At 66.8% G+C, this 52,229-nt stretch carries 55 protein-coding genes and 2 pseudogenes; 35 read left to right on the top strand and 22 right to left on the bottom strand.

Going from position 1 to position 52,229, the window contains the following annotated elements:
• On the bottom strand, positions 1–232 hold a 232-nt coding region (locus tag A5706_RS08175; protein WP_369831827.1), incomplete at its 3' end, for an AMP-binding protein.
• Between the two features lie 21 nt (positions 233–253).
• On the opposite strand from A5706_RS08175, the pseudogene A5706_RS08170 reads away from it, so the two are divergent.
• The 4 genes and pseudogenes from A5706_RS08170 to A5706_RS08155 all read left to right on the top strand — a co-directional run.
• Positions 254–793, top strand: a pseudogene (locus tag A5706_RS08170) (class I adenylate-forming enzyme family protein); the annotation flags it as partial.
• On the top strand, positions 771–1,676 hold the full coding sequence (locus tag A5706_RS08165; RefSeq protein WP_068128942.1) for an acyl-CoA dehydrogenase family protein: 906 nt from the start codon (positions 771–773) through the stop codon (positions 1,674–1,676). The pseudogene A5706_RS08170 and the gene A5706_RS08165, both read left to right, overlap by 23 nt.
• Positions 1,663–2,760 (top strand): acyl-CoA dehydrogenase family protein, encoded by a 1,098-nt coding sequence (locus tag A5706_RS08160; RefSeq protein ID WP_068128941.1) that lies wholly within the window; start codon positions 1,663–1,665, stop codon positions 2,758–2,760. The genes A5706_RS08165 and A5706_RS08160 overlap by 14 nt, the downstream gene beginning before the upstream one ends.
• Entirely contained in the window at positions 2,761–3,528 is a 768-nt protein-coding gene (locus A5706_RS08155) for an enoyl-CoA hydratase/isomerase family protein (protein WP_068128939.1), read from the top strand. It begins immediately after the preceding gene.
• Positions 3,529–3,531: 3 nt separating this feature from the next.
• On the opposite strand, the gene A5706_RS08150 is transcribed toward A5706_RS08155, so the two are convergent.
• Together A5706_RS08150 and A5706_RS08145 are read right to left on the bottom strand one after the other, a co-directional pair.
• A complete protein-coding gene (locus A5706_RS08150) occupies positions 3,532–4,413 on the bottom strand; it encodes a proline iminopeptidase-family hydrolase (RefSeq protein ID WP_068128937.1) in 882 nt (293 codons plus the stop codon).
• Positions 4,414–4,498: 85 nt separating this feature from the next.
• Positions 4,499–4,732, bottom strand: a complete 234-nt coding sequence (locus tag A5706_RS08145) for a hypothetical protein (RefSeq protein ID WP_068128935.1) — start codon at positions 4,730–4,732, stop codon at positions 4,499–4,501.
• Between the two features lie 129 nt (positions 4,733–4,861).
• On the opposite strand from A5706_RS08145, the gene A5706_RS08140 reads away from it, so the two are divergent.
• The 4 genes and pseudogenes from A5706_RS08140 (at position 4,862) to A5706_RS08125 (ending at position 7,940) form a co-directional block, all read left to right on the top strand.
• Positions 4,862–5,380, top strand: a complete 519-nt coding sequence (locus A5706_RS08140) for a phenolic acid decarboxylase (RefSeq protein WP_068128933.1) — start codon at positions 4,862–4,864, stop codon at positions 5,378–5,380.
• Between the two features lie 104 nt (positions 5,381–5,484).
• Complete coding sequence (locus A5706_RS08135; protein ID WP_068128931.1) at positions 5,485–6,624, top strand: thiolase family protein; 1,140 nt, start codon at positions 5,485–5,487, stop codon at positions 6,622–6,624.
• Between the two features lie 7 nt (positions 6,625–6,631).
• Positions 6,632–7,519 (top strand): methylmalonyl Co-A mutase-associated GTPase MeaB, encoded by an 888-nt coding sequence (meaB, locus tag A5706_RS08130; RefSeq protein WP_068128929.1) that lies wholly within the window; start codon positions 6,632–6,634, stop codon positions 7,517–7,519.
• Positions 7,520–7,566: 47 nt separating this feature from the next.
• A pseudogene (locus A5706_RS08125) lies at positions 7,567–7,940 on the top strand (limonene-1,2-epoxide hydrolase family protein).
• 8 nt (positions 7,941–7,948) lie between these two features.
• On the opposite strand, the gene A5706_RS08120 reads toward A5706_RS08125, so the two are convergent.
• Both A5706_RS08120 and A5706_RS08115 read right to left on the bottom strand, forming a co-directional pair.
• On the bottom strand, positions 7,949–9,580 hold the full coding sequence (locus A5706_RS08120) for an FAD-dependent oxidoreductase (protein WP_068128928.1): 1,632 nt from the start codon (positions 9,578–9,580) through the stop codon (positions 7,949–7,951).
• A 26-nt stretch (positions 9,581–9,606) separates the two neighbouring features.
• Entirely contained in the window at positions 9,607–10,272 is a 666-nt protein-coding gene (locus A5706_RS08115) for an IclR family transcriptional regulator (RefSeq protein WP_068128926.1), read from the bottom strand.
• A gap of 128 nt (positions 10,273–10,400) precedes the next feature.
• Between A5706_RS08115 and A5706_RS08110 the strand changes: the two genes are divergently transcribed.
• From A5706_RS08110 to A5706_RS08075, 8 genes are read left to right on the top strand one after another with little or no spacing between them, the layout of a single operon-like run.
• Positions 10,401–11,264: an alpha/beta fold hydrolase gene (locus A5706_RS08110; RefSeq protein WP_068128923.1), complete on the top strand. Its 864-nt coding sequence runs from the start codon at positions 10,401–10,403 to the stop codon at positions 11,262–11,264.
• Complete coding sequence (locus A5706_RS08105) at positions 11,264–12,967, top strand: bifunctional 3-(3-hydroxy-phenyl)propionate/3-hydroxycinnamic acid hydroxylase (protein ID WP_068128921.1); 1,704 nt, start codon at positions 11,264–11,266, stop codon at positions 12,965–12,967. The genes A5706_RS08110 and A5706_RS08105 overlap by 1 nt, the downstream gene beginning before the upstream one ends.
• Positions 12,915–13,832 (top strand): 3-carboxyethylcatechol 2,3-dioxygenase, encoded by a 918-nt coding sequence (locus tag A5706_RS08100; protein ID WP_068128919.1) that lies wholly within the window; start codon positions 12,915–12,917, stop codon positions 13,830–13,832. Before A5706_RS08105 ends, A5706_RS08100 begins: the two co-directional genes overlap by 53 nt.
• The gene (locus A5706_RS08095) at positions 13,829–15,565 is read left to right on the top strand and encodes an FAD-binding protein (RefSeq protein WP_068128917.1); all 1,737 of its coding nucleotides are present in this window, start codon (positions 13,829–13,831) and stop codon (positions 15,563–15,565) included. The genes A5706_RS08100 and A5706_RS08095 overlap by 4 nt, the downstream gene beginning before the upstream one ends.
• 19 nt (positions 15,566–15,584) lie before the next feature.
• A complete protein-coding gene (locus A5706_RS08090) occupies positions 15,585–16,889 on the top strand; it encodes an LLM class flavin-dependent oxidoreductase (protein WP_068128915.1) in 1,305 nt (434 codons plus the stop codon).
• A 20-nt stretch (positions 16,890–16,909) separates the two neighbouring features.
• Entirely contained in the window at positions 16,910–17,737 is an 828-nt protein-coding gene (locus tag A5706_RS08085; RefSeq protein ID WP_068128912.1) for a coniferyl-alcohol dehydrogenase, read from the top strand.
• Positions 17,725–18,717 (top strand): cyclase family protein, encoded by a 993-nt coding sequence (locus A5706_RS08080; protein ID WP_068128911.1) that lies wholly within the window; start codon positions 17,725–17,727, stop codon positions 18,715–18,717. The genes A5706_RS08085 and A5706_RS08080 overlap by 13 nt, the downstream gene beginning before the upstream one ends.
• 13 nt (positions 18,718–18,730) lie before the next feature.
• Entirely contained in the window at positions 18,731–19,552 is an 822-nt protein-coding gene (locus A5706_RS08075) for an alpha/beta fold hydrolase (protein WP_068128909.1), read from the top strand.
• A 3-nt stretch (positions 19,553–19,555) separates the two neighbouring features.
• Here the strand turns inward: A5706_RS08075 and A5706_RS08070 are convergent, their stop codons facing one another.
• Entirely contained in the window at positions 19,556–21,115 is a 1,560-nt protein-coding gene (locus tag A5706_RS08070) for a multicopper oxidase family protein (protein ID WP_068128908.1), read from the bottom strand.
• A gap of 133 nt (positions 21,116–21,248) precedes the next feature.
• Positions 21,249–22,016, bottom strand: a complete 768-nt coding sequence (locus tag A5706_RS08065; RefSeq protein WP_068128906.1) for an SDR family oxidoreductase — start codon at positions 22,014–22,016, stop codon at positions 21,249–21,251.
• A 137-nt stretch (positions 22,017–22,153) separates the two neighbouring features.
• Between A5706_RS08065 and A5706_RS08060 the strand changes: the two genes are divergently transcribed.
• From A5706_RS08060 to A5706_RS08020, 9 genes are all read left to right on the top strand, one after another.
• Entirely contained in the window at positions 22,154–22,963 is an 810-nt protein-coding gene (locus A5706_RS08060) for an SDR family NAD(P)-dependent oxidoreductase (protein ID WP_068128904.1), read from the top strand.
• Positions 22,964–23,031: 68 nt separating this feature from the next.
• The gene (locus tag A5706_RS08055; RefSeq protein WP_068128902.1) at positions 23,032–23,709 is read left to right on the top strand and encodes a TetR family transcriptional regulator; all 678 of its coding nucleotides are present in this window, start codon (positions 23,032–23,034) and stop codon (positions 23,707–23,709) included.
• Positions 23,710–23,719: 10 nt separating this feature from the next.
• Positions 23,720–23,914 (top strand): ferredoxin, encoded by a 195-nt coding sequence (locus A5706_RS08050; RefSeq protein ID WP_068128900.1) that lies wholly within the window; start codon positions 23,720–23,722, stop codon positions 23,912–23,914.
• A 1-nt stretch (position 23,915) separates the two neighbouring features.
• A complete protein-coding gene (locus tag A5706_RS08045) occupies positions 23,916–25,160 on the top strand; it encodes a cytochrome P450 (RefSeq protein WP_068128898.1) in 1,245 nt (414 codons plus the stop codon).
• A 160-nt stretch (positions 25,161–25,320) separates the two neighbouring features.
• The gene (locus A5706_RS08040; protein ID WP_197517783.1) at positions 25,321–26,382 is read left to right on the top strand and encodes an amidohydrolase family protein; all 1,062 of its coding nucleotides are present in this window, start codon (positions 25,321–25,323) and stop codon (positions 26,380–26,382) included.
• Between the two features lie 10 nt (positions 26,383–26,392).
• Positions 26,393–27,625: a Xaa-Pro peptidase family protein gene (locus tag A5706_RS08035; RefSeq protein ID WP_068128895.1), complete on the top strand. Its 1,233-nt coding sequence runs from the start codon at positions 26,393–26,395 to the stop codon at positions 27,623–27,625.
• The gene (locus tag A5706_RS08030) at positions 27,615–28,733 is read left to right on the top strand and encodes a Xaa-Pro peptidase family protein (protein ID WP_068128893.1); all 1,119 of its coding nucleotides are present in this window, start codon (positions 27,615–27,617) and stop codon (positions 28,731–28,733) included. Before A5706_RS08035 ends, A5706_RS08030 begins: the two co-directional genes overlap by 11 nt.
• Positions 28,730–31,159 carry a CaiB/BaiF CoA-transferase family protein gene (locus A5706_RS08025; RefSeq protein ID WP_068128956.1) on the top strand — a complete coding sequence of 810 codons (2,430 nt, stop codon included), beginning with the start codon at positions 28,730–28,732 and terminating at the stop codon, positions 31,157–31,159. The genes A5706_RS08030 and A5706_RS08025 overlap by 4 nt, the downstream gene beginning before the upstream one ends.
• 62 nt (positions 31,160–31,221) lie before the next feature.
• Positions 31,222–31,692 carry a hypothetical protein gene (locus A5706_RS08020; protein ID WP_068128890.1) on the top strand — a complete coding sequence of 157 codons (471 nt, stop codon included), beginning with the start codon at positions 31,222–31,224 and terminating at the stop codon, positions 31,690–31,692.
• Here the strand turns inward: A5706_RS08020 and A5706_RS08015 are convergent.
• The 3 genes from A5706_RS08015 to A5706_RS08005 form a co-directional block, all read right to left on the bottom strand.
• A complete protein-coding gene (locus A5706_RS08015) occupies positions 31,625–32,461 on the bottom strand; it encodes an SDR family NAD(P)-dependent oxidoreductase (RefSeq protein WP_068128888.1) in 837 nt (278 codons plus the stop codon). The two genes, A5706_RS08020 and A5706_RS08015, sit on opposite strands and share 68 nt — an antisense overlap.
• Before the next feature lie 8 nt (positions 32,462–32,469).
• Entirely contained in the window at positions 32,470–33,321 is an 852-nt protein-coding gene (locus A5706_RS08010; RefSeq protein ID WP_068128887.1) for a mycofactocin-coupled SDR family oxidoreductase, read from the bottom strand.
• 170 nt (positions 33,322–33,491) lie between these two features.
• The gene (locus A5706_RS08005) at positions 33,492–34,142 is read right to left on the bottom strand and encodes a TetR/AcrR family transcriptional regulator (RefSeq protein ID WP_068128884.1); all 651 of its coding nucleotides are present in this window, start codon (positions 34,140–34,142) and stop codon (positions 33,492–33,494) included.
• Positions 34,143–34,361: 219 nt separating this feature from the next.
• Here A5706_RS08005 and A5706_RS08000 point away from each other — a divergent pair, with 219 nt between their 5' ends.
• Positions 34,362–35,537, top strand: coding sequence for an acyl-CoA dehydrogenase family protein (locus tag A5706_RS08000; protein WP_068128882.1), 1,176 nt, complete (start codon positions 34,362–34,364; stop codon positions 35,535–35,537).
• On the opposite strand, the gene A5706_RS07995 is transcribed toward A5706_RS08000, so the two are convergent.
• The 8 genes from A5706_RS07995 to A5706_RS07960 are packed head-to-tail and all read right to left on the bottom strand — an operon-like array spanning position 35,534 to position 41,504.
• Positions 35,534–35,797 (bottom strand): DUF4190 domain-containing protein, encoded by a 264-nt coding sequence (locus A5706_RS07995; RefSeq protein ID WP_068128880.1) that lies wholly within the window; start codon positions 35,795–35,797, stop codon positions 35,534–35,536. The two genes, A5706_RS08000 and A5706_RS07995, sit on opposite strands and share 4 nt — an antisense overlap.
• Before the next feature lie 54 nt (positions 35,798–35,851).
• Positions 35,852–36,598, bottom strand: coding sequence for an acyl-CoA dehydrogenase family protein (locus A5706_RS07990; protein WP_068128953.1), 747 nt, complete (start codon positions 36,596–36,598; stop codon positions 35,852–35,854).
• Between the two features lie 51 nt (positions 36,599–36,649).
• Positions 36,650–37,747 carry an acyl-CoA dehydrogenase family protein gene (locus tag A5706_RS07985; protein ID WP_068128878.1) on the bottom strand — a complete coding sequence of 366 codons (1,098 nt, stop codon included), beginning with the start codon at positions 37,745–37,747 and terminating at the stop codon, positions 36,650–36,652.
• Positions 37,748–37,757: 10 nt separating this feature from the next.
• On the bottom strand, positions 37,758–38,180 hold the full coding sequence (locus A5706_RS07980; protein WP_068128876.1) for a nuclear transport factor 2 family protein: 423 nt from the start codon (positions 38,178–38,180) through the stop codon (positions 37,758–37,760).
• Complete coding sequence (locus A5706_RS07975; protein ID WP_068128874.1) at positions 38,164–39,378, bottom strand: amidohydrolase family protein; 1,215 nt, start codon at positions 39,376–39,378, stop codon at positions 38,164–38,166. Before A5706_RS07975 ends, A5706_RS07980 begins: the two co-directional genes overlap by 17 nt.
• A gap of 3 nt (positions 39,379–39,381) precedes the next feature.
• Positions 39,382–39,705, bottom strand: coding sequence for a hypothetical protein (locus A5706_RS07970; RefSeq protein ID WP_068128873.1), 324 nt, complete (start codon positions 39,703–39,705; stop codon positions 39,382–39,384).
• On the bottom strand, positions 39,689–40,966 hold the full coding sequence (locus tag A5706_RS07965; RefSeq protein WP_068128871.1) for an aromatic ring-hydroxylating dioxygenase subunit alpha: 1,278 nt from the start codon (positions 40,964–40,966) through the stop codon (positions 39,689–39,691). The genes A5706_RS07970 and A5706_RS07965 overlap by 17 nt, the downstream gene beginning before the upstream one ends.
• A 4-nt stretch (positions 40,967–40,970) precedes the next feature.
• Entirely contained in the window at positions 40,971–41,504 is a 534-nt protein-coding gene (locus tag A5706_RS07960; RefSeq protein WP_068128869.1) for a carboxymuconolactone decarboxylase family protein, read from the bottom strand.
• A gap of 282 nt (positions 41,505–41,786) precedes the next feature.
• On the opposite strand from A5706_RS07960, the gene A5706_RS07955 reads away from it, so the two are divergent.
• The 9 genes from A5706_RS07955 to A5706_RS07915 all read left to right on the top strand — a co-directional run bounded on the left by A5706_RS07955 (position 41,787) and on the right by A5706_RS07915 (position 49,427).
• Positions 41,787–43,085 (top strand): amidohydrolase family protein, encoded by a 1,299-nt coding sequence (locus A5706_RS07955; protein ID WP_068128951.1) that lies wholly within the window; start codon positions 41,787–41,789, stop codon positions 43,083–43,085.
• A gap of 106 nt (positions 43,086–43,191) precedes the next feature.
• The gene (locus tag A5706_RS07950) at positions 43,192–44,358 is read left to right on the top strand and encodes an acyl-CoA dehydrogenase family protein (protein WP_068128867.1); all 1,167 of its coding nucleotides are present in this window, start codon (positions 43,192–43,194) and stop codon (positions 44,356–44,358) included.
• A complete protein-coding gene (locus tag A5706_RS07945; protein WP_068128865.1) occupies positions 44,355–45,170 on the top strand; it encodes an enoyl-CoA hydratase/isomerase family protein in 816 nt (271 codons plus the stop codon). The genes A5706_RS07950 and A5706_RS07945 overlap by 4 nt, the downstream gene beginning before the upstream one ends.
• Positions 45,163–46,308 (top strand): thiolase family protein, encoded by a 1,146-nt coding sequence (locus tag A5706_RS07940; protein ID WP_068128949.1) that lies wholly within the window; start codon positions 45,163–45,165, stop codon positions 46,306–46,308. Before A5706_RS07945 ends, A5706_RS07940 begins: the two co-directional genes overlap by 8 nt.
• A 103-nt stretch (positions 46,309–46,411) precedes the next feature.
• Positions 46,412–47,026, top strand: coding sequence for a TetR/AcrR family transcriptional regulator (locus A5706_RS07935; protein ID WP_068128863.1), 615 nt, complete (start codon positions 46,412–46,414; stop codon positions 47,024–47,026).
• Positions 47,023–47,550 (top strand): hypothetical protein, encoded by a 528-nt coding sequence (locus A5706_RS07930; RefSeq protein WP_068128861.1) that lies wholly within the window; start codon positions 47,023–47,025, stop codon positions 47,548–47,550. Before A5706_RS07935 ends, A5706_RS07930 begins: the two co-directional genes overlap by 4 nt.
• A gap of 132 nt (positions 47,551–47,682) precedes the next feature.
• On the top strand, positions 47,683–48,945 hold the full coding sequence (locus A5706_RS07925) for a cytochrome P450 (protein ID WP_068128946.1): 1,263 nt from the start codon (positions 47,683–47,685) through the stop codon (positions 48,943–48,945).
• Positions 48,942–49,139: a ferredoxin gene (locus tag A5706_RS07920; protein WP_068128859.1), complete on the top strand. Its 198-nt coding sequence runs from the start codon at positions 48,942–48,944 to the stop codon at positions 49,137–49,139. Before A5706_RS07925 ends, A5706_RS07920 begins: the two co-directional genes overlap by 4 nt.
• Positions 49,140–49,427 carry a DUF1330 domain-containing protein gene (locus A5706_RS07915; protein ID WP_068128857.1) on the top strand — a complete coding sequence of 96 codons (288 nt, stop codon included), beginning with the start codon at positions 49,140–49,142 and terminating at the stop codon, positions 49,425–49,427.
• Here A5706_RS07915 and A5706_RS07910 read toward each other — a convergent pair.
• The 4 genes from A5706_RS07910 to A5706_RS07895 all read right to left on the bottom strand — a co-directional run.
• The gene (locus A5706_RS07910) at positions 49,424–49,624 is read right to left on the bottom strand and encodes a ferredoxin (RefSeq protein ID WP_067153045.1); all 201 of its coding nucleotides are present in this window, start codon (positions 49,622–49,624) and stop codon (positions 49,424–49,426) included. The genes A5706_RS07915 and A5706_RS07910 overlap by 4 nt on opposite strands.
• A gap of 11 nt (positions 49,625–49,635) precedes the next feature.
• Entirely contained in the window at positions 49,636–50,841 is a 1,206-nt protein-coding gene (locus A5706_RS07905; protein ID WP_068128855.1) for a cytochrome P450, read from the bottom strand.
• Between the two features lie 105 nt (positions 50,842–50,946).
• Positions 50,947–51,747: an NAD(P)-dependent oxidoreductase gene (locus A5706_RS07900; protein ID WP_082964247.1), complete on the bottom strand. Its 801-nt coding sequence runs from the start codon at positions 51,745–51,747 to the stop codon at positions 50,947–50,949.
• Positions 51,744–52,229 (bottom strand): NAD-binding protein (locus A5706_RS07895; RefSeq protein WP_156767012.1); only part of this gene is annotated, 486 nt, incomplete at its 5' end. The genes A5706_RS07900 and A5706_RS07895, both read right to left, overlap by 4 nt.

Genomic DNA, 52,229 nt, shown 5'->3' with positions numbered 1-52,229 from the left:
CCTGGATCTCGCCGACCTCTCCCGGGCCGACGGGCTGGCCCGTCTCCAACGAGACCACGCGCACGTCCACCCCCGGCACCGGACGGCCGACCGAGTCGAGTCTCGCCCCCTGCAGCGGATTACACGCGATGACGGGCAATTCCGTGGTGCCGTAGGCGGGCACCCAACCGATGCCGGTCCGCCGGGTCACCGTCTCGGCGACGCTGGGGCTGACCGGCGTTGCCCCCCACATGATGAAGCGAAGTGAGGACAGGTCGTACGTCTCGAGCCGGGGGTGGACGTGCGCGTGGTCTCGTTGGAGACGGGCCAGCCCGTCGGCCCGGGAGAGGTCGGCGAGATCCAGGCGCGATCGATGTCGTTGATGGCCGGCTATCTGCCCGCCGAGGCGACCGCCGAGGCGATCCGCGACGGCTGGTATCGCACGGGGGACGTCGGCTGGCTCGACGGCGCCGGTTGGCTGCGGATCACCGACCGCCTTAAAGAGATGATCAAAGTTCGGGGTTTTCAGGTCGCGCCCGCCGAGATCGAGACGGTGCTGCACGGCCACCCGGCCGTCAAGGACTGCGCCGTGTTCGGCGTTCCCGACGGCATCAACGGTGAGGCGATCGTCGCCGCCGTCGCGCCGTGCGCGCCCGTCGACCCATCCGACCTCACCGCCCGCGTGGACGAGAAGCTAGCGTCCTACAAACACCTGAGCCGCATCGTGTTCGTGGACGACATTCCGCGGCTGCCCTCGGGCAAGGTGCTGCGCCGAGTGCTGAAGGAGTCCTATGGATGTACGTCTGACGGCTGAACAGCAGCAGCTGCGCGACGCCGCCGCCAAGCTGGCCGACGATCTCGGACCCGGGGCCGTGCAGGATCTCGACGACTCGAACCGAATCGCGCGGCTGGACAAGCAGATTGAAATGACCGGGTGGCGGTCGCTGCGCTCCGACGGCGCCACAGGCGTCGAAGTGGCCGTCGTCGCCGAGGAATTCGGCCGCCGACTGGTCGATGCACCGTTCCTGGGGCCGGTACTGGCCGACGATCTGGCGCGCCACGTCGGTGCCGAAAGTGGGGATTCGACCATCGCGGTGGACGGCCGGGTGATCGACGCCCGCGGCGCGCGGCGGGCTCTGTCGCTGTCCGGCACCTCGGTCCTGGCCACCGACGTGGCCGCCGGTCGCGCCGGCGCCGACCTGACCCGCGCCGAGGCCGACGCGGTGGGGTCGCCGACGACTCTGGGCGAGGTGTCGTCCGACGTGGCCGGGCGGTGGCGGGCGCTGGCGCTGGTCACCACGACCGCGGACCTGGTCGGCATCGCGCGCGGCGCGCACGCGGTCGCCTGCGACTACGCGAAAATCCGTGAGCAGTACGGCAAAACGATTGGCTCCTATCAGGCGATCGCACACCTGTTGGCCGAAAGCCTGGCGCTGATCGAAGGTTCGGTGAGCGTGCTGCGCCACGCCGCATGGGCGGTGGACGAGCTCGCGCCGCCCGAGGCGATCAGGGCCGCCCAGATCGCCAAGGTCTACTGCGCGCGTGCGACGCGCACCGTCTGCGAGACGGCGGTTCAGGTGCACGGTGGCATCGGCAACACCTGGGAATGCATCGCCCACGTCTACCTGCGTCGCGCGCTGACATCGACCGAACTGTGGCCCGTCACGTATAAGGAGATCGACTTTGGACTTTCGTGATTCGCCCGACGAGGCCGCCTTCCGGGAGCGCCTGCGGTCGTGGCTTGCGTTGCACGCCAAGGAGTATTCCGGCTCCGGGGACGAGTACTGGGAACGCATGGCCGACTGGCACCGGGCCCTCTATGACAACGGCTTTTTCGGGCTGTCCTGGCCCCGTGACTACGGTGGCCAGGATTTGGCACCCGTGTACGACGTCATCGTCGACGAGGAGCTGGTGCGCGCCGGCGCTCCGCCCCGTCCCAGCGTGGGCTATCTGGTTTTCGGCATCGGGCGGCACGGCAGTGACGAGCTTCGGAAGCGCTTCCTGCCCGGCATCATCAACGGCACCGAGCGGTGGTGCCAGGGCTTCAGCGAGCCCGGCGCCGGCTCGGATCTGGCATCGTTGACCACCACCGCCACCCGCGAGGGCGACACCTATGTGGTGCACGGGCACAAGATTTGGACCAGCTACTCCGATGTCGCGGACTGGTGTCTGCTGTTGGCCCGCACGGATCCCGATGCTAAACGCCACCGCGGCCTGTCGGCGTTCGTGCTCGATATGAAACAGCCCGGCGTGCAACAGCGCCCGTTGCGGATGATGAACGGCGTCACCAACGAATTCGGCCAGGTGTTCTTCGACGGCGCCACGGTGCCCGCGGACCGGATGGTCGGCGCCCCCGGGGAGGGCTGGGCCGTAGCCATGACCGTCGTCGGGCACGAGCGTGAGCCCTCCACGCTCGGCTACGCGGCCCGATACGGCAAGCTGGTCCGAAACCTGTTCGCGCGCAACTCGAACGATGGGGCACCGGTTCCCGAAGAGCTCGCGTGGGCGGCGGTCGAGTCGGAAATGCTGACCCATCATGTTCGGCGGCGCCTGTCCGAGCAGCTGGACGGCGTCTCACACGGCCCGGAGGGATCGCTCGATAAGCTGCTGATGACCTGGGTCGAGCAATCGGTCGGGCACGCCGCGCTGGCGGTCACCGGGACCCGCGATCCGGACCTGCTCAGTGCCTATCTCTACAGTCGCGCGCAGAGCGTGATGGGCGGAACGTCACAGATACAGAAGAACATCATCGCCTCGCGGATCCTGGGATTGGGAGTCTGAATGTACGACATGCCAAGCGAAATCGATGTCCGCGCCGACGGGGCGTTACGGATCATCACGTTGAACCGCCCGGACGACCTCAACGCGGTCAACGACAACCTGCACGTCGGCCTCGCGCGGTTGTGGCAGCGGCTGACCGACGATCCCGAGGCGCGCGCGGCGGTGCTGACCGGCAGCGGAAAGGCGTTTTCGGCCGGTGGAGATTTCGCCTACCTCCAAGAGCTGTCCCAGGACGCCGCCCTGCGCGCCAAGACCATCCGGGATGGACGCGAGATCGTGCTCGGCATGGCGCGATGCCGGATTCCCGTGGTGGCGGCCGTGAATGGGCCGGCCGTCGGCCTCGGCTGCAGCCTCGTTGCGCTGAGCGACATCGTCTACATCGCCGAGAACGCCTTCCTCGCCGACCCGCACGTGCAGGTGGGCCTGGTGGCGGCTGACGGCGGGCCGTTGACCTGGCCGCTGCACATCAGCCTGCTGCTGGCCAAGGAATACGCGCTGACCGGAACCCGCATCAGCGCGCAGCGCGCCGTCGAGCTGGGACTGGCCAACCATGTGGCGGCCGACCCCGTCGCCGAGGCAATCGCCTGCGCCAAAAAGATTTTGGAATTGCCCCAGCAGGCGGTCGAGAGCACCAAGCGAGTGCTCAACATTCACTTGGAGCGCGCGGTGCTGGCCAGCCTGGACTACGCGCTTTCGGCCGAGCACCAGTCGTTCACCACCGACGATTTCCGGTCCATCGTCGCCAAGCTGAACGCCGGCAAGAACTGATCGCTATCGGTCCTGCAGGCGCAAGAATTCGCGCATGACCTGGTCGAACTTCTCGGGCTCCTCGATGAACGGCATGTGAGCGCTCGACTCGAACAGCTCGAATCGCGAACCCGGTATGCGCCGGTGAATTTCCCATGCGTGTTCGGGCACACACTCGTCGAACCTGCCGGCGACGACGAGGGTCGGCAATGCGATCTCGGGCAATCGGTCGAACACATCCCAGCTCCGGATGGTTCCGACGATGTGAAAGTCGCTGGGGCCGAACATCGTTTCGAAGATCTCGGCTCCCATCCCCCGAAACGCGTCCTCGAGGTCCCCTGGCCAGGGACGCACGCGGCACAGATAGGTTTCGTTCCAGGTGCGGATGGCGGCCTGGTATTCGGCGGCATGGGTGGTGCCGGCCGCTTCGTGACGGTCGATGGCCGACTGGGTTGCCGGGTCCAGCTCGGATTTCAAGCGCGCCACCATGTTCGAGAACTCGGGTATCGACGCGATGCTGTTGGAGATCGTCAGGCTGGCGGCTCCCGAGGGCACATCGAGCACATATTGTTGCGCCAGCATTCCGCCCCAGGAGTTGCCGAAGATATGGAAGCGACTCAGTCCCAGGCCTCTTACGACGGCGTCCATCTCGGCAACCGACCGCTCCATCGTCCAAAGTCCCGGGTCGGACGGACAGTCGGAATTCCCGCAGCCGAGCTGGTCCCAGAAGATGACCTCTCGCTCGTCGGCCAACCGTTGCAGCGAGCTCAAGTATTGGTGCGGCAGCCCGGGGCCTCCGTGGACCACAAGCAGTGGGTGACCAGTGCCTCCACCGATGCGTTTGAACCACACGTTGCCGCCCGGGACCGCGATCGTCCCTTCAAGCAATGTCGCGTCACCGGTCATGCTCAGCCGAAGCCCCCTGGATCAGGTGTCGAGCCGCTATCTCACCAGCAGTGTAGGCAAGTCATGGGCCGTTGGCTTCGCGCCGCTACATCAGCCGGCGCCAGAATTCGTCGTGGTCCCTTTCGTCTCGGGAAATCCGCGGTGCCACCCCGCCTTTGGGTTGAGCCCCGATGCCTGCCGGATCATTGCGCTGACCGATCGCAAAGCCGATCGCAAGGGCGACACCGACGAGTGCGACGGCCCACGATGTCGCCATCCCCGAAAAGTGCGCGAATGTGTCGCACCAACCCCAACCGCTTCCGCCGTCCCACATCGTCATTGCGTCGCCTCCCAACGTTCAATACGTCCACCGGAACGATACCGGTAGGGGGTATATGCGTCAAGCGCTCTGGCAGGATCGCCAACGAGACAGCTTTATCGCTCAGCCCACCGCGGAAGAGGAACGACAATGACCAGCGTCGCCAACCCGGTTCCGCCGCAGGATCTTTCGGGAATCGTCGGGTACCGCTTCATCTACACCTACGCCAACGGCTGGCAGTACGAGATGTACGTCAAGAACGCCACCACCATCGACTACCGCATCCATTCCGGACATGTGGGTGGCCGCTGGGTCAAAGGGCAGGAGGTGAACCTGGTCCAACTGGACGGCGACAACTACAAAGTCTCCTGGACGGAACCCACCGGCACCTGCGTGGCCGTCAACATACTGCCCGCCAAGCGCCGCATCCACGGCGTGATCTTCTTCCCCCAATGGGTACGCATGCACGGCGAGCGCACCGTCTGCTTCCAGAACGAACATCTCGACGAGATGCGGGCCTATCGGGACCAAGGTCCGACCTACCCGATCTACGAAGTCCCCGAATTCGCCTACATCACCCTGTTCGAGTACGTCGGGACCGACGACGAGAGGGTGATCGATACCGCGCCCCAAAACCTGCCCGCGGGGTGGTCCGACCGCACCGGCTGACGGTGCCTTGTTGCAACTGGCGCTCTCACAATGAGAGAATAAGATTCTCGTGAATGTGCGGGTGGCTTCCGTCCGCATTGCGCTCGCCGAACTGGAGAAAACCCGTGCCCGAAGCCGTCATTGTGTCCGCCCTGCGCACCCCCATCGGCACCGCCCGCAAGGGGACGCTGCGCGACACCAGCGCATTCGACCTCGCCCACCACGTGGTCAGCGAGGCGGCCAGGGATCTCGACCCCGCTCTGGTCGACGACGTGATCCTGGGTGAGGGCCTCTACGGCGGGGGAGTCGTTGCCCGGCACGCGGCCATCACCGCGGGCCTGCCCCAGGTGCCGGGCCTGGCCAACAACCGGCACTGCGCGGCAGGGCAGGCGGCGGTGCAGAGTGCGGCGGCAAGCGTGCGGGCCGGGATGGATCAGCTCGTCATTGCCGGCGGCGTGAACTCGGCGTCGACCTCCCCGCGGTCGCGGATCCAGGTCGACGGGGAATGGGTCGACTGGTTCCCGCCGACCCACCCGGACCGGCCCGACGCACCGAACATGGACATGTCGATCACCGTGGGCTGGAACGCCGCGGTCAAGGCGGGCGTTAGTCGCGAGGAGATGGACGCGTGGGCGCTGCGGTCGCACCGCAATGCCATCGCCGCGATCGACGAGGGGCGCTTCAAGGAAGAGGTCGTCCCGATCGAGACGCCACACGGGCTGTTCTCGGTCGACGAGCACCCGCGCCGGGACACCACCATGGAGAAGCTGGCCGCGCTCAAGCCGCTGCATCCGGAGATCGAGGGCTTCTCGATCACCGCGGGCAACGCCTGCGGCGCCAACGATGGTGCGGCCGTGCTGACCATCGCGAGCGACGCCCTCGGCCTGCCCGCGCTGGCCACCGTGCGGTCCTGGGCGTCCGTCGGCGTCGATCCGGCCATCACCGGTTTGGCACCCGTCCAAGCCATACCGAAAGCGCTTGCACGGGCGGGGCTTTCGATCTCGGATGTGGACCTGTTCGAAATCAACGAGGCGTTCGCGGCGATGTGCGTGGCCACGATCAAGCTGCTCGACCTGGACCCCGAGAAGGTCAACGTCAACGGTAGCGGCTGCTCGCTGGGACACCCGGTTGCGGCAACCGGGGCTCGGATGCTGGTCACCCTGGTGCACGAATTGCGCCGCCGCGGTGGCGGAATAGCGGTGGCGGCCATGTGCGCGGGCGGCGGAATGGGTTCGGCGACGGTTATCGAGGTCGCTGCGCCATAATTCGCACATGACGATCGCCGACCTGATTGCGGGAGCGCGCAACGGATCTCCGCGCGCGGCGGGTCGGCTGCTCAGCCTTGTCGAGGGCGACCGGCGGGACGAGGTGCTGGCGAGCATCGGGCCGTCATCCGCCGTCGACGTCCGCGTCATCGGCATCACCGGGCCGCCGGGCGCGGGCAAGTCGACGACGGTCGGTGCCCTGGTCGGCGCCTACCGCGAACGCGGGAGCCGGGTGGCCGTGCTGGCCGTGGACCCGTCGTCGCCGTTCAGCGGCGGGGCGCTGCTGGGCGACCGGATCCGAATGACCGCGCATATCAACGACTCCGACGTCCTGATCCGCTCGGTGGCGACCCGCGGTCACATCGGGGGGCTGGCCGCCGCGGTTCCCGCGGCCATCCGGCTGCTCGGCGCCATCGGGTATGACGTGGTGCTGCTGGAGACGGTGGGAGTGGGCCAGTCGGAGATCGAAATCGCCGCCGTCGCCGACCCGACCGTCGTCATCCTCAATCCGGGCACAGGGGACGCGGTGCAGGCGGCCAAGGCGGGCGTGCTCGAGGTCGCCGACATCGTCGCGGTGAACAAGGCCGACCGGGAGGGCGCCGAACAGACCGTGCGGGACCTGCGCGCCGAGACCAAAGCGCCGATCGTCAGCCTCATCGCCGCCCGCGGCGAGGGTGTCGCCGATCTGGTGGCCGCCATCGAGGATCACCACCGCACCGACAGTCGCGAGCGCCGGTTGGCGCGGGCCCGAGCTCAAATCCTGTCGATGGCGCAAACCCGGCTGCGGACCCGGCCGGGCCTCGACGGGCTCGCCGAGGCGGTGGTTGACGGCCGCGACGATCCGTACACGGCGGCCGAAAAGCTGCTTTCTTCCCCGGCGGAACAAGGGGATTGACCGACGCGCCCCTTGCCTTGGCGCATCTCGGTGTGTTGCATGAAAACATGACACGTTCCGCCGATGAGCTGGTAACCGAATTCTGCAAGCGCTGGGCATCCCCCGATCCGGACGAGCTGTCGGGCTACTTCACCGAAGACGCCGTCTACCACAACATCCCGATGGATCCGGTGCGGGGCCGCGAGGCGATAAGGGAATTCATCGCGGGATTCCTCGCGGCGTTCGACGGCATCGACTTCAACGTCCATCGTCAGGTCAGCGCGGCACCCTGGTCATGAACGAACGAACCGACGTGATGCGCCGAAAGGACGGCGGGACGTTCCCGTTGCCGGTGATGGGTGTGTTCGAGGTGCAGGACGACCGGATCGTCGCGTGGCGCGACTACTTCGACATGGCGACCATCACCAGCGCGTTCGGCTAGCAAACCCGCTACTGAAGGTCGACCGACTTCCCGGTTGCCGCCGCATGACCGGCACGGTAGCCGAAAACCATTGCGGGGCCGATGGTTCCACCCGCCCCGCCGTAGGCCCGGCCGGTCACGCCGCCCATGGCGTTGCCCGCGGCGAACAGGCCCGGTATCGGGTCGCCGCCGACGTGCAGGACGCGGGCGTCGGCGTCGGTGCGCGGGCCGCCTTTGGTGCCCATGGCGCCGATGGACACCGGAACGGCGTAGTACGGCGCGGTGTCGATCGGGCCGAGGGTCTTGCCGGCGAGCGTGGGAGCGGCGTCGTCTCCCCAGTAGCCGTCGTACGCGCTGGAGCCGCGCCCGAAGTCGGGGTCGGCGCCGGCTGCCACATTCCGGTTCCAGTTCTCGATGGTGCGGGTGAGCCCTTCGGCGTCGATGCCGGTCTTGGCGGCCAGCTCGGCGAGATCCGCCGATTCGCAGAACCAGTCCGGAACCGCCTGCCCGGGCTCGACCCCCAGGAAGCCATACCGTTGCAGGTGGACCGAGTCGAACACCATCCATCCGCGATCGTTGACGTATCCCTCGCGGGGGTCGAGGTATTGGAACGCGCCGGCCATCGAGTTGTAGTCGGATGCCTCGTTGACGAACCGGCGCCCGGCCGAGTTGACGATGATGCTCCGCGGGCGGGTGCGTTCCAGCCGGACGCTGCGGCTTCGCGGCTTTCCTTCGATGGAGTCGCCGGGGATCTGCACGATCGGTACCCACCAGGCTTCCCCCATGTTGGCGAGATCCGCGCCCTGCGACATCGCCATCCGAAGCCCGTCCCCGGTGTTGTACGGCGGGGAGACGGCCCCGTGCATCGGACCCCGCAGAAAAGCTTGGGTAAGAACGGGATCCCATTCGAAGCCGCCGGTTGCCAGGATGACTCCGCGGCGCGCGCGCACCCGGATGGTCTGTCCCGGCACGGCGATCTGGACTCCGATGATCTCGCCGGCGTCGGCGACGAGCTGCTCGGCGCGGGCCTCGACGTGGACCGTCGCGCCGGCCTCCAGCACGCCGTCGAGAAGACCCGCGATCAGCGCGGCACCGGCGACGCACAGCTTGCCGGGTTGTTCGTCGGCCGCCGCGTCCAACCGCGACGCGTGCAAGCGCGCCAGCGTCTCGGCGTCAAAGCCCACGTTGGAAAAATCAATCGGAAAAGCCGTGATCCGGGTTGCCCACTCGCCCAATCGATTCAGGTCGAATGGAGCCGGGATGTGTGATCGTCCGCCGCCCGGCCGGCCGCCGGGCAACTCGGGTCGGTAGTCGGGGAATCCGGTGGCAATCTCGAAGCGCAGCTTGCTGTTGGTCTCGACGAAGTCGAGCATCGCCGGGCCGGTCCGCACGAACGTTTCGACCAACGCGTCGTCCATCGCGCCGAGAGCCTGCGCGCGCAGGTATCGCAACGCATCCGCGACCGTCAATTCCCCCTCGGGAGAACGGTTGTGGGCGGGAATCCACACCACGCCGCCGGACACGGCGGTGGTGCCGCCGACGGTGGCGGCCTTCTCGAAGACCTCCACCGACGCACCGGCCACCGCTGCCGTTAGCGCGGCGGTGAGGCCGGCGCCTCCGCTGCCGAGCACGACAACATCGACTTCACGGTCCCAGGACATGGACGGTTATCCCTTCAGCTCAGTGGCTAGCTCAACAGCTCCGACAACTGCTTCGCGGCGGTGATGACCGCGTCCTTGCCGCGCATCACGACGTCCTCACGGTGCGAGATGAGGTTGATGCACGTCGGCGGGGACGGCGCGGGGCGGTTGACCGGGACGGCCAAACCGTAAGTGTTCGGTTCGATCTCGCCGTAGGTGATCACCCAGCCGCATTCGCGAGTTTTCGCCACCAGCTCTCGCTCGCCCGGGCGCGGCGGCATGTTCGCGAGCAAGGCGATTCCCGCGGCGCCGCGGTCCAAGGGATATCGACTGCCCTCGTGGAAGGACAGTTGATAGGCGACATGGCTGGGCACGATCACCGCGACCGCCACCTGCTGATCGCCCTCGGCGATGAGCAGCGACACGGTGGTGCTCAGGTCGTCGGCCAGCGCGCGCAGGATCGGCAGGCTGACCTGCCTTACGTTGCGATCGAACGACGCGCCGAGCACCGCCAGGCCGGCCGCGGGCCGGTAACGCCCGTCGTCTCCCTTGGCCACCAACCGAAAGTCGGTGAGCGTGCCAAGCAGTCGGTAGGCGATGGTGCGATGCACCCCGAGCTGGTCGGCCAGTTGCTGCATGGTGAGCCCATTCGGCGAATCGGCCACCATCTGCAGCGCGGTGAGCCCCCTGGCCAGCGTCTGGGAGCCGGTCATGACCTTGACAGACCCTCGTGGGAGAGCGAAGCTCTATAGATAACGCACATTAATGTGCGATATTAGCACACATCGTAGGTCAAAGACGAGAACAATATTTCCGACTACCAGCAGGCGTGAGAGGGACCGTGGCGGAATTCGAGAGCATATGGAGCGATCTCCAGGGTGTCGCGTTTTCGCAGGGCTACCTCCATGCCGGGGGAGTGCGCACCCGCTACCTGCGCGCCGGCGACTCCGGCAAGCCGGTGCTGGTGTTCCTGCACGGATCAGGCGGCCACGCCGAGGCATACGTTCGGAACCTGGCCGCGCACGCCGAGCATTTCTGGACCTGGTCGATCGACATGCTGGGTCACGGCTACACCGACAAACCGGGTCACCCGCTGGAGGTGGGCCACTACGTCGACCACCTGCTGGAGGTGCTGCGCGCCATCGGGGTCGATCGCGCCAGCCTCAGCGGTGAATCGCTCGGCGGCTGGGTGGCGGCGCGCGCCGCCATCGACCATCCCGACACGGTCGACCGACTGGTCCTCAACACCGCAGGCGGCTCCCAGGCCGACCCGGCGGTGATGCAGCGGATCATCACGCTGTCCATGGCGGCCGCCGAGAACCCGACCTGGGAGACGGTCCAAGCGCGGATCAAATGGCTGATGGCGGACAAGTCCAAGGACTACGACGACCTGGTCGCCAGCCGCCAACGGGTATACCGCCAACCGGGATTCGTCGACGCCATGCGCGACATCATGGCGCTGCAGGATCCCGAGATCCGGGCCCGCAACATCATCTCCCCGGACGAATACGGTTCGATCACCTCGCCGACGCTTGTGCTGTGGACCAGTGATGACCCGACCGCCGACGTGACCGAGGGCCGCCGCATCGCGTCGATGATTCCCAACGCGCGCTTCGAGCTGATGCCCGGCTGCGGTCACTGGCCGCAGTACGAGGACGCCAAGACCTTCAACCGCCTACATCTCGACTTCCTGCTGGGCCGGTGATGAGCAGCGACGGCCAGCACCTCGACTTCGACGTTGTGGTCGTCGGCGCCGGCCCGGTCGGCCTGACTCTGGCGAATATTCTTGGCCTGCAGGGTGTTCGGACCCTGGTCATCGACGAGCGTGACAGCCTGATCGACTACCCGCGTGGAGTGGGGCTCGACGACGAGGGGCTGCGCACCTTCCAGTCGATCGGCCTGGTCGACCGCATCCTGCCGCACACCGTCCCGAACCAGATCCTTCGCTTCGTCGACGCCAAGCGTCGCGTGCTCGCCGAAATGGCACCGCCCGACGCACGTTTCGGCTGGCCAAAGCGCAACGGGTTCGTGCAGCCGCTCGTCGACGCCGAATTGCTGCGCGGTCTCGAACGATTTGAGCACGTCGACGTCCGGTGGAGCCGTCCGATGACCTCGTGCGCGCAAACCGACGACGTTGTGACGGTCGAATGCGGCGCTGATGGCGACACATCCACGGTGCGGGCCCGCTACGTCGTCGGGTGCGACGGCGGCCGCAGCATGACCCGGCGCATGATGGGCGTGTCGTTCGACGGGACGACGTCCTCGACGCGCTGGCTGGTGGTCGACGTCGCCAACGATCCGCTCGGCCACCCCAACAGTGAAGTGGGAGCCGACCCCGAACGCCCCTATGCGTCGATATCGATCGCGCACGGAATTCGCCGCTTCGAGTTCATGATTCACGGCGACGAGTCCGACGAGAAGGCCGAGGATCCGGCATTCCTGCGGCAGATGCTGTCGCGGATGGTGCCACATCCCGACCAGGTCGACGTGATTCGGCGCCGCGTCTATACCCATCACTCGCGGATCGCCGGCGCGTTCCGTTCGGGCCGGCTGCTGTTGGCCGGGGACGCGGCGCACCTGATGCCGGTGTGGCAGGGGCAGGGCTACAACAGCGGGATTCGCGATGCGTTCAATCTCGGCTGGAAGCTCGCCGCGGTGGTGCGCGGCCTGGCCGACGATGCGCTGCTGGATACCTACGACATCGAGCGCCGCAAGCATGCGCGGGCGATGATCGACCTGTCCACGATGGTCGGCCGCGCGATCTCCCCGACGAACCGACGGGTGGCCGGTCTGCGCGATGTCCTGGTGCGCTCGGCGTCAATTGTGCCTTCGCTCAAGCGGTATGTGCTGGAGATGCGGTTCAAGCCGATGCCGCGTTACGACCAGGGGGCCGTCGTGCACACGGAGCCCGGCCGGGCCGACTCGCCGGTCGGCACGCTGTTCATCCAACCCCGGGTCGACACGCGCACCAAGCAGGATGTGCTGCTGGACGACGTGCTGGGCAACTGGCTGGCCGTGGTGTGCTGGAACAACAACCCGCGCAAGATCCTCGGAGACGAGGCGTTTGACAGTTGGAAAGCCTTGGGTGCGAAATTCTTTGCGTTACGCCCCCTAACCCAGCTGCACTGGGACGGGCACGACGAACCTGACGTCGTGATCGTCGGCGACCGCAACGGCGGGCTGAAGGCCTGGTTCGACTCCCATCAGGAGTCGGTGCTATTCCTGCGGCCCGATCGGTGCATCGCCGGTGCGTGCATCGCCCAGCGCGCACCGGAGCTCAGCGCCCGCCTTTTCGACGCGCTCGCACTCAAGCCGGGAGGGGGTGATTTGCCAAGTGACACTGGCTCTGTGCTGTATGTCACACAGCCCGCTGCTGAATCTTCCGGGGCCGTCGCAGGACCTGCTTGACGACATCGAAGGCGCGATCGCCCACGCGCGAGAATTCGTGCAGGACTTCCGGCCCGATCTCGTCGTGACGTTCTCGCCGGACCACTACAACGGGTTCTTCTACAAGGTGATGCCGCCGTTCTGCATCGGCACCAGCGCCAACGGCGTGGGGGACTACGGCACCTACGCCGGGCCCCTCGACGTTCCGGAAGACCTTGCCGGCGAATGCGCCAAGGCGGTTCTGGGTGCCGGGGTCGACGTGGCGGTGTCGGCCAGCATGGACGTCGATCATGGCGCCGTCCAGCCGCTGGAAAAGCTTTTCGGTGCCGCCACCGCGCGCCCGGTGATACCGATCTTCCTCAACGCGGTCGCCGTGCCGCTGGGACCGTTGCACCGGTGCCGGGCGCTGGGCACCGCGGTGGGCAACTACCTGGCCACCTTGGACAAACGGGTCCTGCTGTTGGGATCCGGGGGACTCTCCCACAGTCCGCCAGTGCCGACACTGGCGACCGCGCCCGCGCCGGTGCGCGAGCGGATCGTGCATGGCCAACCGATGACGCCGGAGCAGCGGCAAGCCCGCCAGCTCGCCGTGATCGACGCGGCCAAGACTTTCGCGGCCGGCCAGAGTGCTCTCCAACCGCTCAACCCTGCGTGGGACCATCGATTCCTCGAGATCATCGACAGCGGACGGCTTTCCGAGCTCGATCAATGGTCGAACTCGTTCATCGCCCACGAGGGCGGCAGCTCCGCGCAAGAGATCAGGACGTGGGTGGCGGCGTTTGCGGCCCTACAGGCCGCCGGGCCGTACCGGACGACGCTGGAGTACTACAAACCGGCCCCCGAACTGATCGCCGGTTTCGCCATCCGGACGGCAGTGCCGCAATGACTTCTTCGTTCCCCGGCGCCTCCGGCGTCTTCGACCACATCGTCGACGTTCTCGTCGTCGGCTCCGGCGGCGGTGGCATGACCGCGGCCCTGACCGCGCACGCGTCGGGACTGGACGCCCTGGTGGTGGAGAAGTCCTCTCACTTCGGTGGCTCCACCGCACTTTCGGGCGGGGGCATCTGGGTTCCCGGAGCACCGGCACAGCGCAGGGAAGGCTACGCCCCGTCGCCCGAAGGAGTCGTCGAGTACCTCCGGCAGATCACCGACGGTCTGGTCGGCGAGGCACGGATACGCCAGTATGTCGATTCGGCGCCGCGGATGCTCGAGTTCCTCGAGAACCTTTCGGGCTGGTTCGAGTTCGTCTGGAAGCCGGGGTACGCCGATTACTACCCCGAACTGCCCGGCGGCTCCGAGCTTGGCAGCACGATCAATGTGCCCCCCATCGACCTGCGCAAGCTGGGCCCCGACGAGCAAACGCTGCTGGCGCCGTTGGCACTCGCGCCGAAGGGAATCTGGCTGGGTCCCAAGGAGCTTCGGACGTTCTACCGGATCAGACAGTCCTGGGCCGGCAAGGGCGTCCTGTTGAAGCTGATCGCGCGGATGGTCCGGGCCCGAGTTTTCGGTGAGCGGATGGCGGCGATCGGCCAGTCATTGGCCGCGCGGCTCAGGCTGGCCATGCGGGAACGCGGCGTCCCCCTGTGGTTGGAGTCGCCGATGGTCGAATTGCTCACCGACGCGGGCGGCGCGGTAACCGGGGTCGTGGTGGAGCGCAACGGCGCCACCCAGCGGGTCGGCGCCCGACGGGGAGTCATCCTGGCCTCGGGCGGCTTCGACCACGACCTCGCCTGGCGCAAAGAACAGCTGCCGGTGATCGAGCAGGATTGGAGCTTCGGCAACCCCGCCGCCTTGGGCGACGGCATCCGTGCGGGCGAGAAGGTAGGCGCCGCAACCGAACTACTGGACGAGGCGTGGTGGTTCCCGGCGATCCAGTGGCCCGACGGCCGGATGCAATTCATGCTCAACGAGCGGATGATGCCCGCGCAGTTCATCGTCAACGGCGACGGGAAACGCTTCATCAACGAGGCGGCGCCCTACATGGACTTCGGCCACGCCATGATCGACGGCCAGAAGTCGGGGGTGACCCACATTCCGTGCTGGCTCATCACCGATCACCGGTCGTGGAATCGGTATGTCATCGGCGGCCATCTCCCGATCCCGAAGATTCCCGGCGCGCCGGTACCCACCGGCCGTAAGGTTCCCGCCGCCTGGCTGGAATCGGGCGTGGTCAAAGCGGCCATGACGTGGGATGAAATGGCCGCCAAGATAGGAGTACCGGCACATCAACTTTCCGAAACCGCAAGCCGCTTCAACGAACTGGCGCGCAAGGGGCACGACGACGACTTCAACCGCGGCGACAGCGTCTACGACAACTATTACGGCGATCCGACCCTGCCCAACCCGAACCTGTATCCGTTGGGCAGGCCGCCGTACTACGCATTCCGAATCGTCCTCGGCGACCTGGGTACCTCGGGTGGGCTGCGCGTCGACGAACACGCCCGCGTGCTGCGGCCCGACGGCACCGTGGTGCGGGGCCTCTACGCGGTGGGCAACACGTCGGCCCCGGTCATGGGCCGCAGCTATGCCGGCGCCGGGGCGACCATCGGCCCGGCCATGACGTTCGGCTACGTGGCCGCCAAACACCTTGCGGCCCAGCCCGATAAGCAGACCCCTTAACTCATATGGGAGGTAATCAATGAAAATTTCGCTGTTCTACGAGTTCGCCCTGCCGCGTCCGTGGGCGCCGGACGACGAACATGTCCTGTTGCAGGAGTGCCTGGACGAGGTGGAGGCCGCAGACAAGGCGGGGTTCTCGACCGTCTGGCTCACCGAGCATCACTTCCTCGAGGAGTACTGCCATTCGACCGCGCCGGAGATCTTCCTGGCCGCGGCCAGCCAGCGGACCAAGAACATCCGGCTCGGGTTCGGGATCATGCACCTGCTGCCCGCGGTCAACCACCCCGCGCGAGTCGCCGAACGCATCGCGACCCTCGACCTGCTCTCCAACGGGCGCGTCGAGTTCGGCACCGGGGAAGGCTCCTCCGTCGGCGAACTCGGCGGCTTCGATGTTGACCCCGCCGACAAGCGCGCCCAGTGGGAGGAGGCCCTCGAGGTCTCGATCCGATGCATGATCGAGGAGCCGTTCACCGGCTTCAAGGGCGACCAAATCCAGATGCCGCCCCGCAACGTCATTCCCAAGCCGCTGCAAAAGCCGCATCCCCCGGTCTGGGTGGCCTGCACGCGGCCGGCGAGCGTACAGATGGCCGCCCAAAAATGCATCGGCGCACTGAGCTTCGCGTACACGGGTCCCGGGCCGCTGACCGACCGGGTCAACGGCTACTACAAGGAATTCGAGGAGAGCGGCGTGCCCATCACGCCACAGATCAACCCGAACATCCTGGCCATCGGTGGCGACCTGTCGATGATGGTCGCCAAGACGGAAGATGAGGCCCTGCAGCGACTGGGGCAGGGCGGTGGATTCTTTTCGTTCGGGATCATGCACTACTACCTGACCGGGATGCACGTTCCCGGCCGGACCGGGGTGTGGAAGCGATACCTCGAAGAGGTCGAGAAGGATCCGACGCTGGCCTACGGCCCCGGACGCGGCGCGATCGGATCCCCGGACACCGTGCGCGAATTCCTGCGGGGTTACGAGGAGAGCGGCGTGGACGAGATCATCCTGCTGCTCAACCCGCGCAGCCATGAGGGGACCATGGAATCCATCGAGCTGATGGGCAAAGAGGTGCTGCCCGAGTTCATCGAGCGCGACGCAAAGGCGGTGGCCGACAAGGCCAAGCGGCTCGAGCCCGTCATCGAGAAGGTGGAGGCGCGCCGGCCGAAGTCGACCGCGCCGCTGTTCGACGAAACCTACGCCTTCGGCGGCCTGCCCACCGGCCGTGACAAGTTCACCGCCAGCGAGATCCCCGAGGCCATGGCGGAGATCAACGAGGGCCGCGTCCAGGCCGCGCGACGCGCCAAGGAGCAAGAGAAGGGCAAGTGACGCCGGAAGCGGATTGAGCCGTGGGACGGATCGACGATCTGTGGCGTTACGACGGCCGCCGCGCCGTGGTGACCGGATGTGCCTCGGGCATCGGCGAGCATGTGGTGCGGCAGCTCAGTGAACTCGGGGCCGACGTCGTCGGGCTGGACAAGTGCCGCCCGGCCTTCGAGCTCAACGGTTTTCACGAGGTCGACCTTGCCGATCCGGTCTCGATCGATCGGGCGGCAGCCGCCGTCGAGGGGCCGGTCGACGCGCTGTTCAACGTGGCGGGCGTCTCGTCCGGGATCGGTGATCCCCCGCTGGTCGTCACCATAAACTTCCTGGGACTGCGGCAGCTCACCGAGGCGCTGATCGACAAGATGCCCGCGGGATCGTCGATTGTCAGCGTGTCCTCACTGGCCGCGGCGGCGTACCGCGACCACTTGGGGGCGGTGGCGCCGCTGCTGAACGCCGCGACGATGGCCGAAGGCATCGACTGGTGTCACGCGCACCCCGATGCGCTGGCCGGCGGCGGCTACCAACTGTCCAAAGAGGCGATCATCCTTTACACCATGCGTAAAGCCGCACCCCTTGGCGCGCGGGGCATCCGCATCAACTGCACCGGCCCCGGCGTCACCGAAACCCCGATCCTCGACCAGCTGCGCGCGGCGTACGGACAGGGCTTCCTCGACGACATCCCCAAGCCGCTGGGCCGCGTTTCCGAGCCGGCCGAACAGGCCTCGGTCTTAGTGTTTCTCAACAGCCGAGCGGCCAGCTACATTACCGGTCAGGTGTTGTGGGTCGACGGCGGAAACGTGGGCGCGGCGATCGCCCATGAGCTCGAGAAGGGAGCGCCGTGGCCGACGTAACCGACTTCCGGCGAGTCGCTCGCGACGTCTCCAACTGGGGGCGGTGGGGAGCCGACGACGAGCTGGGTACGCTGAACTTCATCACCGCCGACAAGGTCGCGCAAGCCGCGGGCCTGGTGCGGCACGGCAAGGTCTTTCCGCTCGGTGTGGACTTCGGCGCCTCGGGACCGCAGGGCGCCTTCGAGTTTCGGCACAACCCCGTGCACGTCATGACGGTGGACGGCGGGGACGTCCACACGCTCACGAAATACGGGCCCGATTGGGCGCGCAACCCGCTGGCCAAGCAACTGAGCGACTATATGACGGCCGACAATCCGTTCCGCTTCAACGACGACATGATCATCATGCCGTTGCAGGCGGCCAGCCAGTGGGATGCGCTGTCGCACGTCTATTACGACGGTCAGCTCTACAACGGCTTCCCGGCGGATTCAGTGACCAGCATGGGCGCCTTCCACTGTGGCATTGACAAGGTCGACGGAAAGGGCATCACCTCGCGCGGTGTGCTGCTGGACCTGGTCCGCCATCGCGGTGCGCAGGTCTTCCTGGAGGCCGGAAACCCGATCAGGCCCGAGGAACTCGATGACGTGGTTCGCGCGCAGGGGGTGACGATTGGCCGGGGCGACATCGTCTTGATTCGAACGGGTTGGTGGGCAAGGTTTCTGGAGACCGGCAACAAGCTGGAGGGCTACTCCGGATTGGACTGGCGGTGCGCATCGTGGCTGCACGATCACGAGATCGCGGCGGTCGCGGCCGACAATCTCCAGGTGGAGGACCTGGTCTCCGGCGTGGAGGGGATCACCTTCCCCTTGCATCTGCTTTGCCTGCGTGACATGGGGATGATGTTCGGCGAGTACTGGGACCTCACCGCGCTGGCGGACGACTGCGCGGCCGACGGCGTGTACGAGTTCCAGCTCGTCGCGCCGCCCCTGAGGGTCGTTGGCGCCGTGGGTTCCCCGGTGAACCCGATCGCGATCAAGTAGAGAAGGCGGGCGCTTGGAGATTCATCGCAAGACACTGCTGGTTGACGGCCTGCACACCAGCTACCTGGAGGCGGGCGACGGCGACCCGGTGGTGCTGCTGCACGGCGGCGAGTTCGGCGCCAGCGCGGAACTCGGCTGGGAGCGCAACATTGCCGCCCTGGCCGCGCACTACCGAGTCCTGGCACCGGACCAGTTGGGGTTCGGGCAGTCGGCGAAGGTCATCGACTTCGTCGAGGGGCGTCGGATGCGGATTCGGCACGTGGCGCGGTTCTGCGAGGAGCTTGGCATCGACTCCGCGCATTTCGTCGGCAACTCGATGGGCGCCATCAACCTGCTCACCGACGCCACCTCGGACACGCCGCTGCTGCCAATCCGCAGCCTGGTGATCATCTGCGGGGGAGGCGAGATCAAGCAGAACCGGCATTTCGACGCGCTGCAGCAGTACGACGCGACGCTCCCGGCGATGCGCCGCATCGTCGAGGCGCTGTTCCACGATCCCGGGTACCCGGCGGACGAGGACTACGTGCGGCGCCGTTACGAATCGAGCACCGCGCCGGGCGCGTGGGAGGCGGTGGCGGCGGCCCGATTTCGGCGCCCCGACGCCGCGCCTTCCGCGACCCCGTCGAGCGCGCGCGCCTACGAGCGCATCGCCGTGCCGACGCTCGTCATCGAAGGTGGGGACGACAAACTCCTCCCGCCCGGCTGGGCCGCCCAGATCGCGAAACAGATCGACGGTGCCCGATCGGTGGTTGTGGAAAGGGCCGGCCACTGCCCACAGATCGAACGGCCCGCCGCGGTCAACGAGTTGCTGCTCGACTTCCTCGCGACCGCCTGAAGCCTAGAAGACGTACTCGAGCCGGGTCTGCATGCCGGCTTCCTGGTGATACGTGTTGTGGCAGTGCAACTGCCACACGCCCGGGTTGTCGGCGACCAGCACGGCCTGCAACCGCTGCCTGGGCAGCACGATGACGGTGTCCTTGCGCGCGCCGGGGCTGCCGTCGGCCTTGATCAGCTGGTAGGTATGGCCGTGCAGGTGAATTGGGTGATACATCATTGTGGTGTTGTCGAACGTGATCGTGGGTCGTTCTCCCTCGCGGACGTGCAGCGGATCCGTCTGGCTGTAGGGTTTCCCGTTGATCATCCAGTTGTACTGCGTCATGTTGCCGCCCAACACCACCGGAAGGTTGAGGTCGGGCTGCGGTCGACCCAGGTTGACGGGCGTTGTGGCAGTGAACATCTCGATGGTACCGACTCGCTGCTTGAGTTCGGCCGGCTGAAATCCCGCGTCCGGTGGGCTGCCGGCCCCGGTGGACAGCAGGGCGCGCGCCAGGCCGCTTTTCCCTTCCGCGAGCGCGACCAGGGGGAAGACGCCGTCGGCGGCGGTGACGATGACGTCGTAACGTTCCGCCATGCCGATGAGCAGGGCGTCGACCGGGGTGGGGACGACGGGGAAGCCGTCGGTATGGGTGACCGTCATCGAATGGCCGGCCAGCGCGACCCGGAAAGCGGTGTCGGAGCCGGTGTTGATGAAACGGATCCTGATGCGCTGGCCCGGCTTCGCGGTGAAAGTGACGGGCGCCGCAGGGATTCGGCCGTTGATCAGATAGTACGGGTAGTCGATGTCACCGGCGTCGCCGCCAAGCAGATCGCTTCTCCCACCGCCGCTCCCGGACATCCCGGAGGTGGACGTCGTCGAGGGCTGCGAGCCGCTCGGGGTCGTCGAAGTGGTCGTGGTCGTGGTCATGTTCGACCTGCTGGGCTTGTTCGGACCGGTGAGCTCGTCGTAGAGCTGCTGCGGACTCTTACCGACGCCGTCGGTCCAATCGTCAAGGACGACAATCCATTCCGCATCGTAGTCGCCCTCGCTGGGATCGTCGACGATGACCGGCAGATAAAGGCCCTTGTCGGCGTCCAGCCCGGTGTGCGGATGACCCCAGTAGGTGCCCGAATTCGGGACGGAGAACCGGTAAGTGAAATCCTGGCCGGCCGGGATGTTCGGGGTGGCCGGCGCGGCCCCGTCCATGTCGTTGCGAAGCGCGACGCCGTGCCAATGCACGGACGTCTCGACGTCCAACCGGTTGGCGACCGTGACGACGAGCTCGTCGCCGATCTTGGCCCGGATCAGCGGTCCGGGAATGCCGTTGCCATACGCCATCGTATGAACGATCGGCCCACCCAGGTCGATATCTGTCAGCTGCGGCGTCAGGCTGGCGGTGACGGTGCGCCCGCTGTGCGGCCGGACCGCCTCGGCCGCGGCGATGGCGGCGGCCATTTGGGCGGACGCGCTCGACCCCTGGGACTCGGTTTGGCTGCAGGCCGCCAACGCCAACCCGCCGGCGATGCCGGCGGCCATGAAGCCGCGGCGGGTGAGCCGCGTCGCGTCGAAGGGGACGGGCATCGAGCGCTCCTCGTCTCGGGTCGTATCAGCCCCGGCGAGTTATACCGTGCTCGGCGGTTGGCTGGAACGCAAGTACCGAGTTGTCGGCTGCCGCAAGTGATCAACGCAACCCGAGGCGTCGGCTCGCGGGCGCCTAACGCGCGGCGCTGGAAGCCCGGGAGGCCATCCAATCGGCAAAGCGGGTGGGGTAGATTGTCGCGTTCTCGCTGTCGAGGGGAACGATGGTGTGCTCGTCCAGCGCCGTACCGAAATACTGGGCCGCCGGGTCTCCCACCACCTCACGCGGATCGCCCGAAGCGGCCAGCGCGATCCGAATGAACTCGTCCATCCCGCGTTTTTCGGGGCCGGCGATATTTGTGATGCCGTTGGTCGGACCGCTGATTGTTGCGCCGGTGACGGCCGTGGCGACGTCCTTGGCCGCGATGGGCTGAAACGCCCCATTCGGTAGGCGAACCATGTTGCCGTCGGTCGCGGAATCGGCGATGGCAGTTACGAATTCGAAGAATTGCGTGGCCCGCACGATCGAATACGGGTTTCCCGACCCCTCGATCAGCTTCTCCTGCGCGACTTTGGCCCGCATGTAGCCGCTGTCCTGGGCGCGGTCGGCACCCACGATCGAGAGCGCGACATGGTGCTGGACGCCGGCCGCGCGCTCGGCGGCCAGGATGTTTCGGGTCGACGTCGTGAAGAACTGCATCACGGGGTCGTCGTCGAAGGACGGCGAGTTGGACACGTCGACCACCGTGTGCACCCCCGCCACAGCTTCGGCGAGCCCCTCGCCGGTGACGGCATCGACGCCCGAGCGCGGCGAGGCCGAGACCGCTTCGTGTCCCAGCTCGGACAGATTGGCGATGACCTGCGAGCCGATGAGTCCGGTGCCGCCGATAACCAAGACCTTCATGAAACGATCCCTCCCGAGGTAGCCGTGAAGTGGCGAACTCAGCATTCCACTTTCACACGAGCCCGGATAGGCGCCCAACCGGTACCGCTTAAATCAGTTGCTTGACTTAACGCCGCGCGCGCCGATTAACTCGTCGTGTGGTCAACGATCTGGCGGGCAAGGTAGCCATTGTCACCGGCGGCGCCTCGGGGATCGGCCGCGGCATCGTCGAGAAGTTTGTGGCCGAGGGTGCGCGGGTCGTCATCGCCGACGTCGAAACCGAAACGGGGGAGGCGCTGTCGGCGGGCCTGGGACCCGACACGTTCTTCCGGCGCACGGACGTGTCCGATCCCGAGCAGGTCGGGTCGCTGATAGCCGCGGCGGCCGAGAAGTTCGGCGGCCTGCACGTCATGGTGAACAACGCCGGAATCTCGACCACCATGCATCCCCGATTCTTCGACGACGATTTGGCCGACTTCCAGCGCGTCATGGCGGTCAACGTGCTCGGCGTGATGGCCGGTACCCGAGACGCCGCCCGGCACATGGCCGCCCACGGCGGGGGTTCGATCATCAACATCAGCTCGATCGGCGGAATCCAGGCCGGTGGCGGCGTGATGACCTACCGGGCCTCCAAGGCGGCGGTCATCCACTTCACCAAGTGCGCGGCAATCGAGTTGGCGCACTACGAGGTTCGGGTCAACACCATCGCGCCCGGCAATATCCCGACCCCATTGGTGGCGAAGTCGGCGGTGAACATGGATCCGGAGCAGCTCGAGCGCTTCGAGGCGAAGATCCGCCAGACGATGCGGGACGACCGTCCGCTGAAGCGCGAGGGCACGCCCGAGGACGTCGCCGAGGCGGCGCTGTACTTCGCCAGCGACCGGTCGCGCTATGTCACCGGAACGGTGTTGCCGGTGGACGGCGGGACGGCCGCGGGCAAGGTGATTCGGTCCAAGCGCAAGGAGTGAGCGCGCTCGGGCCGAGATATTTAAATCAAGCGCTTGACTTAAACTGTGGGCCGGGGTTGACTAGCAGGATGACCACCGCAGGAAGGACCGTCCGCACCGAGCGGGCCAGCTCCACGCAGGAGGCGATCCTGGCGGCGGCCGAGCGGCTATACGCCGAGCACGGCATGTTCGCCGTATCGAACCGCCAGGTCAGCGAGGCCGCCGGCCAGGGCAACAACGCGGCGGTGGGCTACCACTTCGGTACCAAGGCAGACCTGGTCCGGGCCATCGAGCAGAAGCACCGCGGGCCCGTCGAGCAGTTGCGCGAACGGATGGTGGCCGAGCTGTCGCAGTCGGGCACCAAAGACGGGCGGGTCGCGCAGATGCGGGACTGGGTGGCCTGTCTGGTGCGTCCGCTCACCGACCACCTGGCGGAGCTGGGGAATCCCACCTGGTACGCGCGCTTCGCCGCCCAGGCGATGACCGACCCGGCCTACTACAACATCATCGTCAAGGGCGCGCTCAGCTCGCCGTCGCTGGTGCAGGTTGTCGACGGCATCAACGGCTGCCTGCCCGACCTCCCGGCCGAGGTGCGATTCGAACGCAACATCATGGCCCGCAACCTGTTGATGCACACCTGCGCGGACCGGGAACGCGCGCTGGCCGCGGGTTCGACGATGCACCAATCGTCTTGGCGCGCCGCCGCATCCGGGCTCATCGACGCGATCGTGGGCCTGTGGCTGGCCCCGGTCACACCGGACGAGTAGGGGCCCGCGGATGAAAGTGACTGTCGACCAGAACATTTGCGCGTCCTCGGGCAACTGCGTCATGAACGCGCCCGAGGTGTTCGACCAGCGCGACGACGACGGGGTTGTCGTGTTGCTCAATCCGAATCCGTCGGCCGAGCAGGCCGATGGTGCGCGCCGTGCGGCCGCGGCGTGCCCCGCGCTGGCCATCCACATCGAGGAATGAAATGTCGGAGACCCTGACGAGCACCGAGACCAGAGCGGATCCGCAGATCCCCGACTATCCGATGGCGCGCGATGCCACGTGCCCGTTCGCGCCGCCGCCGGGCGTCATGGCGCTCGCCGAGGCAAAACCGCTGTCCAGGGTTCGGATTTGGGACGGCAGCACACCGTGGCTCGTCACGGGCTACGACCAAGTGCGGGAACTGTTTTCCGACTCCCGGGTCAGCGTCGACGACCGGGCGCCCGGGTTTCCGCACTGGAACGCGGGCATGTTGGCCACGGTGCACAAGCGCCCGCGGTCGGTCTTCACCTCCGACGGCGAGGAGCACACCCGGTTCCGGCGCATGCTGTCAAAGCCCTTCACCTTCAAGCGAGTTGAGGGATTGCGGCCCAACATCCAGCAGATCACCGACGACCACATCGACGCGATGCTGGCCGGACCCAAGCCCGCCGACATCGTCAGCGCCATCGCGCTGCCGGTCCCCTCGCTGGTGATCAGCCAGATGCTCGGGGTGCCGTACGAAGACGCGGAGATGTTTCAGCACCACGCCACCGTTGGCCTCGCGCGGTATGCGACAGGCGAGGACACGGCCAAAGGCGCGATGAGCCTCAACAAATATCTGAGCCGGCTGGTCGAGGCAAAGATGGAAAACCCGGCGGAGGACGCGGTGTCCGACCTCGCCGAGCGGGTCAAGGCCGGCGAGCTCAGCGTGAAAGAGGCCGCCCAGCTGGGCACCGGCTTGCTGATCGCCGGGCACGAGACGACCGCCAACATGATCGGGCTCGGCGTGCTTGCACTGCTGGAAAATCCCGACCAGTTGGCCGTCATCCGCGACGCCGATGACCCCAAGATCGTCGCCAACGCGGTCGAGGAGCTGTTGCGCTACCTCAGCATCATCCAGAACGGCCAGCGCCGGGTGGCGCTGGAAGACATCAGCATCGCCGGCGAGGTCATCCGCGCTGGCGAAGGCATCATCATCGACCTGGCTCCGGCGAACTGGGATTCGCACGCGTTTACCGAGCCGGATCGGCTGTACCTCCACCGGTCCGGGGCCGATCGCAATGTGGCGTTCGGTTACGGCAGGCACCAGTGCGTCGGGCAACAACTGGCCCGCGCGGAGCTGCAGATCGTCTACCGGACGTTGTTCCGCCGCATCCCCACGCTGGCGTTGGCGATCCCGTTCGAGGAAGTGCCGTTCAAGGAGGACCGGCTCGCCTACGGCGTGTACGAACTGCCGGTGACCTGGTGAAATCTTTAAACAAGCAGCCCGAAGTGCCGATCCGAACGGAGAGTCAACGATGACGACACAGACCAGCGCCCCATCGCTCTACCCGCCCCAAGGCTTTGGCGCACCAAAGGATCGCCGCGGGCACGCCGACGGGGTCAACGTGGGACTGCCGGAGGGCACCGTGGTGTTCTCCGCGGACAACCACATCTCCCTGGCCGACGACATCTTCTACCAACGCTTCCCCGACGAACTCAAGGAAAAGGCCCCGCGAATCTGGTACGAGGACGGCGCCTACCAGGTCGGGCGAAAGGGACAATCATTCCTGCCCGGCGACTTCAGCGCGGTGCTGATGCAGTACGACGACCTGCCGGGGGCCGCGAGCACCAACATCGAGGCCCGGATCCAGGAGCTGCACGACGACGGCGTTGACAAGGAACTCGCATTCCCCAACGCGGTGCTCGCGCTTTTCCACTACCCGGACAAGCAACTTCGCGAACTCGCGTTCCGCATCTACAACGAGTACATCGCCGAACTCCAGGAACGCTCGAGCGGCCACTTCTACGGCGCCGGCCTGATCAACTGGTGGGACCCGAAGGGCACGCGGAAAACGCTGGACGAACTCAAGTCGTTGGGAATCAAGACATTCCTGATGCCGCTGAACCCCGGCAAGGGCGACGACGGCAACCCCATCGACTACTCGAGCACGTCCATGCGCGCCGTCTGGGACGAGATCGAGGCATCCGGCCTCCCGATCACCCATCACATCGGCGAAACCCCGCCGAAGAGCCCGTGCGAGTTCAACAGCGTCGTCGTCGGGATGATGATCAACATCGACGGATTCCGGGAGACGTTCTCCAAGTACATCTTCGGCGGCATCCTCGATGATCACCCGAGTCTGCGGATCGGCTGGTTCGAGGGCGGAATCTCATGGGTTCCCTGGGCCCTGCAAGACGCCGAGCACCTGGTGGCCTCGTATCAGCACATGTTCAACCGTCCGCTGGAGCACGACGTGCGCTACTACTGGGACAACCACATGAGCGCCTCGTTCATGGTGGACCCCCTGGGTCTGGAGCTGATCGACAAGATCGGCGTCGACAAGGTCATGTGGTCCAGCGACTACCCGCACAACGAAAGCACCTACGGCTACTCGGAGAAGTCACTGGCTGCGGTCGTCGAGGCCGTCGGGCCGGAAAACGCGGCGCGGATCGTCAGCGGCAACATCACCAAATTCCTGGGCCTGTAGGGGTGGCGTAATGACGACGCTGGCACAGTCGGACGCCGGCCTGGTGCTCCCCGAGACCCCGGATTTGGCCCGGATGCGTCGCGAGACCGGCGCGCGGTTGCGCACGGCCATGGCGGAACGCGGTGTCGACGCGATGGTCCTGTTGGGCAACAACGCCGTGGTGTACGCCACCGGAACCAGTTGGCCGCTGGGTGATGCGGGTCTGTCCTACGTCGAGCGGCCGGTCGCCGTGGTGCTTCCCGACGACGAGTGGCCGCACCTCTTCCTGCCGTTCCGTGAGGGTGTCGCGCACGAGTCGGAGCTTCCCGTCGACCATCTGCACGGGCCGGTCTACCTCGAATTCGACGAGGGCGTCGGCGATTTCGCTCGTCGATTGGCCGATCTGATACCGGCCGGGGCGGTGGTCGCGGTCGACGAGTGCACCGGCGCGATGTCACGGGCCGCGAAGTCGTTGTTCCCGAATGGCGGTCCCGCCGACGCGGCGCCCATCGTCAGCGCCGCCAAGGTCGTCAAAACCCCGGACGAACTGGCCTGCATCCGCACCGCCGTCCGGATCACCGACGAGGCGATGATCGACGTGGACAAGGCCCTTGCCCCCGGCGTCCGCCAGACCGACCTGTCCGCAAGCTTTTTGCGGCGGTCCTTCGAGTTGGGCGCCATGGCCAGCATGCTGGAGCCGATCTGGCAGGTGATGCCGCCGAGCAAGGCGGAAGGAGTCTGGACGACGCACGGCGACCTGGCGCTGCCCCTGCTGAGCACCGAGCGCGAACTGGCCGAGGGGGACGTCCTGTGGACGGACGTCAGTATCACCTACCACGGCTACTGCTCGGATTTCGGCCGCACCTGGATCGTCGGCCGTGAGCCGACGCCGCGCCAGCAGGTGCAGTTCGAGAGGTGGCAGAACATCATGACGGCCGTCGAAGCCGTGGCTCGTGCCGGCGCCACCGCCGGGGATCTGGGCAGGGCCGCCATCGCGGCCAACGACGGTGCCCGGCCCTGGCTGCCGCATTTCTACCTCGGCCACGGGATCGGCGTCAACGCGGCCGAAATGCCGATGATCGGAACGGATCTCGGTCAGGAGTTCGACGACAACTTCGTTCTGCAGTCGGGAATGGTGCTGGTGCTCGAGCCGGTGGTCTGGGAGGACGGCACCGGTGGCTACCGCAGCGAAGAAGTCGTGGTGATAACCGAGGAAGGCTCGACTCGATTGACCGACTACCCCTATGCCCCCTATGGCAACTGAGGTTCTGCCCGACGAGCGGGCGCTGCGTACGGGTCGTCGTCAGCGCGTCCTGGACCAGATGGCGGCACATGACCTCGATGTGCTGGTGTTGGGTCGTCAGGCCAATACCCGCTACGTCACCGGGACCCCGCAGCTGTGGGTCGCCGGCACCCGGCCATTCGGCCCGTCCTGCGTGCTGGTTCGCGAGACGGGCGCCATCCACTTGCTCAGCACATGGGACGAGGGCGTCCCGGAGGACATTCCCCACGAGAACCTGTACGGCATCTCGTGGAACCCCGCCAACACAATGTCGGCGTTGCAACGCATCGACGGTGCGGCCACGGCGCGGCGTGTCGGAACCGACGCGCTCTCACCGGCTTTCGCGCAGCTCTTGCCAACCGCATTTCCCAATGCCGAGCTGGTCGACGGCGAGCTGGCGATGCGCGCCGCCCGGCGGGTCAAAACCGCCGAGGAGATCGTCGCGCTGCGGGAAGCCTGCGCGGTGGCCGAGTCCGGCCTGGCCGCCGCGGTGGCCGAGTTGCAACCCGGGGTGCGCGAGCAGACATTGGCCGGCGTCATGCTGGAGGCCATGGCGGCCGGGGGCGTGAGCACGCCGTCCAATCAGGAATTCGCGTGGATCACCTCGCGCGACCACTCGTGGCGACGGGTCAGCGGCGACGGCCGCGTGAAAGACGGCGATCTGGTGGCATTTTCGGCCGGCGTGCTGGCCGGCGGCTACATGGGCGAGGTCGGGCGCACGTGGCCGGCGGGGGACGTCGCTGGCGCCCCCGACCTGTATCGGCGCTGGGGCAATCTGTGGGCGAGGCTGATCGACGCCTGCCGGGCCGGCGCCGCGGCCGCCGAATTGCTGGCGGCCTACGAGGCCGCCGGCGAACCGGCGCCCCCGATGCCGGTGGCCCGGGGATTGGGCCTGGGCTTCGACCCGCCGGTTGTGTCGAAGCACCTGCCTCACACCGCGGCCGACGAACGACTCGAGCCGGGAATGGTTTTGGCCGTGACGGGCTACGTGTGGGAGCAGGGCGTCGGTGCGGTGTTCGGGCGCGAGGCGGTGTTGATCACCGCCGACGAGCCCGAGGTCCTGACCTCGAGCCCGTCATGGCGGGCATGAGTGAGCAACCGAGGGCCGAAACACCCTTGGCCGGCTGCACGGTGGTCGACCTCTCCACCGGAATAGCCGGCGCCTACTGCACGAAGCTGCTCGTCGATGGCGGCGCCGACGTCGTCAAAGTCGAAGCACCGGAAGGCGATCCGCTGCGACGGTGGTCGTCCTCGGGCGCGTCCATCCCGGCCGACACCGACGGGGCGCTGTTCACCTTCCTGTCCGGGTCGAAGCACAGTGTCGTCGCCGACCCCGCGGCCGGCGACGACGTCGAGCTGGTCACCCGGTTGCTGGCCGCGGCGGACGCCGTGGTGTGGTCTCGGGGGTCGCGGGTGGCCGAACACCCACGGTTCACCCCCGATGCCATGCATCGGGCGCACCCGCACCTGATCGTCACGTCGATCACGCCATTCGGCCTGCGGGGCCCCTGGCGAGACCGGCCGGCGACCGAATTCACGCTGCAGGCATGGTCGGGCGGGATCGTCGGGCTGGGCCGCGGGTTGCCCGAACGGGCACCCGTCTTCGTCGGCGGGCAGGTCGGGGAGTACATGGCCGGCGCGTACGCCAGTGTCGCGACCCTGGCGTCGCGATTGCGTCGCGACGGCTCGGCGGGATCCGGCGAAATCATCGACCTGTCGATGCTGGAGACCCAGATCCTTTGTCTGACTTACTATCCGGTGACCTACTTCGAGATTCTCGGCCGGCCCTGGCGAGACGCGAGGCGCCTCACGGTGCCGGGCGTAGCCCAGGCAAAGGATGGTCTGGTGGACCTCGGCTGCGGGACCGCGCAGCAGTGGTTCGACCTGTGCGCGATGGTCGGTCACCCGGAGTGGATCGACGAGGAATCCCCGCTGACCATCACGGAGCAGGCCAACGTCCACGCCGAAGACATCTACGCCTGGGTCGAGGCCAACCTGGTCGACGAGATCCGCGACCTCGCGACGGCCTTCCGGATCCCCAACGCGCCGGTCGCCAACGGCGCCAACATCGAGTCGTTGGAACACTTCGTCGAGCGGGGATCCTTCGTGCGCAACCCGCGCGGCGACTTCCACCAGCCAAGCCACCCCTACCGGATGCGGCCCGCGAAGCTACGCCGGCCGGCAGCGGCGCCGCGGCTGGGCGAGCACACCGCGCGGTACCGGGCCGCGGCCCTCGCCCCACGGCCCGCACCGGCAACCTCCCGATCGCCGAAGCCCCTGCCGTTCAGCGGACTTCGAGTATTGGACATGACCACCTTCTGGGCCGGGCCCTGCTGCACTCACTTTCTGGCCATGCTCGGCGCCGAAGTCATCCACGTCGAGTCCGCCCGCCGGCCCGACGGCACCCGGCTCATCGCCGGGATACCGAGCACCGAAAAGCAGTGGTGGGACAAGTCGCCGATCTTCGCGGCGCTGAACACCAACAAGAGGGGCCTGGCGCTGGACCTGCAGCGTCCGCAAGGCCGGGAGGTGCTACTGCGGCTCATTGCGACGTGCGACGTGATCGTGGAGAACTTCACCCCCCGGGTGCTGGACCAGATCGGGCTGGATTTTGCTGCGGTTCAAGCGGTTCGGCCCGACGCGGTGATGCTGCGCATGCCCGGGTTCGGGCTCGACGGGCCGTGGCGCGACAACCCGGCGTTCGCCTACGCGATCGAATCGGCGTCCGGCCTGAGCTGGCTCACCGGCTACCCCGACCGCCCGCCATACGAGCCGTACTCCATCGGGGATCCCAACGCCGGTGTGCACGCCCTCAATTCCCTGCTGCTGGCGTTGGAATACAGGTGCCGCACCGGACACGGCGTGCTGGTCGAGGCCGCGATGGTTGATGCGGCGCTGAGCATTTCCGCCGAACAGGTCATCGAGTACTCCGCCTACGGGGCACTGCTGCAGCGCGCCGGCAACCGCGGACCGACGGCGGCGCCGCAAAACCTTTACCGCAGTGCCGACATCGACGAATTCGGCCGGCCCGACTGCTGGGTCGCCATCGCGGTGCAAACCGACGACCAATGGGAACGGCTGTGCGCTGCGGTCGGATCGCCTTCCTGGGCAACCGATCCCGAACTGTCGAGCCACGCCGGGCGCCGCGCTTGCCAGGACATGATCGATGAGCGGCTCGCCGCGTGGTGCGAGTCGCGCGGCAGCGACGAGATCGTCACCGTCCTGTGGGACGCCGGCGTGCCGGTGGCCAAGGTGATGCAGCCACATCGCCAAACGGATCTGCCGCAGCTTTCATTTCGCGACTTCTTCGAAGAGGTCGACGACCCGCTGAACGGCCCGGCCAGGCTCAGCACCGTGCCCATGAGATTCTCCGGAGGGCCCGGGCGCTTCCACACGACTTCCGCGCCCACGCTCGGGCAACACAACCATGAGGTGCTCACCGCTCTGGGCCTGACCCCGGCGGAGATCGCGGACCTGGAAGCCGACGGGGTCATCGGCACCGCACCCGCGACGTAGACCGCCGGCCAAAGTCGCGGGCGCCGTCGTCACACTTCCGGCCGCGGCGTCGTCTGAAGGGCATGGACGCACTACTTCATCGAAGCGCATTGGTTGTGCTGGGCGCCGGCGGCGCCGTCACGGGCGGGTGGGCCTACGCGGCGCCGCGGCACTGGTATGACAACTTTCCCGGTTTCGGCATGAGCTGGCTCCCGCAACTCGGCCCGTACAACGAGCACTTCGTCAAGGACGTCGGGGCGATGTTTTTGGCGCTGACCGCGTTGGCCGCGGTGACCTTTGTCCTGGTCGCCAACCAGACCCTGGTCCGGGTCACGGCGGTCGTCTGGCTCGTCTTCAACACGCTGCACTGCCTCTATCACCTGTCGATGCTGCAGATGTACAACACCCGGGACGCGACGCTGAACGGAATTCTGTTGCCGCTGTTGGTCGTAGCAGCCGCGGCGCTGTTCAGCCCGGTGCGAACCGCTAGTGGGCCCAGCCCTCAGCGGCCTGCTCGTCAAAAGTGCGATCAATGCGGTCGAATCGACGCTTGACCGAGGCCCGCGCCGCCTCGTGTGGCAACACGTACAAACGATTGGCCAGGATCGCGTCGGCGGTCAGCCGCGCCACCTCGTCGACACCCAGCGTCTGGTCCTGCGCCGGCAGCGGCCCGAGCGAGCCCGTGATGTCGGGCGTCGACGCCAGGCCGTAATCCGCGCCGCGGATTCGTTCCGAGTTGGACACCAACTTGGTTTCGACCACCATCGGGCACAGCACCGAAACGCCGATGCCGTTGTCCTTGACCTCGCGGGCCAGCGTCTCGGCCAGGGCCACGACGCCGTACTTGGCCACGCCGTACGCCCCGAGGCCCGCGTTGGGGACCAGTCCGGCGAACGACGCGGTGAACGCGATGTGACCCCCGGTGCCCTGCTCGAGAAGTCTCGGCAGGAACGCTTCGACGGCGTGGATGGACCCCCACAGGTCGATATCGATCACCCAGCGCCAGTCCTCGTGCGTCATCTGCGCGATCGGACCCGCGACCACGATGCCGGCGTTGCTGAAGAGGACATCAACCTGGCCGAGCAGGCGAAAGGCTTCGTCCGCGAGGTGAACCATCTCCTCGAGATGCCGCACGTCGCACGTCACCCCGTGCGCGTCGAACCCCTCGCCACGCAGGTGCGCGACGGCCTGCTCCAGCGCGGGCTGGTCGACGTCGGCGAGCACGAGCCGGGCCCCGCGGCGGGCAAACTCGGTGGCGGTGGCCAAGCCGATGCCGCTCGCCCCACCGGTCACGACAGCGGCGCGTCCTTCAAATCCGTCCATAGGACGGACTATTTCAGACAGCTACCCGCATCGATCGGCAGGGTCACGCCGGTGACGTAGCGAGACTCGTCGGAGGCGAAGAACAGCACAGCGTTGCTGATATCGATCGGGTCCACCCACGGGACCGGCAGCGTGTGGAACATCTGGCAGATCGGCGCCATGTCGTCGGGCCCGGGATTCTCCAGGTCCGGCCGGAACATCCGCCACGTGCCCTCGTTCATGATCATCGCCGTGCTCACGTGCGTGGGGTGCACCGAGTTGACGCGAATCATGTGCTGCCCCAACTCGACTCCGAAGGCGCGCATCAGCCCCACGACGCCGTGCTTGGCGGCGACGTAGTGCCCGGTGTGCGGGTACGCCTTGAGCCCCCCGACCGAGCTGGTCAAGATGATCGATCCGCCGCGTCCGCCGGCCAGGATGTGCGGGACGCCGGCCTTCACCGTCTTCCACACCCCCGACAGGTTGACGTCGATCATCTCCGTCCAGTCCTCTTCGCTGGTTTTGTCCAGCGTCTGACCGCCATTGCCGATGCCGGCGTTGGCGACGATGATGTCCAGCCGACCCAGCTGCTCCACTCCGCTGTCGACGGCGGCCTTGAGTGCGGTGTAGTCGCGCACGTCGACTTCGGCCGTGACGATCCGGCGGTTGTGCCCCTTGACGAGGTCGGCCGTCTCGGCCAGGTCCTCCGGGGTCGACGCCGGGATCGCCGAGCCCTCCACCTGGCCCTCGCGGATGGGTTTGCAGATGTCGACGGCGATGATGTCGGCGCCCTCCTGCGCCAATCGCACCGCGTGGCTGCGGCCCTGACCGCGCGCCGCCCCGGTGATGAAGGCGACCTTGCCCTCGACACGTCCAGTCATTGCTCCTACCTCATTTCCTCGGTGGCTCGGCGCAGAACAGCCGGCATGCCCGACGGGCGTCAACGGCGGATCCGTTTTGGTTAATTCTGGTTCTAAATATTAGAGAACATCGTTCTCCGCTGGCAATGGCGTGCGCTATGTGCTCAGCCCGACGGGGCCGATTACGAGTGCTAGCCGACGAATCCGCGTGAGCAGAAGTCCCACACCTCGTCGGCGGTGATGGGATGGATCGTCGCGTCGTCGGAGCCGCCGCTGGACTGCGCGATGAACATGACCGTCTGCATGGTCATGGCGGCGACCCGCTTCGGGTTGACCTCTGCACGCAGCTTGCCGGCATCGGCGGCGGCTTCCATGAGCTCTGTGAGCAACGCTAGCAGGGGGGCGTGGGCGACCTTGACCTCGGCGGGATGCGTGACCAGCAAACGCGGTGCGAAGTCGGTGAACAGCGGCCGCTTGGCCGTCGGGTCGGGGCGGGATGCCTCGTAGAGCAGCTCGACGGCGACCTTGAGGCGCTCCAGCGCGTCGGTCTGGCTCTCGGTGGCGGCGCGGATCTGGTCGGCGGACCGGCTCAGGGCGTCTTCGAACAGGGCGAGCAGGAGCTCGTGCTTGCCGTCGAACTGCAGGTAGAAGCTTCGCAACGACTGGCGGGAGCGGTCCACGACTTCCTGGACGGTAAAGTCGGTGCTGCCCTTCTCGATGATGATCGCCTGTGCCGCGTCGAGGAACCGCTGAACTCGCTGTGCCGCACGCAATTTCGCGGTCTTGATCGACCGTTCGACGGCGCGCTGCTTCCAGGCTGGCTCTTCGCTTGGGCTTGTCACGGCCGGCTCAGACGATTGCCGCGTGGGGAGAACATGATTGGACTCTACCGGAGAACGCCGTGCCATCGGTGCGCTCGACCCCCTATGGACGCCGTGTTGGAGATTGTAACTTTCTCACGACGAGAATAGTATTCTCTTACACGTGTGTATGGAAGCTTAACCGCAAGAGCGATCCACGCCGTCCCCGAGAACCCGGAAACCGCCCTTCGCAGGAGTGCTGTGCAACTGACCTTTGATGCCGACGTCGAGGCGTTCCGCGCCGAGTTCGTGGCCTTCCTGGACGCGCATCTTCCCTCCGAGGCCGAGGCGGTCGAGCGCCCCCGGTCGAGTTCGCACATCCCCGAGTGGGCCCGGCGCTGGCAGCGGCTGCTCTTCGACAGCGGATGGCTGCTGCCCGGCAATCCACCGGAATTCGGTGGTCGCAACGCCACGCTTTTGCAGCAATACGTGTATTTGGAGGAATTGGGGCGCCGGCGCATCTATCAGAGTTTCAATCCGCAGGGCGTCGGCATCATCGCGGCGTCGTTGTTGACGTTTGGCACCCCGGAGCAAAAGCGGCGATGGGCGGTGCCGATCCTGCGGGCCGAGATCACCGCGTCGTTGGGGATGAGCGAACCGGGCGCGGGTTCGGACCTGGCGTCGCTGAAAACGCGGGCGGTGCTTGACGGCGACCATTTCGTGGTCAACGGGCAGAAGGTGTGGACGTCGGGCGCTCATGACGCCGACGTGCTGTTGGCGTTCGTGCGCACCGATCCGGGCAAGCCGAAACACAAGGGCATCAGCGCGCTGATGATCCCGACCGACACCCCGGGCGTGGTGCGCCGCCCGTTCGCGTCGATGTGCGACGGCGATGAAATCGACTTCAACGAGGTGTTTTTCACCGACGCGCGGGTGCCGGCCGAAAATCTCGTCGGCCAGCTCGATGAGGGCTGGCGGGTGGCAACCGGTTCGCTGGGGCACGAACGGATCATGCTGTGGATGGGGTATGTCGACCTGTTGCACGAACTGACCGCCGATTTCACCCCGTCCGGGCCGCTGGAGCGGGACCGCTACGCCACCTTGGTGATGGATTCCTACGCGCTGCGGCTGCTGGGCTCGGCGGCCCTGGCGCGCGCCGCCCGCGGGGAGGAGGACGTACCGGCACAGTCGGTGCTCAAGCTGCTCGGTTCGGAGGCGCTACAGCGCGCCTCCGAGGACGCGCTGAATGCCGCGGGCGCCGAGGGCCTCGTCTACCACGCAGTGACCGCGCCGTTCGCGCCGCTGAACCTCGACAGCCACTACCGCAGCTGGTTCGACCGCTACGCGCGCAGCTTCGCCGCGACCATCGCCGGCGGCACGTCCGAAATCCAGCGCAACATCATCGCCGAGCGGGTGCTCGGCCTGCCGCGCAACTAGCGCGCGTCCAACCAGGCGTAGTAGCCGATCGCCGCCAGCCCCGCGGCGATCGAGATAGCCCCTAACACCATGCCCGCCAGGGCGATTCGGGGATTGTTGGCCTCGCCGCGCTGCACTCGCCTACGGGCGACGTCGCCCGTTATCACCGCCGCTATGCCGAAGGGCACCCCGATGAGCAGCCAGCAGGTGAAGAGCGCGACGATGCCCACGAGCAGCGAGGCGACGCCGACCTCGTTCCGGGGTACGTCGGGTTGGGTCATTGCGTCCGATCTCTTGGGTGGCCTGCCGAGTTTACGCGCCGGCCCCGCCGCGCGTTACAGCTGCGCCAGCCGCGGCGCGAAGCCCTTGGCCCGCAACGTCGTCCCGGCCTCCCGGGTCAGCTCCCGCGCGCTGCCCAGCAGGCCGTCCAGGACCAGTGACCGCTTGACGTGGTGGTGCAGCTGGTGCTCGGCGGTGAAGCCGATGCCGCCCAGGACCTGTTGGCAGTGGCGTGCGGCGGTGAGCGCAGCCTGACCGGCCGCGGCCTTGGCCAGCAGGGAAGCCAGGCCGTCGGCGTCGTCCGGCTGGGCGGCGGCACGCAGGGTCGCCTCGGCGCCCTCGATCGCGACGAGCGTCTCGGCCAACCGGTGCCGGATCGCCTGAAACGAGCTGATGCGCCGACCGAACTGAACACGGTCCACGGCATGTTGGCGCGCCAGCGACAGCATCGCCCGGCTGCTGCCGACCAGCCACCAGCCCACCGCCCGTCGTCCCGCGGCGAGCGGAACCGGATCACCCTGCGGCACATGGCGTATCGGCAGCCCGTCCAGCGCCGCGGTGGCCCGGTCGTCGCGCTCCCACACCACCCAGGACCCCCCGGCGAACGGCAGGGGCACGGTTCCGCGGTCCCCGCGTCCGGTGGCTCGCAGCACCACATCGTTGAGCACCGGGGCGTGCGCGCCGGACTCGCCGAGCAGCCGGAACACCAAAGGTATTGCGACGTCGGGCATCTCATCGAGCATGTCGTGCCAGCCGAGATCGGACAGCGCCGCGTCGAGCTTGGCCCCACTCGCGGCGGTCATGGTGGTGCGCAAGGAGTCGGCCAGCAGCTGCAGCGCCTCGGCGTCCACGATTCACTCCTTCCCGAGGTCGAGCAGCCGGCGGGCGATGATGTTGCGCTGGATCTCGGCGGTTCCGCCATAGATGGTGGCCGCTCGCGAGTACAGGTACTCCGAGCGCCACGGCGTGTCATCGAGCTCCAGCGTCCCGGGCAACAGGTCACGGACGGTGTCGTAGAGCCGTTGCTCGGCGGTGGCCAGTAGCACTTTGTCGATGGAGGTGTCCGGTCCCAATCGCGCGCCGTCACGCAATCGGTGCTGGGTGTCACGGGATCGGCAGCGCAGCGTGTGCAGCGCCAGATAGGCCGAGCCCAAAGCGGATTCGTCGGGTTCCCGCGCTTCGGCAATGAGCTCGTCGAAGCGCGAGTACAGGTAGGCGATCCGCTGCCAGAAGCAGGCGGAGCGCTCATAGGGCAGCAGGTCCATCGCGAGTCGCCAGCCGTCTCCGGGTCGGCCGAGCATGCGGCTTGACGGGATCACCACGTCGTCGTAGTAGACCTCGCAGAACTCGTCGACCCCGTGCATCGTGCGAAGCGGCCGGATGGTGATGCCCGGGGTGTCCAGGTCGACGAAGAACGCCGTGATTCCGTCATGAGAGGGCTGCGCCGGCGCGGTGCGAGTGAGCAGGACGCAGCGGGTGGAGAATTGCGCGAAGCTGGTCCAGACCTTCTGGCCGTTGACGACCCAGTTGTCGCCGTCCGGGGTGGCGCGGGTGGTCAGCGACGCCAGGTCGCTGCCCGACCCGGGCTCGGAAAAGCCTTGGCACCAATGCTCGCGGCCGCTGAGCAGTCGCGGCACCATTTCCGCGGCGAGTTCGGCGGGCGCGTAATCGATCATCGTGGGAGCGAGCACTTCGAGCATCGAGTACGGGCCGGGCTCGGCCAGTCGCCGGCCCACCACTTCCTCGCCGACGATCGCGCGAAGCACCGCGGGCCCACCCAGGCCGCCGACCTCGACGGGCCAGCCGTAGCGCATCCAATCGGCGTCGTACAACGCACGGCTGACGCGGGCGAATTGCTGCATATGGCCCTGCAGCGAGTGATCGGGTCCCGGGGTCAGATCATTGTCGTCGAGCCACGCGCACAGGCCCGCCCGGAACTCCTCGACATTCACCGCTCGGCTTTCACGGCTGCGGACGGCCGACGGCGTGCGGGCGCCCGGAGTCGTGCACGCCGCTGCGCCGGATGAAGGTCATCGCCCTTGTCTTCAGCCGCCACCCGTCGGCGGTGCGGGCGTAGGTGTCGCGGTAGTAACCGATCCTCATGTCATGGGTGGCGTGCTCGATGAAGCACAGCGGCTGCGTGCCGCTGGCCGAATCGCCGTCGATGTCCTCGACCAGGGCGGTTCCGGTGAGAAACAAGCCCTTTGGCGCCGCAGCGACCAGCTCGGGGAACCTGTCCAGCCGATAGATGTCGCCGAACGCGCTGTATGTTCCGTCCGGGGTGAAGACGCCGATGAGTCCCTCGATGTCGCCTTGGGTGATGGTCACCGCGTAGCGGGCGAGCAGCTGCTGAATCTCGACCAGATCGTCAGTTCTGGTTGGCATAGACCTTGCCGCCTTTCATGACGAAGCTGACCTGTTGGGTAACGGTGATGTCTTCCAACGGGTTTCCGGGTACCGCGATGATATCGGCGAGCTGCCCCTGCACCAGCCGGCCCCGGTCGGTCGAGTTGATCAGCTCGGCCGCGGTCACCGTGGCCGCGCGCAGCACCGCCAGCGGCGGCAGGCCCCATTCCACCAGGGTGACAAGCTCGTCGGCGTTCTTGCCGTGCGGTATCGCGGGCGCGTCGGTGCCGACGGCGATCTTCACACCGGCCTGGTGGGCGGCCAGGATCGAGGTGCGCGACTTGGGGAACATCTCCGCCGCCTTGGCCTGCAGCTCGGGCGGGGCGTGCGAGACGTCCATGCCCTCCGCCAGGCGCCGAGTGGATACCAGGAACGTGCCATGCTCGACCATGGTCGCGATCGCCTCGTCGTCGATCAGGAAGCCGTGCTCGATGCAGTCGATGCCGGCCGCGACGGCGTGCTTGACCGCGTCCGCCCCGTGTGTGTGTGCGGCAACCCGCAGCCCGCGCCGGTGTGCCTCGTCGACGATCGCGCACAGCTCCTCGTCCGAATAATGTTGAGCGCCGGGCGGTCCCGTCAGCGACATCACTCCGCCCGAGCAGCAGACCTTGATCAGCTCGGCGCCGTGTTTGATCTGGTAGCGAACGGCCCTGCGGATTTCGTCGATCCCGTTGGCGATGCCCTCTTCGACGGTCAGGTCCAACACGTGGGGGGCGAAGGCGGCGAACATCGTCGGATCCAGGTGGCCGCCGGTCGGGGTGATGGCGTGGCCGGCCGGCACCACCCTCGGCCCCTCGATCCAGCCCGCATCGATGGCCTTGCCCAGCGCGACGTCAAGCAGGTAGCCACCGGTCTTGACGAACAACCCGAGGTTTCGCACCGTGGTGAAGCCGGCGCGCAACGTGCGGCGGGCGTTGCCGACCGCGCGCAGCACTCGGGTCGGCGGGTCGTCCTGAACCTGGGACAGGCCGGGTTTCTCCCCGCGCCCGCCCATCAGGAGGTTGACCTCCATGTCCATCAGCCCGGGCAGCAGGATCGCCTCGCCGAGGTCGATGAGCTCACCCTCGGGCCCACCGCCCAGCCCCGCGATCCGGTCGCCCTCGATCCGGACGACGCCGGGGGAGACGATCTCGCCGGCGTCGACGTCAAGCAGCCCGGCGGCCTTGAGCGTCAACACCGGTTAGATCACCGGTTCCCGGATGCACTCCACCCAGGCCGCGCCGCTGTCGGGCACCCGCGGCTGCTTCCATGCCTCGATCGGAAACGACACCATCACGAGCGACTGCATGATGTGCATGAGACTTTTTGCGTCGTCGGGCAGATCGTCCAGTGGGAATTTGTCGCAGTAGGCGATGGCGTCGTTGAGGCGCGGGAAGGCGACATCGTAGAACGCCTGCATCTCGGGCATCGTCGAGGCCAGCCGCTTGGCGTAGCGTTCCGGCTCGGTAGCCAGATCCCAGTCCAAATAGGGCTCCAGGTCGGCAAATTCAGACGGTAACGCCATTGCGCTGGTACTCCTTTACAAAGTCGCCGGTCGTCTTGTGCAGATGACGGATCAGGACTTCCTGGTCGCACAGCAGGAACTCCTTGACGGCCCGGGTTCCGATCATGGTCTGGGTCGCCTCCAGGGTGTTGGCGTCCTGCAGCGCGTACTCCTTGAAGGTTACGGCGGCCAGCTCCTGGGCGAGGCGTTCCCGCGCGTTGCGCGGCGGGACGAAATAGAGCGTGCACTCGAAGGTGTGCTTGTCCACGGCGGTCGGCCAATAGTGGTAGGTCAAATACCAGCCCGGCTCCCAGATCAGCAGCATGAAGTTCGGGTAGAAGAGCCACGAGTCGATGCCCCACTGCGGCGCTCGCTTCACGTTGACACCCGGTGGCAGCTCGAGGTTCTCGATGATTTCCGGCTTGTCCCAGGGGCCGAACAAACCGCTGCGCAACACCTGGTCCATCGGCTTGACCATCGACATGTCCGGCGGCGGCGCCTGACCACCCCAGGTCGATTGCAGGTTGTGCGGACCGGCCAACTCGTAGTGCAGCGCCTCGTAGCCGTACTTCTGGATCTTGGCGGCTTCTTCCTTGGTGTACTGCCCCTGGTGCAGGATCGGCGCGTGGTAGAACTCGACGAACGCGTCGATGAACAGCTTCCAGTTGCTGCCGACCTCGGCCCGGTACGAGTATGTCTCGGTCATCGCGCCGAAGGGGTAGCCCTCGATGCTCTTGGCCAGCGGCCCGAGGTAGTCGGTGAGCGGCGCCGCGTTGTCGTCGAAGTTGATGAAGATGAAGCCTTCCCACACCTCGCACCGGACGGGCGCCAGGCCGTATTGGCTCTTGTCGAGGCCGAAGAACTCGTCTTCCTGTTGGACGAAGGTCAACTCGCCGTCCAGGCTGTAGCGCCAGGCGTGGTACTTGCAGGTGAACTGGCGGCACGTGCCCGAGGTCTCCTCGTGCGGAAAGTCGTTCCACACCAGCTTGTTTCCGCGGTGCCGGCAGACGTTGTGGTACGCCTTGACCGTCCCGTCCTTGGTCTTGGTGATGATCACCGACGTGCCCTTGCCCGCCGACGGCAGCTCCTTGGTGAAGTAGCTGCCGGTGCGCGGCAACCGCCCCACGCGGCCGACGTTGAGCCAGGTCCTCTTGAAGATCGCGTCACGCTCGGCCTCGAAGAACGCTGGGTCGATGGAATCGGTGTAATCGACCGGCGCGGTACCGAGCTCGGGGTAGTTTTCTGTCCAGCTTCCGGCAGCTGGTTTCGGGAAGTGGGGCAAGGCTCTAACCTTTCTCGTTCTCGAGCTGTACGCCAAAAGTGTTGATGGCCATCGCGAGCGCGATGTAACCGCCGACGGTGAAGACGAAGTCCATGCGCTGACGTTCGTCGAGCCGCTCGCTGAGGCTGGCCCACGTCTGATCCGAGACGTTTGACTTCTCGTCGAGTTCGTCGACGGCGGCGAAGACGGCGCGATCGAACTCGTCGTCCGTCTCGCCGGTCTTGGCGGCGGCGATCTCCGCTTCGGACAGTCCGACCTTCTTTGCGATGTCCACGTGGTGGGACCACTCGTAGGCGCAGTCGCATCGATGGGCGACTCGCAGGATGGCTTGTTCGCGGATGCGCGCGGGTAGGGAGGAATCGAGCAGCAGGTACCCGCCGAACCGCAGATACGCCCGGGCCAGTTTCGGGTGGCGCGCCAGCGTCGACATGAGCGTGCCGGCGTCCCGCGGGTTACGACGTTCCGGGGGAAGCATGCCGGCAAGCGACTGCTCGACGGCCTCGTCCCACTGGTCCGCGGGCAGCGGCGGCAGGCGCATTGCGCGCGCCTCCTCTCGGCGTTCTATCGGGTAACTCTCGATCCAGGAGAATCATATTCTCATTTCCAACCAATAGAGTTGCATGATTCGGTCGGTTGGTCAATGCCGACGGCAGGGATCCGCGCTGGCCGGGCCCGCCGCGGTCGCTGGATGTTGATTCTCGCTTCGCGAGAAGATAGTTTTCAAAATAGTGTTCTTGGCGCCGGGCATTGCTTGTCGATGTCGTGTGGGAGCGGCACGCCCGAATGGCTGAGACGCATCCGAGACTCGGAAGGAATGGCCATGAACAAGGAAGACATGATCCTGATCAGCGTCGACGACCACACCGTCGAACCGCCGGACATGTTCAAGAACCACCTGTCGAAGAAGTACCAGGACGATGCGCCGCGGCTGGTGCACAACGCCGATGGCTCCGACATGTGGAAGTTCCGCGACACGGTTATCCCCAACGTGGCCCTCAACGCGGTCGCCGGCCGCCCCAAGGAGGAGTACGGCATCGAGCCGACGGGGCTCGACGAGATCCGGCCGGGTTGTTACAACGTCGACGAGCGCGTCAAGGACATGAACGCCGGCGGCATCCTGGCATCGATCTGCTTCCCCTCCTTCCCGGGCTTCGCGGGGCGGTTGTTCGTCACTGAGGATCACGACTTCTCGATCGCTCTGGTGCAGGCCTACAACGACTGGCACATCGACGAGTGGTGCGGCGCGTACCCGGCTCGGTTCATCCCGATGGCGATCCCGGTGATCTGGGATGCGGAGGCGTGCGCCGCCGAGGTGCGCCGGGTGTCGAAGAAAGGCGTGCACGCGCTGACCTTCACCGAGAACCCGGCCGCGATGGGTTATCCCAGCTTCCATGACGAGTACTGGAACCCGCTGTGGAAAGCCTTGGTGGACACCGACACGGTGATGAACGTGCACATCGGGTCGTCCGGCCGGTTGGCCATCACCGCGCCGGATGCGCCGATGGACGTGATGATCACGCTGCAGCCGATGAACATCGTGCAGGCCGCCGCCGACCTGTTGTGGTCGCGGCCCATCAAGGAATACCCGGACCTGAAGATCGCCCTGTCCGAGGGCGGAACCGGCTGGATTCCCTACTTCCTGGAGCGCGCGGACCGGACGTACGAGATGCACTCCGCCTGGACCCACCAGAACTTTGGCGGCAAGCTGCCCAGCGAGGTTTTCCGCGACCACTTCCTGACCTGCTTCATCAGCGACAAGGTCGGCGTGGCGCTGCGCAACATGATCGGCATCGACAACATCTGCTGGGAAGCCGACTACCCGCACAGCGACTCGATGTGGCCGGGCGCGCCCGAGGAACTCTGGGATGTGTTGTCCCTCAACAATGTCCCCGACGACGAAATCAACAAGATGACGCACGAGAACGCGATGCGGTGGTACTCGTTCGACCCGTTCACGCATATCTCGCGCGAACAGGCGACCGTGGGTGCGCTGCGCAAGGCCGCCGAGGGGCACGACGTCTCCATCAAGGCGGCGGGCCACGCCAAGGACTCCCGAGGCGGCTCGTCCTTCGCGGAATTCGCGGCCAACGCGAAAGCCCTTACCGGCAACACGGACTAAGCCGTACTGGCGCCGAGCAGACGCAAAAGCGCCAAATTTGTCGGCGTGTCGGGCGCTTTTGTGTCTGCTCGCGCTGAGAGGAGACCCAGCAGTGCCCGGCGGTGGAATGAATTTCGAGCTGACCGATGACCAGGAGCTGATCCGCCGGTCGGTCGCCGAGCTGGCCCGGAAGTTCGACGACCAGTACTGGATGGAAAAGGACCAGGCGCACGAGTTTCCGACCGAGTTCTACCGGGCCATAGCCGACGGCGGCTGGCTCGGCATGACGATTCCGACCGAGTACGGCGGCCACGGTCTGGGGATCACCGAAGCAACTATCCTGCTCGAGGAGGTGGCGAAATCCGGCGGCGCCATGAACGCCGCCAGCTCGATCCACCTGTCGATCTTCGGCATGCAACCGGTGGTGGTGCACGGTTCCGAGGAACTCAAGGCGCGCACGCTGCCCCAGGTCGCAACGGGCGAGGTGCACGTCTGCTTCGGCGTGACCGAACCCGGTGCGGGGCTGGACACGTCGCGCATCACCACCTTCGCCAAACGCGACGGCGACCGCTACATCGTCAACGGCCGCAAAGTGTGGATCTCCAAAGCGATGGAGTCGGACAAGATCCTGCTGCTGACGCGCACCCAGAGCTACGAGGAAGTCACCAAGAAGACCGACGGGATGACGCTGTTCATCACCGATCTCGACCGCAGCCGGGTCGACATCCGGCCCATCCGCAAGATGGGCCGCAACGCCGTCAGCTCCAACGAGTTGTTCATCGACAATCTCGAAGTGCCCGTCGAGGACCGAATCGGCGAGGAGGGCAAGGGTTTCCAGTACATCCTCGACGGCCTCAATCCCGAACGGATGCTGATCGCCGCCGAGGCGCTCGGCATCGGACGGGTGGCGCTGGACAAGGCGGTGAAGTACGGCAACGAGCGTGAGGTCTTCGGGCGGCCCATCGGCATGAACCAGGGCCTGCAGTTCCCCCTCGCCGATTCGCTGGCCCGCCTCGACGCGGCCGAGTTGATGCTGCGCAAGGCGACCTGGCTCTACGACAACGGCAAACCCTGTGGGCGCGAGGCCAATACCGCCAAATACCTGTGCGCGGACGCCGGCTTCACCGCCGCGGACCGGGCGTTGCAGACCCACGGCGGCATGGGATACGCGGAGGAGTACCACATCACGCGCTACTTCCGCGAGGCTCGGCTGATGAAGATCGCGCCGGTCAGCCAGGAGATGATTTTGAATTTCCTGGGATCCAACGTACTGAAATTGCCGAGGAGCTATTGACCACGCCCGACGATCCGTCGCTGCTCGTCGACGACCGCGGCCGCGTGCGGACCCTGATCCTCAATCGTCCGCGGCGCAAGAACGCGATCGATCCCGCGCTGTGGATCGCGTTGCGGGACGCCCTCGACGAGGCCGGGCGCGACCGCGGCGTGCGTGCGCTGGTCATCACCGGTGCCGGCGGCAGCTTCTGCTCGGGCGCCGACATCTCGGTGCCCGATGACGTTCATCCGAAATACAAGCTGCAGCGCCTGACGGACGTGGCCCTGGCCTTGCACGAGCTTCCGATTCCCACCGTCGCCAAGGTGACGGGCGTCGCGGTGGGGGCGGGATGGAATCTGGCGCTGGGTTGCGATCTGGTGGTCGCGACACCGGAATCCACCTTCTGCCAGATCTTTTCGAAGCGGGGCCTCTCCGTCGACCTGGGCGGTTCCTGGTTGCTGCCGAAACTCGTTGGGCTGCAGCAGGCTAAGCGTCTCGCGCTGCTCGCGGAGACCATCGATGCAGCCGAAGCCCAGGCCCTCAACCTGGTGACCTGGGTGGTGTCCGCCACCGAGATCGACGCCTTCGTCGGTGATCTCGCCGATCGGCTCGCGTCCGGTCCGCCGTTCGCGCTCGCACAAACGAAGGCGCTGCTGAACGAGGGCGCCGATTGCACGATGCGCGCTGCGCTGGCCAACGAGGCGCGCGCGCAGATCGGCAACTTTGCGACGGCGGACGCAGCGGACGCGTATGCCGCCTTCGCCGAACGACGCGAGCCGTCGTTTACTGGTCGATGGGCGTTATCGAAAACTGATGGAGAACAAGATGCGTGAGACGGTCATCGTCGAGGCAGTACGGACGGCGGTAGGAAAGCGCAACGGGGGTTTGTCCGGCGTGCATCCCGCGGACCTGTCCGCGGTCGTCCTCAACGAGTTGCTGGACCGCGCCGGCGTGGGACCGGAGATCGTCGACGACGTGGTCTGGGGATGCGTGTCCCAGGTCGGCGACCAGTCCAGCAACATCGGGCGCTACTCGGTCCTGGCCGCCGGCTGGCCGGAAACCATCCCCGGCACCACGGTCAACCGGGCGTGCGGTTCGAGCCAGCAGGCGCTCGATTTCGCCGTGCAGGCGGTGATGTCGGGTCAGCAGGATGTCGTCGTGGCCGGCGGCGTGGAGGTGATGAGCCGCGTTCCGCTGGGCGCGGCCCGCGCGTCGGGGATGCCGTACGGCCCGAAAGTCCTTGAGCGCTATGACGATTTCTCGTTCAACCAGGGCCTGTCGGCGGAGATGATCGCCAAGAAGTGGGGATTTTCGCGCGGCCAGCTGGACGAGTACTCGGCCCAGTCGCACGAGCGGGCGGCCGCGGCCCAGGACAGCGGGGCCTTCACCGATCAGATCGTTCCGGTGTTCACCGATGACGGAACCGTCGTCGCCGACGAGGGGGTGCGCCGCGGCACCACCGTCGAGAAACTGGCCGGGCTCAAGCCCGCGTTCGTCGACGACGGCGTGATTCATGCGGGCAATTCCTCGCAGATCTCCGACGGGGCGGCGGCGCTGTTGGTGACCACGGCGGAGATGGCGGTCGAGCTGGGTTTGACGCCGCTGTTGCGCTACCGGGCCGGCGCCGTCACGGGGGCCGATCCCGTCCTCATGCTGACCGGACCCATCCCGGCGACCGAGAAGGTGCTGACCAAGGCCGGCATCTCGCTGGCGGACGTGGGGGTCTTCGAAGTCAACGAGGCGTTCGCACCGGTCCCGCTGGCGTGGCTCGCGGAAACCGGAGCGGACCCGAGTCGACTGAATCCGCTGGGTGGCGCCATCGCGCTGGGGCACCCGCTGGGCGCCTCCGGCGCGGTGCTGATGACGCGGATGGCCCACCACATGCGTGATAACGGCATCCGATACGGCCTGCAGACGATGTGTGAGGGCGGCGGCACGGCCAACGCCACCCTGGTCGAGCTGGTCTCGTAACACCCGCCGAAAAACGGCCCCGATGAGACGCTTGTCACAGCCGGGCAACCAACCTACTGTGTGTTCAGTAGGTTGTTACAACGGCTGGCCGAGAGGGAACCCGGTGCCCGTCGCGCGGCGATACGACACGCTTCTCGCCAAGGGCGAGGACCGCAAGCAGCGGATCCTCGACGTGGCGCAACGCCTGCTTATGCGCAACGGCTGGCGCAACACCACGCTCGCCCAGATCGCCGGCGAGGCCGGGGTCACCCCCGCGGGCCTGCTGCACCACTTCGAATCCAAGGAGCAGCTGCTGCACGCCGTGCTGGACGCACGCGACCAGGACGACGCCACCCACGCCGACCGCGCCGGGGATCTGCTCGCCGAGATCGCCCGGGTCGCCGATCGCTTCAGCCGGGCGCCAGAGATGGTGGGCACGTTCACCGTGCTGCTGGTCGAAAACATCCTCCCCGACGCCCCGCTGCACGACCGCATGCTGGACCGGCAGCGACAGGCCATCGACATCGTCGCCGAGCTCATCCGGCTCGGCCAGGCGGACGGCCGGTATCGCACCGACATCGACCCCGCCGTCAAGGCAATCGAAATTCTCGCCTTCGTCCACGGAATGGAAACAATATGGTTGCTCGACCCTTCGATACCGCTGACCGACGCCTTCAAGGAATACGCGGAGGCGCTGGCGCGGGACTTCGCGCCGCCGAAGACGAGCGAGCAGACATGAGGTACCGGCTCGACGTTGTCGCCAGCAGCGTCGCCGACGTGGTCAGGTTCGCCGGCGGCTGGCTCTTCGACCGCTCGATGGCGGGATGGGACGTCACCGTCCTGCTGACCGACCTGGCCGACTGCCCCGACGTTCGGCCGCTGCAGATCCTTGGCGCCCGGACGCTCGACCTCGAGGACGCCCTGGCCACGGTGGACACGCGGCCGCACCCCCAGGCGCTGGCGGCCGCGGCCGACCTGTTCGGATGCGACTCCCGCGTGCGACAGGGCGTGTTGCAAGCCCTCGACCACGGCGTCACCGAGGTGACGCTGTGGGGCGAGAGCTGGCCGGCCGAGCTGGACGACAGCGTCGGCCTGGTACAGCACCGGCTGAGCATGGCGGCGAAGATCTTCAAGGGCCAAGCCCTGGCGGCGGCGTTGAACGGCGACGGCGTGCCGCACGGCCCGATCGGCGGCCTCGAAACCTTCCGCAGCGGGCTGCTGGCGTGGCCCTCGGTGGCCGCCGACCTGGTTCCCGCCGGCTAGTCACCGCTTCCAAACTCGGCAGCCGTCGTTTGACGACGACTGGACCGTGTGGAAATGTAATACTCATCTCTGAGAGGCTCATTCTCACTGCTGAGATTCGAACGGAGCGACACGGTGAACGACTTCACCAAGATGGATTTCTTCCGCGGCAAAGAGCTCATCGCGGACCCGTATCCCTACTACGAGGCGTTGCGGCAGCAGTGCCCAGTGACGCGGGAATCCCACCACGGCGTCACCATGGTGACCGGTTGGGACGAGGCCTGCGCGGTGCTCAACGACGCCGCGACGTGGTCCTCGTGCATCTCGGTGACCGGACCGTTTCCCGGTTTTCCGGTCAGCCTCGAGGGGTTGGGAGACAGCGACATCACCGAGCTGATCGAGCAGCACCGCGACGAGCTGCCGTTCAGCGACCAGCTGCCCACGCTGGATCCGCCGACCCACACCAACCACCGCTCGCTGCTGATGCGGCTGATCACCCCGAAGCGCCTCAAGGAGAACGAGGACGCCATGTGGGCGCTCGCCGACCAGGCGCTCGACGATTTCCTGGCGCCCGGCCGCGGCGACTGGATCAAGGGCTTCGCCGGCCCGTTCACGCTGCTGGTGATCGCCGACCTGCTGGGCGTGCCGATGGAGGACCGGGACAAGTTCGTCAAGGGCATCGCCGAGCATGCTGGTGGCGGCGTCGGGGGCACCGGCAAGGAGTCGCTGGCGCACAGCCCTCTGGAATTCCTCTACGGCCTGTTCTCAGACTATGTCCGCGACCGCCGTCGCGAGCCCCGCGACGACGTGCTGACCGGCCTCGCGACCGCCACCTTCCCCGACGGCTCGATCCCCGACGTCGAAGACGTCGCCCGTGTCGCCAGCAACGTCTTTTCGGCGGGCCAGGAGACCACCGTGCGGCTGCTCGGCGCCGCGCTTCAGACAATCGGGGAGCGCCCCGACATCCAGGCGCAGCTGCGCAGGGACCGCAGCCTGATCCCCAACTTCATCGAAGAGTCGCTTCGCCACGAAAGCCCGGTCAAGGGAGACTTCCGGCTGAACCGGGTGCCCGTCAACGTCGGCGGCGTCGATTTACCGGCGGGCACCACCGTGATGATCGTGCAGGCGGCCGCCAACCGCGATCCGCGCCGGTTCGAGGACCCGACCACATTCGATCCGGCCCGCAAAAACGCCCGCCAGCACATCTCGTTCGGGCGGGGAATCCACAGCTGCCCCGGCGCGCCGCTGGCGCGGGCCGAGACCCGGGTGGCGATCGAGCGACTGCTCGACCGGACATCCGACATCAGGATCGACGAGAGCGTGCACGGCCCTGCGAATGACCGCCGCTACCAATATGTTCCGACCTACATCCTGCGCGGCCTGACCGAACTGCACCTGGAGTTCACGCCCACATGAAAGTTTCGGTCGACGACCAACGCTGTCGCGGTCACGGCGTGTGCGTCACGTTGTGCCCCGACGTGTTCAACCTAACCGACGACGGTTACGCGGAGTCGATAACATCCGAGGTCCCAACGGAATTCGAGGCCGCCACCCGAGAGGCCATCGACTGCTGCCCCGAGCAGGCGATCAGCGAGACGCAGGGAGATTGAATGGCTAAGGGCTACATCATTCTGACCGAGGCCATCAAGGATCCCGAGGGCATGAAGGCCTACGGCCGGGCCGCGGGAGCGGCGATGGGCGGGGTCAACATACTGGCGGTGGACACCGCACCCACGGTCATCGAGGGCACCTGGCATGGCCACCAGACCGTCGTGCTGGAATTCGAATCGGTGGACGCGGCCCGGGCGTGGTACGAGTCCGAGGCCTACCAAAAGGCGGCGCGGCTACGCCAAGCGGCGGCCGACTGCAACGCGGTCATCCTTTCCGGATTCGGCTAGCCCTCCACGATCGAGATCGCCTGCCGGGGGCATTGACGGACGGCCTCACGCACGTCCGATTCGATCTCCGGGGTGACTTCCTCTTGCAGCACGGTCAGCATGTCGTCGTCGCCGAGGTGGAAGATCTCGGGGTTGATGCCCATGCAGACGCCGTTGCTTTCGCAAAGCCCCCAGTCGACCTCGATCTTCTTCGTCATCGCGATTCCCCTTACCGAAGTATCTTGACGGGTACATTCTTCCAGCCGGCGACGTTCTGCATGTTCACCCGCTTGCACCCGGCCCAGTCCACCTCGTAGCGCGGCATGAAGTCCAGCAGCCGCTCCAGCGCGAGCCTGCTCTCAAGGCGCGCCAGCGCCGCGCCGAGGCAGCTGTGGATCCCGTATCCGAGACCCAGGTGTTGCGCCTCGGTCTGGTCGCGCTCGATGTCGAACGTCTCGGCGTCGGTGAAGGCCTCCGGATCGCGGTTCGCGGCGGCACCGCAGAGGAACACCGGCTTGCCCGCCGGGATCACGCCGCCACTGACGTGCGCCTCTTTGAGGGTGTAGCGCACGTTGTATTGCACCGGCCCCTCGTAGCGCAACAGCTCTTCCACCGCGCCCGGAATCTTGCTGCGGTCGTCCTGCAGCATCTGCCACTGGTCGGGGTGATGAGCGAAGATCACCGCCGCGTTGCCGAGCAGCTTGGTGACGGTCTCGGCGCCCGCGCCGCCCAAAAGGGTGGCGAAGCCGGTGATTTCGATGTCGTCGAGCTTGCGCGGGTTACCGTCCTCGCCGGGGATTTCGGCCGCGATCAGCCGGCTGATCATGTCGTCCTGCGGTTCGGCGCGCCGCTCCTGGATCAGGCCGAAGTAGTACATCGCGGTATCGATGTTCGCCTGCATCCCGGCTTCGCTGATATCGATCTGCCCGGGTTCGTGATGCAGGCTGGTGTCGATCCAGTGGCGCACCTGTTGACGGTATTCCTCTGGAACGCCGGCCATCCGGGTGATGACTTCCACCGGGAACGGCCCGGAGAAGTCCTGCACGACATCGAAATTGTCGGGGTCTGCGGCGCCCAGGTATTTCTCGATCACCTCGATGATCGTTTCGACCTGCGATTGAATGGCCCGCGGGGTGAACGCCTTGTTGAGCAGGCTGCGCATGTGGCGGTGCTCAGGCGGGTCCATGAAGATGATCGACTTCTGTTCGGGGGAGATCCCTCGCCGCACCATCGCGAGGTCGCAGCCGCGCGCCGAGGAATACGTCTCGAAGTCCTTGAACGCGGCCGCAACGTCGATGTGCCGGGTCAGCGCGTAGAAGTCCTCTTTCTCGTCGTAGTACAGCGGCGCGTCTTCGCGCATCCGTCGATAGATGTCGAACGGATTGTTGAAGAACTCCTCGGAGAACGGATCGAACACGACCTTCGGCTTGGTCACTGCATGCTCCTCATCGGCGGGCTGAACCGTTACAGCGGATTGCCTGACTGTAACGCTAACGGTAGCGCTTTCGTGACGCAGCGAAAAGACCAAAACACCACCATGTCAGACCTTCCCGCCAACCCCGCCGACTTTGATCACTTGCTCCAGCGCGCCCAGGTCACCGCCCAGTCCCGCGGCGACGTCACGTACGACCGCCACGTCTTTGGCCACGAATTCGCCCGCTACCTCGATGAACGAGCCGACGGAGCCCCGGGCGGCGACGATGTCCAGCACCCGGCTGGCGGCGCTGCCCTGGGGGAGTGCTTCCAGCAGCGTCGATTCCGGGACGCCCAGGCTTTCGCCCAACCGGATGGCCTCCGCGAGCAGCCCGATATGGCCCGCGAACAGCGCGTTGTTGACCAGTTTCACCTTCTGCCCGGCGCCGATCGGCCCTACGTGCAGGACCGGATCGCCGTAGCAGCCCAGCACGGTTCGCACCCGGTTCACCGCGGCGTCGGCGCCGCCGACGAAGAGCGTCAGCATGCCGGCGGCGATGTCGTGCGGGCCGCCGCTGACCGGGGCGTCGACCACGCCGACATCGGCGGCGCGGGCGGCGATGGCCTCGATCGTCTTGGGGCTCGCGGTGGTATGCACCACCAACGTGGAACCCGGCCGCATCGTGGATAGCAGGGCGCCGTCCAGGCAGACCTGCCGCACTTGTTCGTCGGTGAACACGCAGACCACCACGACGTCGGCCCACGGACCGAGCTCACCCACGTCGCCCACCGCGTGGGCACCGAGCCACGCGAGATCGCGGCGCTGTTCGTCCGACCGGGCCAGGGCCCGGACGTCGTGGCCCGCGTCGATGAGCCGGACCACCATGGGGCGTCCCATCCGGCCCACGCCGACGAAGCCGACTTTCATCGGGGGTGCCCCATCTGGGTCAGGGTGGCGTCGGCCGCGTCGAGCACGGCGCCCCCGCGGGCCGCGGCCCGCTCGGCGAGTTCGACGACCAACCGGACGTCCTTCTGCAGCAGCGTCCCGGCCAGGCCGGCCAGCCGGTCCAGGCCGCCGATGCCGCCAAGAGCGTTGAGCGCGAAGCTGTTTGCGCTGCCGCGCGAGACGACTTCGACGAGGCGATCCGGCGACACGCCCAGCTCGTCGGCCAGCGACAGGGTGGCGGCCGCGGTGCCCAGGTTGGCGGTGAACAGCAGGTTGTTCAGTAGTTTAGTGGTCTGCCCGGATCCGAGGTCGCCCAGATGAACGACGGGGTCGGCGTAGGTTTCGAAGACCGGACGGCAACGCTCGACGACGTCGCCGTCGCCGCCGACCATCACCAGCAGCCGGCCCTCCGATGAAAGTCGGCTTCGTCGGCGTGGGCCGGATGGGACGCCCCATGGTGGTCC

Source organism: Mycobacterium sp. E796 (assembly GCF_001672815.1).
Lineage (GTDB): Bacteria > Actinomycetota > Actinomycetes > Mycobacteriales > Mycobacteriaceae > Mycobacterium.
Note: the sequence above shows the minus strand (reverse complement) of the source record. Positions and strands in the feature narration are given on the sequence as shown.

Excerpts from the sequence above, each read along its gene's own strand:
- A5706_RS08165 (WP_068128942.1), top strand. The coding sequence starts at position 771 with ATGGATGTACGTCTGACGGCTGAACAGCAGCAGCTGCGCGACGCCGCC.
- A5706_RS08155 (WP_068128939.1), top strand. The coding sequence starts at position 2,761 with ATGTACGACATGCCAAGCGAAATCGATGTCCGCGCCGACGGGGCGTTA.
- A5706_RS08150 (WP_068128937.1), bottom strand. The coding sequence starts at position 4,413 with ATGACCGGTGACGCGACATTGCTTGAAGGGACGATCGCGGTCCCGGGC.
- A5706_RS08145 (WP_068128935.1), bottom strand. The coding sequence starts at position 4,732 with ATGACGATGTGGGACGGCGGAAGCGGTTGGGGTTGGTGCGACACATTC.
- A5706_RS08140 (WP_068128933.1), top strand. The coding sequence starts at position 4,862 with ATGACCAGCGTCGCCAACCCGGTTCCGCCGCAGGATCTTTCGGGAATC.
- meaB (WP_068128929.1), top strand. The coding sequence starts at position 6,632 with ATGACGATCGCCGACCTGATTGCGGGAGCGCGCAACGGATCTCCGCGC.
- A5706_RS08120 (WP_068128928.1), bottom strand. The coding sequence starts at position 9,580 with ATGTCCTGGGACCGTGAAGTCGATGTTGTCGTGCTCGGCAGCGGAGGC.
- A5706_RS08115 (WP_068128926.1), bottom strand. The coding sequence starts at position 10,272 with ATGACCGGCTCCCAGACGCTGGCCAGGGGGCTCACCGCGCTGCAGATG.
- A5706_RS08105 (WP_068128921.1), top strand. The coding sequence starts at position 11,264 with ATGAGCAGCGACGGCCAGCACCTCGACTTCGACGTTGTGGTCGTCGGC.
- A5706_RS08100 (WP_068128919.1), top strand. The coding sequence starts at position 12,915 with ATGTCACACAGCCCGCTGCTGAATCTTCCGGGGCCGTCGCAGGACCTG.
- A5706_RS08095 (WP_068128917.1), top strand. The coding sequence starts at position 13,829 with ATGACTTCTTCGTTCCCCGGCGCCTCCGGCGTCTTCGACCACATCGTC.
- A5706_RS08090 (WP_068128915.1), top strand. The coding sequence starts at position 15,585 with ATGAAAATTTCGCTGTTCTACGAGTTCGCCCTGCCGCGTCCGTGGGCG.
- A5706_RS08070 (WP_068128908.1), bottom strand. The coding sequence starts at position 21,115 with ATGCCCGTCCCCTTCGACGCGACGCGGCTCACCCGCCGCGGCTTCATG.
- A5706_RS08065 (WP_068128906.1), bottom strand. The coding sequence starts at position 22,016 with ATGAAGGTCTTGGTTATCGGCGGCACCGGACTCATCGGCTCGCAGGTC.
- A5706_RS08055 (WP_068128902.1), top strand. The coding sequence starts at position 23,032 with ATGACCACCGCAGGAAGGACCGTCCGCACCGAGCGGGCCAGCTCCACG.
- A5706_RS08050 (WP_068128900.1), top strand. The coding sequence starts at position 23,720 with ATGAAAGTGACTGTCGACCAGAACATTTGCGCGTCCTCGGGCAACTGC.
- A5706_RS08045 (WP_068128898.1), top strand. The coding sequence starts at position 23,916 with ATGTCGGAGACCCTGACGAGCACCGAGACCAGAGCGGATCCGCAGATC.
- A5706_RS08035 (WP_068128895.1), top strand. The coding sequence starts at position 26,393 with ATGACGACGCTGGCACAGTCGGACGCCGGCCTGGTGCTCCCCGAGACC.
- A5706_RS08030 (WP_068128893.1), top strand. The coding sequence starts at position 27,615 with ATGGCAACTGAGGTTCTGCCCGACGAGCGGGCGCTGCGTACGGGTCGT.
- A5706_RS08025 (WP_068128956.1), top strand. The coding sequence starts at position 28,730 with ATGAGTGAGCAACCGAGGGCCGAAACACCCTTGGCCGGCTGCACGGTG.
- A5706_RS08020 (WP_068128890.1), top strand. The coding sequence starts at position 31,222 with ATGGACGCACTACTTCATCGAAGCGCATTGGTTGTGCTGGGCGCCGGC.
- A5706_RS08015 (WP_068128888.1), bottom strand. The coding sequence starts at position 32,461 with ATGGACGGATTTGAAGGACGCGCCGCTGTCGTGACCGGTGGGGCGAGC.
- A5706_RS08010 (WP_068128887.1), bottom strand. The coding sequence starts at position 33,321 with ATGACTGGACGTGTCGAGGGCAAGGTCGCCTTCATCACCGGGGCGGCG.
- A5706_RS07995 (WP_068128880.1), bottom strand. The coding sequence starts at position 35,797 with ATGACCCAACCCGACGTACCCCGGAACGAGGTCGGCGTCGCCTCGCTG.
- A5706_RS07990 (WP_068128953.1), bottom strand. The coding sequence starts at position 36,598 with ATGACCGCCGCGAGTGGGGCCAAGCTCGACGCGGCGCTGTCCGATCTC.
- A5706_RS07980 (WP_068128876.1), bottom strand. The coding sequence starts at position 38,180 with ATGCCAACCAGAACTGACGATCTGGTCGAGATTCAGCAGCTGCTCGCC.
- A5706_RS07970 (WP_068128873.1), bottom strand. The coding sequence starts at position 39,705 with ATGGCGTTACCGTCTGAATTTGCCGACCTGGAGCCCTATTTGGACTGG.
- A5706_RS07960 (WP_068128869.1), bottom strand. The coding sequence starts at position 41,504 with ATGCGCCTGCCGCCGCTGCCCGCGGACCAGTGGGACGAGGCCGTCGAG.
- A5706_RS07955 (WP_068128951.1), top strand. The coding sequence starts at position 41,787 with ATGAACAAGGAAGACATGATCCTGATCAGCGTCGACGACCACACCGTC.
- A5706_RS07950 (WP_068128867.1), top strand. The coding sequence starts at position 43,192 with ATGAATTTCGAGCTGACCGATGACCAGGAGCTGATCCGCCGGTCGGTC.
- A5706_RS07940 (WP_068128949.1), top strand. The coding sequence starts at position 45,163 with ATGCGTGAGACGGTCATCGTCGAGGCAGTACGGACGGCGGTAGGAAAG.
- A5706_RS07930 (WP_068128861.1), top strand. The coding sequence starts at position 47,023 with ATGAGGTACCGGCTCGACGTTGTCGCCAGCAGCGTCGCCGACGTGGTC.
- A5706_RS07925 (WP_068128946.1), top strand. The coding sequence starts at position 47,683 with ATGGATTTCTTCCGCGGCAAAGAGCTCATCGCGGACCCGTATCCCTAC.
- A5706_RS07920 (WP_068128859.1), top strand. The coding sequence starts at position 48,942 with ATGAAAGTTTCGGTCGACGACCAACGCTGTCGCGGTCACGGCGTGTGC.
- A5706_RS07915 (WP_068128857.1), top strand. The coding sequence starts at position 49,140 with ATGGCTAAGGGCTACATCATTCTGACCGAGGCCATCAAGGATCCCGAG.
- A5706_RS07910 (WP_067153045.1), bottom strand. The coding sequence starts at position 49,624 with ATGACGAAGAAGATCGAGGTCGACTGGGGGCTTTGCGAAAGCAACGGC.
- A5706_RS07900 (WP_082964247.1), bottom strand. The coding sequence starts at position 51,747 with ATGAAAGTCGGCTTCGTCGGCGTGGGCCGGATGGGACGCCCCATGGTG.